Source organism: Nocardia gipuzkoensis (genome assembly GCF_021183645.1).
GTDB lineage: Bacteria > Actinomycetota > Actinomycetes > Mycobacteriales > Mycobacteriaceae > Nocardia > Nocardia abscessus.
Window position 1 is genome coordinate 6,229,870 of the sequence record NZ_CP089225.1, and the last position, 57,671, is coordinate 6,287,540.

Consider the following 57,671-nt stretch of genomic DNA (forward strand, 5'->3'; position numbering starts at 1 on the left):
GCGGCCGATGTCGCCGTCGCCTATGAGGCGAGGGCGGAGGGCAAGACGCCGGACTGGGAGCCTTTGGTAATCCAGTACGCCGACTACAGCATCTGGCATCGCAGCCTGCTCGGCGACCCGGAGGATCCGGATTCGCGAGCCGCCCACCAGTTGCGGTACTGGTCGCAGCGATTGGCGGGGATGCCGCCGGTCCTGGAGTTGCCCGCCGACCGGCCGCGTCCGGCCCGCCAGTCCCTGCGTGGCGACGTTGCGGACACCGTGATCCCCGCCGAGACCTTCGCCGGGATCGAACGGCTGGCGCGCGCGGCCAACGTCACGACGTTCATGGTTGTGCACGCCGCCCTGGCCGTACTGCTCGCCCGGATGTCGGGTTCGGCGGACGTCACCGTCGGCACGCCGGTCGCCGGTCGCGGTGAACGCGCGCTCGAGCCGCTCATCGGCATGTTCGTCAACACCGTGCCGTTGCGTACCGAGGTGTCCTTCGAGGAGTCGTTCACCGCGTTCCTGGCGCGCGTCAAGGACATCGACGTCGACGCCTTCGCCAACAGCGACCTGCCTTACGAGCATGTCGTGGACGAACTGCATCCGAAGCGGTCGATGGCGTACGCACCGCTGTGCCAGGTGTATCTCGCTTTCGAGAACATGGATCGGGCGAGCCTGGAGCTGTCCGGACTCACCGTCGAACTGCTCGATCCGGGCGCCGAACCGGCGAAGGTGGACATCATCGTCACGGTCGCGGAGAACACCGCGGCGGGCGGCGACGTCGCGTTGCGCGTCAACTACGCGACGGACCTGTTCGACCGGGAGACCGTCGAAGAACTCGCCGAGCGATTGAACCGTCTGCTCGAGGCGTTCGTGTCGAATCCCCGCGCGCGCATCGGCGACGTGGATCTGCTGTCGGGGGTCGAACGGCTGGAATTGGTCCCGGCTTCCGGCGGTCGCGCCGAGTCGCCCCGCGTGCTGGCCGACGTCCTGCTGGTCGGCGATCGCGGCGCACCGGCCGTGGTGTCGGGGGATCGGGTGCTCTCCTACGGAGAGCTGGACGAGTGGTCGAATCGTCTTGCGCGGGTGTTGATCGACTGGGGTGTGGGGCCGGGTGATCAGGTCGCCCTGGCCATGGGGCGGTCGGTGGAGTTCGTGGTCGGCGTGTGGGCGGTGGCGCGCGCGGGTGCCGCGTTCGTGCCGGTCGACCCGCGCTACCCGAGCGAACGGGTCGCGCACATCGTCGCGGACTCGGATGTGGAGGTCGCGCTCACCGTCGAGGCGTCGCGCACCCTGCTTCCCGGTCACGTGCGGCAGCTGGTGCTCGACCATCCCGGCACCGAGGCGTTCCTCGCGGCGCAGTCCCCGGCCGCGGTGACCGACGCGGATCGCGTGCGCGCCTGCCGCGTGGCCGACGCGGCCTACGTGGTGTACACCTCGGGCTCGACCGGCAAGCCGAAAGGCGTCGCGGTCACCAACGAGGGCTTGGCGAATTTCGCGATCGAGCAGCGCGAACGCTATCGCGTCGATCGAAGGTCACGGGTATTGCAGGTGGCGGCGCCGGGCTTCGACGCGGTGATGCTGGAGCTGCTGATGGCGCACGCGAACGGCGCCGTGCTGGTCGTGTCGCCGCCGGAGGTGTTCGCCGGTGCGCAGCTGGCGGAGTTGATTCGCGCACAAGAGGTGTCGCACGCCTTCGTGACCCCCAGCGTGCTGGCGACGATGTCGCCCGCCGGCCTGGACTCGCTGCAGGTGCTGGTGGCGGGCGGGGAAGCGGTGCCGGCCGAGACCGTGTCGGTATGGGCTCCGGGACGGCGCCTGCACAACGGCTACGGTCCCACCGAGACCACGATCATGGTCGCGATCAGCGATCCGCTGTGCGTGGGTGACCCGGTCACCATCGGCGGCCCGATCCGCGGCGTCGACGCGGTGGTCCTGGACGAGCGGCTGCGGCCGGTCCCCGTCGGGGTGACCGGACAGCTGTACGTATCGGGTGTGCAACTGTCGCGCGGATACCTCAACCGGCCCGCGTCCACAGCCGCCACTTTTGTCGCCAACCCATACGGCCCAGCGGGCACCCGCATGTACGGAACCGGTGACCTGGCGCGCTGGACCGCCGAGCACACCTTGGAGTACGTGGGGCGCACCGACTTCCAGGTGAAGATCCGCGGCCAGCGCATCGAACTCGGCGAGATCGAAGCCGTCCTCGCCGGACATCCCGACGTCGCGACCGCGGTCGTGGTGGGCGTGCCCGCCGAGACCGGATCGCGCCTGGCGGCGTACGTGGTGCCCGCCGACGGCGCCGTCGACATCGCGGAGCTGACGAAGTACGCGGCACAACGCCTGCCCTCGCACATGGTCCCGGACACGGTCATGGTGCTCGACACCCTCCCGCTGTCGTCGGTGGGCAAGGTCGACCGCGCCGCGCTGCCGGAACCCGAGTTCGCTCCCGCGGCGGAGTTCGTCGCGCCGCGCAACGCGACCGAGCAGGTCGTCGCCGACATCTGCGCGGGCGTGCTGGGCATCGAACGCGTCGGCGTCCTCGACAGCTTCTTCGATCTCGGCGGCAACTCGCTGTCGGCCACTCGCGCGGCGGCGCAGCTCAGCGGCGCGTTCGGTGTCGAGGTGCCGTTGCGCGCGATCTTCGAGACGCCGACCATCGGGGCGCTGGCCGAGCGCCTGCGCAGCGCCGACGCGGCGACCCGGGAGCCGCTGGTGCCGCAGGAGCGGCCGGAGCGGATCCCGCTCTCACCCGCACAGGCCCGCATGTGGTTCCTCAATCAGTTCGACACCGGCTCGCCGGTGTACAACATCCCGCTGGTCGTGCGGATGTCGGGAGACCTCGACGTGGCCGCGATGCACGCCACGATCGCGGATGTGCTCGAACGCCACGAGGCGCTGCGGACCGTCTACCCGGACAGCGACACCGGACCGCATCAGGTGGTCGTGCCGGTGGAAACGGCGCTCACCCCACTGGTACCGATACCGGTCGCGGCGAGCGAGCTCGAGGCGCGCGTCGCCGCGGAGGTGACGGTGGGCTTCGATGTCACCGCCGAGGTGCCGTTCCGGGTCGCGTTGCTGCGCAGCGCTGCCGACGAGCACGCCTTGGTGCTCGTGGTCCACCACATCAGTTTCGACGGGTCCTCGCTGGCGCCGCTGGCCGCCGACCTCATGACCGCCTACCAAGCCCGGGTCCGGCACGAAGCGCCCCAGTGGGCGCCCTTGCCGGTGCAGTACGCGGATTACGCGCTGTGGCAACGCAAGTTGCTCGGCGCCGAGGACGACCCGCACAGCCCGACCGTCGCCCAGACCCGCTACTGGCTCGCGGCCCTCGCCGGTCTGCCCGAGGTACTGGATCTGCCCACCGACCGCCCGCGGCCCGCGAAGCAGTCGTTCCGCGGCGCGACGGTCTCGGCGACCCTTCCCGCGGATCTGCATCGTGCGGTGGTCGCGCTGGCCCGCCGCCACGACGCGACGGTCTTCATGGTGATGCACGCGGCGTACGCGGCGCTGCTGGCGCGGCTGTCGGGCACCGGGGACATCGCCGTGGGCACACCGATCGCCGGTCGTGGCGAGCCGGGATTGGACGGCTTGGTCGGCATGTTCGTCAACACGCTGGTGTTGCGGACCCACCTCGAGCCCGGCGCGTCCTTCGTCCGGATCCTGGACCAGGTCCGGGCCACCGACCTGGCCGCCTTCGAGAACGCCGACATCCCGTTCGAGCGACTCGTCGAGGTGCTGAACCCGCCGCGCTCGACGGCACACGCACCGTTGACTCAGGTGGGCTTCTCGTTCCAGAACATCGAGATCCCCACGGTGCGGTTCGACGGCCTGACGGTCTCGGCGCAGATGGCCGATCCCAGTGTGGCGAAATACGACCTGCACCTGAATCTGGTCGACGCCTTGGAACCGGATGGCGAACCCGGCGACATGGCGGTCGAATTCGGTTACGCGACAGATCTGTTCGACGAGGCGACGGTCACATCGATGTTCGACCGCTACCTGCTGTTGCTGCGCGCGATCGTCGCCGACCCCACCCGCGCAGTCGGTGACATCGACTTGCTGACCGAGCAGGAGACGCGTCAGCTCGCGGTGCGGTCGGCAGGGACGAGGACGCGGGCGCAGGCGGCGACGATCGCGGAGTTGTTCGCCGCGCAGGTGGCGGCCACGCCGGAGCATACGGCGGTGTTCGACGCGGCGAGCGGCGCCCAGCTCGATTACCGAGCGTTCGGGGCGCGGGTGAATTCGCTGGCCCGCGCGCTCATCCGGCGCGGCATCGGCCCGGAAACCGTTGTGGCGGTGGCGATGCGGCGTTCGATGGATCTGCTGGCCACGCTGTACGCCATCCATGCCGCGGGTGCGGCCTACCTGCCGCTGGACCCGGATCACCCGGCCGACCGGGTGCGCGCTGTCCTGGCCGCGGCCCGGCCCGGTGCGGTCCTCACCCGCCCGGACGACCACGCCGGCCTGCCCGGCGACGTGCCGGTCTGGACGCTCGCGGAACTGGCCGCCGAACACGAGGACACCTCCGCGGTCACCGATGCCGACCGGACTCGGCCGCTGCGCCCGGACGATCTGGCCTACGTCATCTACACCTCCGGCTCGACGGGCGTGCCCAAGGGCGTGGCGGTCCCGCACGCCGCGGTGGTGAACCAGCTCCGCTGGCTGCACGAGCACTACCGGCTCGGCGGCGAGGACGTCATGCTGCTGCGGACACCGGTGACGTTCGACCTGTCGGTCTGGGAGCTGTTCGCGGCGTCGACCTGTGGCGCGGCGTTGGTCGTCGCGGGGCCCGACGCGCACACCGACCCGCGCGAGGTCGCTCGGCTGCTGACCGAGTACCGGGTGACGACGGTGGATTTCGTGCCGTCTCTGCTGTCCGCGTTTCTCGAGGTGGCCACCCCACACCGATGCCCGGACCTGCGGCGCGTGTTGTGCATCGGCGAGGCGCTGCCCGCCGAAACCGTCCGCCGTTTCCGGGATTTCAGCGATGCGCGCATCGACAACCTGTACGGCCCGACGGAGGCCGCCGTCAGCGTCACCGCCCACCGGATCGATACGGTCGAGGGCGTGGCCGTGCCGATCGGCGTGCCCGAGGCGAACGTGACCGTGCACGTCCTGGATTCGCGGCTGCATGCCGTGCCCGCCGGCGTGACCGGTGAGCTGTACCTGGGCGGCGTGCAGCTGGCGCGCGGATACCACGCCCGCCCGAGCCTGACCGCCGCGACGTTCGTCGCCGATCCCTTCGGGGCCGCGGCAGGCGCCCGCCTCTACCGCACCGGCGACCTCGTTCGCTGGGACGAGGGCGGCCGCCTGCGCTATGTCGGCCGCGCCGACACCCAGGTGAAGGTGCGCGGCCTGCGGATCGAGCTCGGCGACATCGAAGCAGCGCTGACGGCACACGAGCAGGTCGACGCGGCCGTCGCGCAGGTGCGCGTGGACGGCGGCGAGCAGCGGCTGGTCGCCTACGTGGTCGCGGACGCGGCGATCGACGTCCGCCAGGTCCGGCGCTTTCTGCTGGACCGGCTGCCCGCCTACATGGTGCCGTCGTCGGTGACCCGGATCGACTCGGTGCCGCTCAACGCGAACGGCAAGGTGGACTACCGGGCACTGCCCGAGCCGGACCACAGCGCCCAGGAGCCGGAGTTCCGCGCGCCGCGGGGTCTCGTCGAACAGGCGGTCGCCGCGGTCTTCGCGGAGCTGTTCGACCGGCCGGAGATCGGCGCGGACGACAATTTCTTCGAGCTGGGCGGCAACTCCCTCGTCGCCACGCGCGTACTGAGCCGGATCGGTGACGTGGTCGACGTGACCATCCCCGTGCGTGCGATCTTCGAGGCGCCGACCGTGGCCGGCCTGGCCGAGCGGATCGCCCAGCTGCGCGCGATTCCGAGCCTGCCCGCGCCGACCCGGGTGCCGCGCCCGGACCGCATCCCGCTGTCCCACGCGCAGACCAGGATGTGGTTCCTCAACCAGTTCGATCCCGCCGCGCCGGGATACGTGGTGCCGCTGGCGATTCGGCTCGACGGCACGCTGGATTCGGCGGCACTGACCGCCGCTGTGGGCGATGTCGTCGAGCGGCACGAGAGCCTGCGCACCATGTATCCGGCGATCGACGGCACCCCCACCCAGGTCGTGTTGCCTGCCGAGGACGTGCTGGCCACGTGCGACCTGTCCCCGCAAGCGATCGGCGAGCGGGAACTGCCGCATCGGCTGGCCGAGTTCTGCGGCACCGGATTCGACGTGGCGAAGGGGGTGCCCCTGCGCGTCGCGCTGTATCAGTTGTCGGACGCGGCATGGACGCTCGCGCTGGCCGCCCACCACATCAGTTGCGACGGCTTCTCGGTGGCTCCGCTGGCCGCCGACCTGGTGGCGGCATACCGGGCGCGCACCGGCGGTGCCGCGCCGGACTGGGCTCCGCTGCCCGTGCAATTCGCCGACTACGCCCTGTGGCAGCGCGCGGTGCTCGGCTCGGCGGACGACCCGGACTCGTCTGTCGCCCGCGACATCGCCTACTGGCGGACGCAACTCGCGGGCGTGCCCGATCTGCTCGAGTTGCCGACCGACCGGCCGAGGCCGATCGAGCAGTCCCAGCGCGGCGCGGTGATCGAGGTCGCCATCCCCGGCGAGCTGCAAGGCCGGGTGGAAGCGCTGGCGCGGCGAGCGGGAGCCACCACGTTCATGGTGGTGCACACGGCCTTGGCGGTGCTGCTGTCGCGGCTGTCCGGCAGCGACGACGTCACCGTCGGTGTGCCGCACGCGGGCCGGGGGGACCGGTCGCTGGACAACCTCGTCGGCATGTTCGTCAACACCTTGGTGATGCGCTCGCGGATCACGCTCGACCAGACCTTCCTGAGTCTGCTCGAGCAGGTGCGGCGCACCGACATCGAGGCGTTCGACCACGCGACCGTGCCGTTCGAGCAATTGGTGGACGCGCTGAATCCGGTGCGATCGACCGCGCACACGCCGTTGTTCCAGGTGCTGCTGGCCTACCAGAACATGGCGCGGGCTCGCGTGGAGCTTCCCGGGCTCACCGTGGAGAACGTGGACCCTGGCGACAGCGCCGCGATCTACGACCTGCTGCTGATGATGACCGAAGGCCACGGCACACACAACGAGCCGACCGGCATGACCTTGCGCCTGACCTACGCCACGGACCTCTTCGACGAGGACACCGTGCGGCGCTTCGCAGGCCGCTTCGTCCGTGTCCTCGACGCCGCGGCCCGCGATGCCGAGGCCACCATCGGAGAGATCGGGTTGCTCGATGAGGCGGAGCGCTCCCAGGTGCTGGAGCGGTGGAACGACACCGGTGGCTCCGCCGCGCCGGGCCGGACCCTCGTCGATGTCTTCGACGAACAGGTCGCGCGCACCCCGGACAGTGCGGCGCTGCTGCTGCCGGACGGCGGCACGCTGACCTACCGGGACTTCGACGCTCGCGTCAATCGTCTGGCCCGCTGGCTCATCGCACGCGGCGCCGGGCCGGAAACGGTTGTCGCGGTGGCCATCCGCCGGTCGGCCGAGCTGGTCACCGCTCTGTACGCGGTGGTGAAGGCAGGCGCGGCGTTCCTGCCGATCGACCCGGATCATCCGAGCGCCCGGATCGCGCAGGTGCTCGGCGCGGCCCGTCCTTCGGTGGTGCTCACCACCACGGTGGACGGCGAGAATCTGCCGGGCGGATTCGAATGCGCGTCCATCGACCGGCTGGACGTGACAGGTCTGTCCGACGCCAGGATCACGGACGCCCAGCGGCGCACACCGCTGCGTCCGAACCACCTCGCGTACGTGCTGTTCACCTCCGGGTCCACCGGCGTCCCCAAGGGCGTGGCCCTGACCCATGCCGCCACCGTGAGCCAGCTGGCGTGGGCGCAACAGCGGTGGCCCCACGACACGTCCGACGCGGTGCTGCACAAGACGCCGATCACCTTCGACATCGCGGTCTGGGAGTTGTTCTGGCCGTTGCAGACCGGCGCGCACATCGTGGTCGCCGAGCCGGGCGGGCATCGCGACCCCGCGTACCTGGCAGATGTCATCGCGCGGCACCGGATCACCACGGTGCACTTCGTCCCCTCGATGCTCGATGTGCTGCTCGAGTCCGCGGGCGCCGCGGAACAGCCCTCGATCCGGCGGGTGTTCGTCGCGGGTGAGGCGCTGGCCCAACGCACCGTGGATGCCGCGGCGCAGGTCTTCGTGCACGCGGAACTGGTGAACTGGTACGGGCCCGCGGAGGCGGAAGTGGTCACCGCCGCGCGGTGCTCGCCGCACGCCGCGACCGGCGCGACGGTGCCGATCGGAACGCCCGCGGCAGGCATGAAGGTCTACGTGCTGGATGCGCGCCTGCGGCCGGTGCCGGTCGGAGTCGTCGGTGAGCTGTACGTCGCCGGCGTCCAATTGGCGCGCGGCTATCACTCGCGTCCCGACCTCACCTGCCGCGCCTTCGTCGCGAACCCGTTCGGGGCGGCAGGGGAGCGGCTGTACCGGACCGGTGACCTGGTGCGGTGGCGGAAGACAGGGGAGCTGGAGTACCTGGGCCGCAGCGACTTCCAGGTGAAGGTGCGCGGTCAGCGAGTGGAGCCCGGTGACATCGAAGCCGCGCTGCGCGCTGTCGCGCAGGTGGCGCGGGCGGTGGCCGTCGTGACGACCGAACGCATCGTCGGCTACGTGACCCTCGTGCCGGGGGCGGTGACCGACGGCCGCGCCATTCGCGAACAGCTGACCCGCACGCTGCCGCCCTACCTGGTTCCGGACGCGGTGCAGGTGCTCGACGCGATGCCGCTCACCGCGAACGGCAAGCTCGACCGGGCGGCGCTGCCGCGGCCGGTGTTCGACGACGGCGAAACGTTCGTCTCGCCGCGCACCGACACCGAGGCGGTGCTGGCGCGTCTGGTCGCCGAACTCACCGGCGCGGAGCGGGTGAGCGTGACGGCGAACCTGTTCGAGATCGGCGTCAACTCGCTGTCGGCTGCCCAGCTCGCCGCGCGGGCGCAGGCCGCCGTCGGTGTGGACGCCGGCATCCGTGACGTTTTCGACGCTCCGACGATCGCCGCGCTCGCCGAACGGATGTCGACCCGCACCCGGTCCACGGCGGTGGCGCTCACGCCACGGCCACGTCGCGGGGCCGTCCCGCTGGCGGCGGCGCAACGGCGGATCTGGTTCCTCAACCAGTTCGACACCGCCTCGTCGGCCTACAACATCTGCTTCGCGGCCCGCTTGTCCGGCCCGCTGGACAACGCCGCACTGCGGGCCGCGTTCCTGGACGTGGTGACCAGGCACGAGCCCTTGCGGACGGTCTATCCGCTGGTCGACGGCGAACCCTGCCAGGTCGTGCGGGACGTCGCGACGCTCGCCGCGGACCTGACGTGGGAACCGGAGCCGGTGGCCGACTCCGAACTGGCCGAACGGATCCGGAACGCCGTCGAGACGGGCTTCGACATCGCCGAGTCGGTGCCGGTGCGTGCGCGGTTGTATCGCACCGCGGCCGAGGCGCACGTGCTGGTGGTGGTGGTCCATCACATCGCGGCCGACGGCGCATCGATGGCTCCCCTCGCCGGTGATGTGTTCGCCGCCTATCGCGCGAGGGTGAGCGGCCATGCGCCGCAATGGGAACCGTTGCGGGTGCAGTACGCCGACTACGCGATGTGGCAGCGGGAGATGCTCGGCTCCGAGGACGACCCGACGTCGCTGATCGCGCGTCAGATCGACTACTGGACCGACGCCCTCGACGGCGCGCCGGAGCTGCTCGCGCTGCCGACCGACCGGCCGCGGCCCGCCACCATCTCGATGGACGGCGGCAACGTCCGGTTCGAGCTGCCGGCCCGGCTGCACGACGCCATCGTGCGGCTGGCCCACCGTGAGGGCGTCACCGTGTTCGTCGTCCTGCACGCGGCGCTGGCGATCCTGCTGGCGCGTACCGCGCACAGCGACGACATCTCGGTCGGCACCCCGGTCGCCGGGCGCGGCAGGCCGGAACTCGACGATCTGGTCGGCATGTTCGTGAACACGGTGGTGCTGCGCACGCGCATCGACGACGACCGCTCGTTCCGGGAACTTCTGGCCGAGGTGCGCGCCGTCGACCTGGAGGCGCTCGCCCACGCCGACCTGCCCTACGAACGGCTGGTCGACGTCATCGGACGTCCGCGTTCCACGGCGTATTCGCCGCTGTTCCAGGTGATGTTCGGGTTGCAGAACACCCGGCAGGCCCGGTTCGAGCTGCCCGGAATCGGTGTCGAAGTCCTCGATCCCGGTATCGCGCAGGCCAAGGCGGACCTCACTGTGCTGGTGACCGAACGCCGCGAGGGCGACGAGCCCGCCGGGATCGACGGCGAGATCATCTACGCCACCGATCTTTTCGTCGCGTCGACCGCGCATTCGCTGGCCGAGAGGTTCATTCGCGTCCTCGAAGCGGTCACCGCCGATCCGGTCCGGCCGATCGGTCATATCGGCCTGTTGAGCGCCGCGGACACCGAAAGCTTGGTGCCCGCGCGGGGCAGCGACAGCGCGCAGCCCTGCTTGCTTCCGGATCTGCTGGCCGCGGCCGTGGCCGCGGATCCGGCGAGGGTGGCCCTCATCGGGGACATCGACACCCTCACCTACGCCGAACTCGACCACCGGGCCAACCGGCTCGCCCGTCACCTGCTCACCAGGGGCGCCGGGCCGGGCGTGTTCGTCGCGCTGGCCGTGCCGCGGTCGGTCGACTATCACGTCGCCATGTGGGCCATCGCGAAGACCGGCGCCACGTTCGTTCCGGTGGACCTGCGCTATCCCGTCGAGCGAATCGCGCACATGGTGAGCGATTCGGGTGTGGAGATCGGGATCACGCTCTCGGCCGCGCGCACATCGCTGCCGGACGGGGTGCGCTGGCTGACGCTCGACGAGCCGCGGACCGCGAAGCAGATCGCGGCCCGGTCCGGCCGGGCGGTGACCGACGCCGATCGCGGACGCGTCTTGCGGGTCCAGGATGCCGCGTACCTGATCTACACATCCGGGTCGACGGGAACCCCGAAGGGCGTCATGGTCACGCATGCCGGGCTGGCGAGCTTCGCCGCCGAGCAGCGTGATCGGTATCGGGTCGACGCCGCGTGCCGCGTACTGCAGGTGGCGGCGCCCGCGTTCGACGCGGTGCTGCTGGAGGCGTTGATGGCGCACGCGGCCTGCGCGGCGTTGGTCGTGTCCCCGCCGGAGGTGTTCGGCGGCCCGGATCTGGCCGAGCTGATCCGGAAGCATCAGGTCACGCACGCGTTCTTGACGCCGAGCGTGCTGGCCACCATGTCCCCTACGGGTCTCGAGTCGGTGCGGATGCTGGCGGTGGGCGGGGAGATGGTGCCCGCGGAGTTGATCGCGGCGTGGGCGCCGGGACGGCGGCTGCACAACATCTACGGTCCCACCGAGACCACGATCGTGATCACCATGAGCGACCCGGTCCTGCCGGGCGATCCGATCGCCATCGGCGGCCCGATTCGCGGTGCGCAGGCCCTGGTCCTGGACGGGCGGTTGCGGCCGGTGCCGGTCGGCGTCGCGGGGGAGCTGTACCTCGCCGGCGCGCAGCTGGCGCGCGGATACCTCAACCGGCGCGCGGTCACGGCCGGTGCGTTCGTGGCGAATCCGTACGGCGAGCCCGGTGCACGGATGTACCGCACCGGCGACATCGTCCGGTGGACCACGCAGCGCACCCTGGAATATGTCGGCCGCAGCGACTTCCAGGTCAAGATCCGTGGCCAGCGCATCGAACTCGGTGAGATCGACGCCGCGCTCATCTCGCATCCGAAGGTGGCCGCGGCGGTGACGGTCAGCCGCACCGGGCCCGGCGGGCAGCCGCTTCTGGCCGCGTACATCGTGACCGAAACCGGAACCCACGTCGAGACGGCCGGCGTGCTCGATCACGTCGCGTCGGTCCTGCCCGCGCACATGGTGCCGTCGGCGCTCACCGTGCTCGACCGGATGCCGATCACCTCGACCGGCAAAGTGGACCGCAAAGCGCTGCCGGAACCGGTCTTCGAACCCGCCGGAGACGGCGTCGTCGCGGCGTCGACCGAGCTGGAGGAAACCATCGCGGCCGCGTTCGCGGACGTTCTCGGGATCGGGTCGGTAGGCGTCACCACCTCGTTCTTCACCCTCGGCGGCGATTCCATCCTGTCGATCCAGCTGGCTTCCCGGTTGAAGTCCGCGGGTGTCATCGTGACGGCGCGCGACATCTTCGAGCAGAAGACCGTCCGCGGCCTCGCACGAGTCGCCGCGGCCGCCGAACGGGTCGCGCTGGCGGAGTTGCCGGGCGGCGGCGTCGGCGAAATCCCGTTCACGCCGGTCGTCTCCTGGTTCACCGAGCGTCTCGGCGCCGCCCCGCGATTCGCCCAGTCGATGCTGGTGCGCCTGCCGGGCGACGCGCGCGTCGAGCACGTGACCGCCACGGTGCGGGCCGTGCTCGAACAGCACGACATGCTGCGCGCGCGGCTGCGCGAACAGTGGCTGGAGGTGCCCCCGGCCGGCGAGGCCGACGCCGTGGGGGCGGTGTTCACCCGCATGTTCGGGGCCGACGAGATCCCGGGCAGCGCCGGTTTCACCGCAGTGGTGGAAGCGGCGCTGGCCGAGGCATCCGACCGCCTCGATCCGGCCGAGGGCCGAATGGTGCAGGTCGCGTGCCTGCTGCCCGCACCGGGTGTGGACGCCGAAGCGCGTGCCCTCGTCGTCGTGCACCACCTGGCCGTCGACGGCGTGTCGTGGCGAATCCTGGTGCCCGACTTCGCCACCGCCTGGCAGCAGGTCACGCAGGGACGGACGGTGGAGCTGCCCGCGCAGGGCACGTCCATGCGCCGGTGGGCGCAGGCGCTCACCGAGGCGGCGGCGGCCCGCGCGGACGAGTTCGAGCTGTGGCACCGGATGGGCGCGGCGCCCGATCCGCTGCTCGGCAGCGCGGTGCTCGACCCTGCCCGCGACACCCAGTCGACCGTGCGGAATCTGACGGTGTCGCTGCCGGTGGAGGTCACGTCGTCGCTGCTCGACGCGGTGCCCAGGGCGGTGCACGGAAGCGTCGACGACGCGCTGCTGGCCGGTCTGGCCGTGGCCGCGGCACGCTGGCGCCGGCGGCGCGGTATCGCGCACTCGGGCTTGAAGGTCCTGCTGGAGGGGCATGGGCGGGCGGAGCAGATCGCCGAGGGCGCGGATGTCTCGCGCACGGTGGGCTGGTTCACCAACACCTATCCGGTGGCGCTCGACATCGGCGACGTCGACCCGGACGATCCGCGCGCCGCGGTGAAGTCCGTGAAAGACCAGCTGCGCGCCGTCCCGGACAAGGGAATCGGCTACGGCCTGCTGCGCTACCTGCACGCGGGCACGTCCGACCGGCTCGCGGCGTTGCCGGAGCCGCAGATCAGCTTCAACAACCTGGGCCGGGTCGGCGTCGATCTGACGACGCTGTCGGAGCTGGCCTGGATTCCGACCGACGAGCCGTTCGACCGGCGGGCCGCCTTCGATCCGGACATGCCCGCCGCGGCGGCCCTCACCATCGACGTGAACGTCGTGGACACCGCGGCAGGACCATGTCTGTCCGCGCACGTCGGTTACGCCTCCCGGTTGCTCGAGCACGACGACGTGGCCGAACTCGTCGACGAATGGGTCGACGCGGTGACCGGCATCGCCGCGGCGGCCCGTGCGGACGAGGACTGGGGCTTCTCACCGGCCGATGTTCCGCTCGTCGAGGTCACGCAGGCAGACCTGGACGCGTTCGCCGGACGTTACGGATCCCTCGGCGATATCTGGTCGTTGGCGCCGCTGCAGGCGGGACTGCTGTTCCACGCCGAGCTCGCCGCGGGTGACCTCGACGTCTACACCGCGCAGTCGACACTCGCCCTTGCCGGTGTGATCGATGAGCGGAGGCTCGAACGGTCGGCGAAGGCCCTGATCGAGCGGTATCCCAACCTGCGAGCGGCCTTCGTCCGGACGGCCGACGGCATTCCGGCGCAGGTGATCCCGGCCGACGCGGTCGTGCGCTGGCGGCGGATCGATCTGCCCGAGGACACGACACCGGAGGAGCTGATCGCGGCCGAGCGGGCGGTTCCCTTCGACCCCGCCGATCCGCCGCTGCTGCGGTTCCTGCTCATCGCCGTGGGACCGCAGGACTTCCGGCTGGTGCTGACGGCGCACCACCTACTGCTGGACGGCTGGTCGTTGCCGTTGCTGTGGCGCGAGCTGATCGGTCTGTACGCGGTGGGCGCTCGCACGGAGCTGTTGCCCGCCGCGGCGTCCTACCGCACCTACCTGGAATGGCTGGACCGGCGCGAGCTGTCCGCCGGAATCGACGTGTGGCGCGAGGCCCTGCGCGATTTCACCGAACCCACGGTGGTCGCCGACGCGCGGACGCACACGACGGTCGGCATCCCGGTCGACCTGGCGGTCGTGCTGGATCGGGCCGTCACCGCCGAGCTGGTCGAGTTCGCTCGTACCCGGGCGGTCACGATGGCGACCATCGTGCAATTCGCCTGGGCGGTGGTTCTCGGGAACCTGCTCGGCGTCGAGCGCGTGGTGTTCGGCGGCACGGTCTCGGGACGCCCCGCCGAGCTGCCGGGCGTGGAGTCGATGATCGGCTTGTTCATCAACACGATTCCGGTCGGCGTGCACGTCCCGCGGTCCTGGACCATCGAGGACGCGCTGCGGCGGTTGCAGGCGGACAACACCCGGCTGCTCGACCATCACGACGTCGAACTGTCCCGGATCCTGTCGGCCGCAGGCGTCGCCCAGCTGTTCGACACCCTGGTCGTCTTCGAGTCGTATCCGGTCGACAGCAGTGGTTTGGGCGAGGCGGACATCGACGGCATGCGGGTGGTCGCGGCGGACGGCAGCGACGCCGCGCACTACCCGATCACGGTGCAGGCCCACCAGACCGACCAGCTGCACGTCATGATCCGCTACCAGCGAGCCCGAGTGGACGACCTGACGGCCGCGGGTCTGGCCGCCCGTCTGGAAACCGTGCTGCGCGCCATCACGGTAGATCCGCGGGCGCGGCTGGGCGCGGTCGAGATGTTGTCCGCGATCGAGCGCCGCGATCTGGTGCCCGCCACGGGCGGACGGGCCGAATCGCCGCGTCTGCTGGCGGAGTTGCTCGCCACCGGCGTCACGCTGAATTCCGATGGGACAGCGGTGGTTTCGGATGAGCAGGTGGTGTCTTACGCCGAGCTGGACGCCTGGTCGAATCGGGTCGCGCGCGAGCTGATCGACTGGGGTGTCGGCCCGGGCGATCAGGTGGCGCTGGCGATGGCACGGTCGGTGGAATTCGTGATCGGCATCTGGGCGGTGGCCAAGACCGGGGCGGCCTTCCTGCCCGTGGATCCGCGGAACCCGGCAGAACGCGTCGGGCACATGGTCGCCGACTCCCAGGTGCGGGTCGCGGTCACCGTCGCGGCGTCGCGAGAGCTGGTCCCGGCCACCGTCCGGCGGCTGGTGCTCGACCATCCGGAAACCCGCGAGGCGATCGCGGCGCGGTCGTCGGATGCGGTGACCGACAGTGATCGACTGCGTACGCCGCATGTGCGGGACACGGCCTACGTCCTGTACACCTCGGGGTCGACCGGTACGCCGAAGGGTGTAGCGATCACCCACGAGGGACTGGCGAATTTCGCTGCGGTGCAACGTGACCGATTCGGCGCGGACAGCCGGTCGCGTGTGCTGTACGCGTCCGCTCCCGGTTTCGACGTGGTCGTGCTCGAAACGCTGTTGGCTCACGCCAACGGAGCGGTGCTCGTGGTGCCGCCGCCGGAGGTGTTCGGCGGACCCGAGCTGGCCGAATTCATTCGGGCACGGCAGGTGTCGCACTCGTTCCTGACGCCGAGCGTGCTGTCGACGATGTCGCCGGAGGGGCTGGATTCCCTGCGGGTGCTGATGGCCGGTGGCGAGGCGGTGACGCCGGAGATCGTCGCGCTGTGGTCGCCGGGCCGGCGCCTGCTGAACGGATACGGTCCGACCGAGACGACGATTCTGGCCGGAATCAGCGGTTCGCTGCATCCCGATGCGGTGGTGACGATCGGTGGTCCGATCAGTGGCGTCGAGGCCGTCGTGCTGGACGCGTGGCTGCGGCCGGTCCCGGTCGGGGTCGTCGGCGAGTTGTATCTCGCGGGCGTGCAATTGGCACGCGGATACGTGAACCGGCCGGGCACGACGTCCGGCGCGTTCGTCGCGAATCCGTTCGGCGCGGCGGGATCGCGTATGTACCGCACCGGCGACCTGGCCCGCTGGACACCGGAACACACCTTGGAATATCTGGGGCGCAGCGACTTCCAAGTCAAGATCCGCGGTCAGCGCATCGAGCTCGGTGAGATCGAAGCCGTTCTCACCGGACAACCCGGTGTGGAGCACGCGGCCGTGGTGCTGCGCAAGGACGAGCGCGGCATCGGCCGGCTCGTCGGCTATCTGGTCGGCGCCGCGGACTTGGAACCCGAGGCGGTCCGGGCCGCCGCGCGGCTGCGCCTGCCCGCGCACATGGTGCCCGACGTGTGCACAGTGCTCGCCGAATTCCCGCTCACCAGGACCGGGAAGCTCGACCGCCTGGCGCTGCCCGAGCCGGAATTCTCGGTGGCCAGGGCTTGGGTCGCGCCGCGCACGCAGACCGAACGGCAGGTCGCGGAAGTGTTCGGCAGCGTCCTGGACATCGAACGCGTCGGTGCCACCGACAGCTTCTTCGACCTCGGCGGCAATTCGCTGTCGGCGACCCGGGTGACGGCCCAGTTGGGCACGGCGCTCGGCGTGAACGTCGGTGTCCGTGATCTGTTCGAAGCGCCTTCGGTCGCCGAGCTCGCCGCTCGTCTGGCCGCCTCCGAGCGGACCGATCGGGTGCCGCTGGTGCCGCGCACCCGCCCCGCGCTGGTGCCGCTGTCGCCGGCTCAGCAGCGGATGTGGTTCCTCAATCAGCTCGACACCTCCGTCGGCGCGTACAACATCCCGCTGGTGATCCGGCTGAAGGGCGAACTCGACATCGACGCGTTGCGGCGCGCGTGCGAGCTGGTCCTCGCTCGGCACGAATCGCTGCGGACCCAATTCCCGATGACCGGCGCGACGCCGCATCAGGTGACGGTCCCCGTCGAACAGGTGGTCCCCGCCGGGCTGACCGCGGTCGAGGTCGAGGCGGAGCGGCTGATGGAGCGGGTGCTCGCCACGGTCTCGGCGAGCTTCGACGTGACGCAGGCGCCCCCGCTGCGCGTCGAGTTGTTCCGGCTCGACGATCACGAGCACGTTCTGGTCATCGCCGTGCACCACATCTGCGCCGACGGGCAGTCCATGCTGCCGCTCGCGCGGGATGTGGCGGTGGCCTACCAGGCGAGCAAGGAAGGGACGGAACCGCTCTGGCCCGCTCTCGCGATCCAGTACGCGGACTACACGCTGTGGCAGCGCGACGTGCTCGGGGACGCGCACGATCCCGGCTCGGTCATGTCCCAGCAGTTGCGTTTCTGGAAGGACACCCTCGGCGGGCTGCCCGAACTGCTCGAATTGCCCACGGACCTGCCACGCCCGCCGGTGGCGTCCATGCGCGGCCGGACGGTGGATTTCGAGATCTCGGCTGCGTTGCAGGAACGAATCGGCGCGGTCGCCCGTGCGGCGAACGCGACGGTCTTCATGGTCGTGCACGCCGCGCTGACCGTTCTGCTGTCGCGGTCGGCCGGTGTGGGCGACGTCGCGGTGGGCACTCCGGTGGCCGGCCGGGGGGAGCGCGAACTCGACGACCTGATCGGCATGTTCGTCAACACGCTCGTCCTGCGCACGCGGGTGTCGTCGCGGCAGTCGTTCACCGACTTGCTCGCGGCGATTCGTGAAACGGACCTGGCCGCGTTCGCGCATGCCGATGTGCCCTTCGAACAGGTGGTCGAGGCGCTGAATCCACCGCGGTCCACCGCGCACCTGCCGCTGTACCAGGTGACGCTCGATGTCCAGAATCTGAGCAAGGCCGCGTTGGAGCTGCCCGGGCTCCTCGTCGAGCCCGTCGAGAACGGATTCGAACCGGCGCAGGCCGACCTGAATCTGAACCTGGTCGAGCGATCCGGTGACCAGGGGCGGCCGGACGGCATCCGCGGACGGCTGACCTACGCTACCGACCTGTTCGCCGAGGAGACGATGACCAGGTTCGCACAGGCCTACGTGCGGATCTTGGAGGAGGTGACCGCGAACCCCGCGGTCGCGGTCGGCGACATCGACCTGGCGGGTCCGGCGCAGCGTCGCGCACTGCTCGACGCGGCCGGTGACGCCGGTGTCACGGTGCCGGACACGACCCTCGCGGAGCTGTTCCGCGCGCAGGCCGCCGCCCGGCCGGACGCGGTCGCGGTGACCGACGGTGCGTCGCAGTTGACCTACGCGGAGTTGGATCGGCGCGCCACCGCGGTCGCGGCTCGGCTGGCAGAGCAAGGAGTAGGTCCGGAATCGCTGGTGGCCGTGGCATTGCCGCGTACGGCCGACCTCGTCGTCGGCCTGCTCGGCGTCGTGCGCGCGGGAGCGGGATACCTGCCGCTGGACGTGGCGTACCCGCCGGAGCGCTTGCGGTTCGTGCTCGACGACGCACAGCCGGCCGCGGTGCTGACTTCGGCAGGCATGTCCGCGGCGGTGCCGGAGTGCGCCGCGCCGGTCGTGCTCGTCGAGAAGTGCTCGGACGACCGGTCCGGCGTTCCCGCTCCCGCGGTGCGCGCGCGGCCGGGCAACGTCGCCTACGTGATCTACACCTCGGGGTCGACCGGTCGCCCGAAGGGGGTGACGGTCAGCCATCGGGAGGCGGTCACCTTGTTCACCAACGCGGCCGAGCGATTCGATCTCGGACCCGGCGACGTGTGGACGATGTTCCATTCCTACGCCTTCGATTTCGCGGTGTGGGAGATCTGGGGCGCGTTGCTGACCGGCGGCAAGGTCGTCGTCGTCGACTACGACACGTCCAGGTCGCCGGAGGCGTTCGTGGACGTCGTGGCCCGGGAGCGCGTGACCGTGCTGAGCCAGACGCCTTCGGCGTTCTACGGCTTCGCCGACGCGGAGCGCCGCTATCGCGAAGCGGATTGCCCCGCAGGCGATCTCGCTCTGCGATACGTCGTCTTCGGTGGCGAGGCGCTGGACGCGTCCCGGTTGAACGACTGGTTCGCGGCGCACGAGCCGGGTTCACCACGGCTGGTCAACATGTACGGCATCACCGAGACCACCGTGCATGTGACGTTCTCCGAGGTCACGAGCGCGCGCACAGCCGGGATCGGATCGCCGCTTCCAGGGTTGCGGGTCTACGTCCTCGACGACCGGTTGCGTCCGGCTCCGATCGGCGTGGCCGGGGAGATCTACGTGGCCGGCCGCCAGCTCTCGCGTGGCTATCTGGCAGCACCGGCGCTGACCGCGGGCCGGTTCGTGGCCGACCCCTTCGGTGGCGACGGTGCCCGGCTCTATCGGTCCGGTGACGTGGGCCGGTGGCGGAAGTCCGCGAGCGGGCTGGAGCTGGAGTACGTGGGCCGGGCCGACGCGCAGGTGCAGTTGCGCGGCTTCCGGATCGAGCTCGGCGAGGTGGAGTCGGCGCTGCTGCGGCACCCGCAGGTCACCCAGGCCGCGGTCACGGTGCACCGGCACGATCGCGGCGTGGACCAGTTGATCGGGTACGTCGTCGGCGCCGACGGTGCGCGGATCGACCCGGTCGAGGTCCGCCGGACCGCCGCCGAAGTGCTGACCGGCTACATGGTTCCCGCGGTGATCATGGTGCTGCCCGCACTGCCTTTGACGGTCAACGGCAAGCTCGATCGAAAAGCGCTGCCCGTTCCCGAGTTCGAGGAGTCGGTGACCGCGTTCGTGGCGCCGCGCACACCCACCGAGAAGGTGATCACCGACGTCTACGCGCACGTCCTGGGAGTTCAGCGCGTCGGGACCACGGACGGATTCTTCGATCTGGGTGGCAACTCGCTGCTGGCCGCGATGGTGGTGACCCAGTTGCGCACCCGCGGAGTGACGATCCAGTTGCCGTGGATGTTCGACGACGCCACGCCGAAAGCCTTGGCGGCCAGGGCCGACGGCGCGGCAGGCGGCTCGGGGCTGCAAGTGTTGCTTCCACTGCGTGCGCACGGCCGCAAGCCTGCGGTGTTCGCGGTGCATCCCGCGGGCGGGCTGGCCTGGTTCTACGGCGGAATGGTGGAACATCTGGACAAGGACCGGCCGGTCTACGGCTTGCAGGATCCGCATGTCGTGGCGGGCGAACCGATTGCGACGTCCGTCGACGAACTCGCGCAGCGCTATGTGGCCGAAATTCGTCGCGTGCAACCGAGCGGGCCGTATCACTTGCTGGGCTGGTCGCTGGGCGGTGCGATCGCACATGCTGTCGCCGTGCGGCTGCAGCGCGATGGGGAACAGGTCGGGATGCTCGCCATGATGGACAGCGCCGTCGGCGACTCGGAGGCGCTGGCCGCGTCGATGAGCACCACCGCGGACGAGCCCGCACCGGCCGAGCTGATGGCCGATCTGCTCGGTGGCTGGCGTGAGCTGTTCGCACTCGGCGCCGAGGTGACGGCGGACACCCACGAGCAGGCGTGGGCGGTGATCCGGGACCAGGTGAGCGCCAGCGGGATGTTCACCGCCGAACAGGTCGACCGGGTGATGGAGAGCTTCCAGACCGCAGGCCGTATCGCCCAGCAGTATCGGCCGGGTGTCTTCGACGGTGACCTGGTCTTCTTCACCGCAGGAAAAGACCGCGCCGACCACGCCGCCGTCGTGCGGACGTGGCGGCCGTTCATCACCGGCGACCTGCACAACACGGTCGTCGACGCAGGACATCTCGAATTGACCCACTCGCACGCACTGGCCGTCATCGGCCCGATTCTCGAAAGGTTTTCGAACGAATGCTGAAAACTCGCGCTACTGCCGAGCCATGTGCATGCGCATTTCGCTCTGGACGTCGGTGATCAGCTCTCCGGAGAGGTCGACGACCACCGTGTGCAGGGTGCCGGTGAACCGGAAGGGAGGTTCGTAGTCGGATACCACCGCGGAGCCCGGGTTGGCGCCGCAGGTCATTCCGCCGGGGTTGAACGCGACCGGCGTGATGAACGGGAAATCGGCTTCGCCGACCGGGGCGCGGTCGATGTAGAGCCGGGCGGTGCCCGGCGTGCCCCTGCCGTTGGCGAAGTCGGGTGTGCCGGTGGGTTCGAACTCGAAGCGCACTTCGTGGCGGCCTTCGGGAATGTTCTGGGTCGAGGAGACTCGGTGTACGGCGCGCCGGACGTAGTTGTGGGCGTAGTGCAAACGTCCGTCTTCGATGTAGAAGGTCCAGCCCCCGGCATTGGTGCCCTGGCACAGCAGGACGCCCTCGGCGCCGCCGGTCGGGACCTCCACATCGGCGGTGACACTGTGCGGTCGGTTCAATACCCGCGGTGAGACCGCCGCGGGCAGCGTCTCGGTGTCGGGGCGGAGGGTGTACCTGGTCTGCGCCCGCGTGATCTGCGGGCGCTCCACGAGCAGGCGTTGCAATCCGCTGCCGTCGACGGGCAGCACGTCGTAGCGGCCTGCCTCCACGTACCACCGCGCGATCATCTCCGTGAGTTTGTCCCGTTGCTCGGCGGCGAGGTCACGGGTTTCGGCGAAATCCTCCGCGACGTGATAGAGCTCCCAGTGGTGGGCGTCCAGAACGCCGAGGTCCTCGGCCGTGATGGGCGTGCCGAACGGTCGGTCCGCCTCGGCGAAAGAGGGGCCCGGCCACGGGCACACGGCCCGCCAGCCGTCGTGGTCGATCGCGCGGTGGCCGAGCATCTCGAAGTACTGCGTGTGATGCCTGGTCGACGCGGCCGAATCATCGAACGTGTGGGCGAAGCCGACACCGTGCAGCGGTGACTGGGCCACGCCCCGGATGGTTTCCGGCGGTTCGATGCCGAGCGCGTCGAGAACAGTGGGGACGACGTCGATCAGGTGCGCGTACTGGGTGCGCACCTCGCCCCGGGCGGTGATGCCCCGAGGCCAGTGGACCAGGAAGGGATCGCTGACGCCACCACGGTAGGTCTCGCGCTTCCAGCGCCGGAAGGGCGTGTTGCCCGCCCAGGTCCAGCCCCACGGATAGTGGTTGAACGTGGTCGGTCCGCCGAGCTCGTCGATGGCTCGCAGACTGTCCTCGATCGGTTCCGCCGCGTTGTTGAAGAACTGCAGCTCGTTCGTGGTACCGGTGACCCCGCCTTCCGGGCTGGCCCCGTTGTCGGAGACCAGCATGATCAGGGTGTTGTCGAGTTCGCCTGTCTCGCGCAGGAAGTCCACCAGCCGCCCGATGTGATGGTCGGTATGGGCGAGGAACCCGGCGTAGACCTCCATCATTCGTGCCGCGAGGCGGCGGGCGTCGGGTGCGAGCGCGGCCCACTCCGGCACGTCCGGATCGCGGCGGGACAGCCGCGCGTCCGCGGGCACCACCCCGAGTGCTCGCTGGCGGTCGAAGGTGGACTCGCGGTAGGCGTCCCAGCCGCCGTCGAACCGGCCGCGGTAACGATCGGCCCACTCCCTCGGCACATGATGCGGGGCGTGCGTCGCCCCCGTGCAGAAGTTCAAGAAGAACGGCTTGTCCGGAGCGACCTGCTTCGCGCCCGCGATGAAAGAGATCGCCTTGTCCACCAGGTCCGCGGTCAGGTGGTAGCCGTCTTCCGGCGTGCGGGGCGGCTCGACCTGGTGGTTGTCGTAGACCAGGTCCGGGTACCACTGGCTGGTGTCGCCGCCGAGAAAGCCGTAGAAGCGCTCGAAACCGCGACCGAGCGGCCAACGATCGTAGGGGCCCGCGGCGGATTCCTGCTCCGATGGCACCAAGTGCCATTTGCCGACCATGTACGTGTTGTACCCGTGCTGGAGCAGCATCTCCGAGAGGAATCCGTTCTCGAAGGGAATGTTGCCGTTGTAGCCCGGAAACCCGGTGGCGATTTCCGTGATGCCCGCCATGGCGTTGGCGTGATGGTTGCGTCCGGTGATGAGACAGGAGCGCGACGGCGAGCACAAGGCGGTCGTATGCATGTTGTTGTACAGCAACCCGCCCGCGGCCAAAGCGTCGATATGGGGTGTGGAAATGGGACTGCCGTAGCAGCCGAGCTGTCCGAACCCCGTGTCGTCGAGCACGATGAACAGCACATTCGGCGCACCTGAATTCGCCCGCACCGGTTGCGGCCAGGCGGGACTCGACTCATCGGTCGTCCGTCCGATGATTCCGGGGAAAGCTGTCGCGCGTTTGTATTCCTCGATTGGCATCGATGAGCCTCCGTCCTGCGGATGGGGCTGGACACCGCCAGCCCGGTCGTCCGAAGAAAGTGCATGCGATGACGACGAGCGGTTCCGCTGCGGCAAGTGCTGAAATTCTCGCCGTGCAACTTTGTCGGCCCTCATCGATGGCTCGGCAGGGGAGCCGGCCGGGCCGAACGCCGACCTCGGAGAGCGCGATCCTCACCCGAGCATCCGATATCGGTTCTCAGTCCGTCCGCTGACGCGACGGCACAGTCAAATGCTAGACGAGACCGTCGCGGCTGTCAGGGACGAAGTGCGGCCTGCTGCGAAGGCCCGTAGGTGCCGGAAAGCCGGAAACCGCGGCCGGGGGTAGAACCGGCCGCGGTTTCGCGGTGACCGACGGCGATTCAGAAGGCGGCTTCGTCGAGCTCCATGACCGTGATGTCGACGTCGGAGATGACCGACCACTCCGCGCTCAGGTGAGGCAGGACGGTCTTGGCGAAGAACGACGCGACGGCGATTTTGCCCTGATAGAATGCGCGGTCCTGCTCGCCCACGCCGGCATCCACCGCCGCGAGGGCGATCTCGGCGGCGACGATCAACCGCCAGGCGACGAGGAGATCGCCGACGGCGAGCAGGAATCGGACGGAGTTCAGGCCGATCTTGTACAGCTCGGTGGGGTGCTCCTGCGCGTCCAGCAGATGCTGGGTGAATCGGCTGGCCATGTCCTGCACGTCTTCCAGCGCGGTGGCGAGCAGCACCTTCTCGGCCTTGAGCCGGCCGTCGCCCGCGGGGGACTGCGCCGTGTCCCGGATCTTGCCCGCGAGGTGGGCGAGCGCGACGCCGCGGTCGCGGGCGATCTTGCGGAAGAAGAAGTCCTGCGCCTGGATGGCGGTGGTGCCTTCGTATAGCGAGTCGATCTTCGCGTCGCGGATGTACTGCTCGATCGGGTAGTCCTGCAGGAAGCCGGAACCACCCAGGGTCTGCAGCGACTCGGTCAGGTACTGGTAGGCCCGCTCGGAGCCGACACCCTTGACGATCGGCAGCAGCAGATCGTTGACCCGCGCGGCCAAGTCGGCATCCGCACCCGAGATATGGTGCGCCACAACGTCGTCCTGATGACCTGCGGTGTAGAGGTAGATCGCGCGCAGGCCCTCGGCGTACGCCTTCTGCATCATCAGCGACCGGCGCACGTCCGCATGGCGGGTGATGGTCACCTTCGGCGCGGTCTTGTCCGCCATCCGGGTCAGGTCGCTGCCCTGCACGCGGGTCTTCGCGTATTCGAGGGCATTGAGGTAACCGGTGGACAGGGTCGCGATGGCTTTGGTGCCCACCATCATGCGGGCTTCTTCGATGACCTCGAACATCTGCGCGATGCCGTTGTGCACCTCGCCGACCAGCCAGCCCTTGGCCGGAATGCCGTGGCCGCCGAAGGTCACCTCGCAGGTGGCGGACGCTTTCAGGCCCATCTTGTGCTCGACGTTGGTGACGAAGACGCCGTTGCGCTCGCCCAGCTCGCCGGTCTGGTGGTCGAAGTGGAACTTCGGCACGAAGAACAGCGACAGGCCCTTGGTGCCCGGTCCGGCGCCCTCGGGGCGGGCCAGCACCAGGTGCATGATGTTCGGGAACAGGTCGTCGGAGTCGGCGGAGGTGATGAACCGCTTGACGCCCTCGATGTGCCAGGAGCCGTCTTCCTGCTCGACCGCTTTGGTGCGGCCCGCGCCGACGTCGGAACCGGCGTCGGGCTCGGTCAGCACCATGGTGGCGCCCCAGCCGTGTTCGGCCATGAACTGGGCCCAGCGCTGCTGTTGCTCGGTGCCGATGCCGTACATGATGTCGGCCATGATCGGGCCGGTCAGGTACATGTAGGCCGCGGGCTGCGCCCCCAGGACGAATTCGCTGATGGCCCAGCCGACCATCAAGGGGGCGGGCACACCGCCGATCGCCTCGGCCTTGCCGACCCGCCACCATTCGGCGTCGTACCAGGCGCGCACGGCCTTCTTGAACGAGTCCGGCAGGCTGACCGAGTGGGTGGCCGCATCGAAAACCGGGGGATTGCGGTCGGTTTCGGCGAACGGTTCGGCGACCGGTCCTTCCGCCAAGCGCGCAGCCTCCGCGAGCATCGATCGCACGGTGTCGCCGTCCAGGTCACCGAATGCTCCGGTGCGGAGGATGTCGTCGAGTCCGTACACCTCGAACAGGTTGAACTCGAGGTCACGCACGTTGCTCTTGTAATGGCTCACGAGCCAAAGCCTTTCGAGGAACGGCCGGTGTACCGGCGCGGGATTCGGCGGGCGCACCCACAGGTGATCACCCACGGCACACTGTGCGGCACCGGGAACTCGAAATCAATCCGATGTTAATGACCACTAAGTAGATGGTCGGATGTCCGATTACGTTCTCTCCGCTGATAGCGGGTAATTGGCCGGTCTAAGTTAATTGCGACTAAGTGGCATAAATCACTGGGCGGTAACTCGGCCATGAATCCGGGCCGTTTCGATCCGCTCTCCGATCGCCACGAGTACGTCGACGAGGTCCGCGCGGCGCCGGAAGCGCGGATTGCGGACGGCATCGATGACCACGGTGGTGACGGCGCGGCTGAGCACCCGGGCAGCCGGAGCGGACAAGTCCGGTCGTACGGCCTGCAGCATGCGGGCCCACTGAGCGATGCCGTCCAGGCGCACCCTCCGGTAGCGCTGCACCGCCTCGCCTGGCAGGTGCCGGGTCTCGCTGACGGTGATGGCGAGCAGGTCGGGCTCGTCCACGCCGAGCTGAGCGAAGCTGCGCATGAGTGAGCGCATGGATTCCTCGGCGCTGCGGCCCTCGGCGATCGCCCGGGCGAGCAGCAGTCGCAGCCACTCGTCCTGGCGCCGGACGATCTGGTCCAGCAGCTCGGCTTTGCTCGAAAAGTGGTGGTACAGGGCGGGTCCGGTGACGCCGACGGCCGCACCGATATCTTCGATGCTCACGGCCGCGTAGCCGCGGGTGCTGAACAATCGCGCCGCTTCGGCGAGCATCCGCTCCGACCGCAGTGCTCGATCCAGTGCGGCGTTGCCGGTCTCCGTGCGCGGTGGCCGATTCGGCGCATGGCCCGCGTGCTCGGGCATCTCGGTGGCGATCACCGCCGCGACGGCGGCGTCGAGCACCTGCGCGGCCGCGGGCGCGGGCAACTCGGCGCGGTGATAGGAGGGGCTGACGGCGATCGACAGCACGCACCAGCTCAGCAACTCGACATCCGTGGCGCTCAGTTCGGGTCGGCGCCGGTGGATCGTGTGGCGCAGGTACCGGGTGATCCGCGCGGCGCGCACCAGTACCGCGGTCTTGTCCGCGGTGGTCAGGTTGCGGAACTCGAGTTGCCACAGTCGCGGCAGGCCGCGCAGTTCGAGTGCGACCCGGACCAGTTCGGCCAGTACCGCGCCGCCGGAATCGTCGGAGCGAAACGCGGCGTCGAGCCGGTGCAAGGTGTCGTCGAGCCCCACCAGCAGGCACTGCCCCAGGAGTTGCTGCTTGTTGCGGAAGTGCCGGTACAGCGCCGTCGCCGAGATGCCGACCGCCGCCGCGATATCGGCCATCGTCGTGCCGTAGTAGCCGCTGTGCGCGAAGGCGTCGACCGCGGCGTGCAGGATCATCTCGCGCCGATGAGGTGGTCTCCGCCGTGTCCGGCCGCTGCTCGCCTGTGTGCCCATCGCGGTCAGTGTCGCGTATCGGAACGTCCACGGCGAGGCCGGGCCGCATCCGGTTGCCCGGCACGTCCCGGGATGGTGTCGGAGTGACACTCGAGCCGGTATGACGATTTCGTCATAAGCGACGCGGGGGTCCTACTGTCGAGTAGGCTTCCCGCAGCTATCACTACCCGGGGGATCGTTGTCGATCAGGTAAGCAGAGGGAGCCGCCCGTGAGCGCAGAGACCGCGGACGCCACAGAACTGTCCAGCATGGCCGCCCGCCTGCGCATCGCGTCGACTGTGATCCTGCGGCGCGCCCGAAGGGATCCCGAGGAACGGCGGCTGTCCGCGACGCAGTGGGCGGTGCTGGGACGCCTGCACCGATACGGCGCCCTGGCCGCGGTAGACCTGGCGCGGCTGGAGATGCTGCGCCCGCAGACGATGCGCAACGTGGTCGACGGCTTGCGCGATCAGGGCTTGGTCGTGGGCGTGCGTGATCCGAACGACGGACGCCGGGTGAATCTGACGCTCACCGACGAAGGCCGCGCCTGGGTGTGCGGCCATCAAGCGTCCGCGAACGATGCTCTGGCGCAGGTGTTGTCCGCGAGCTTGCGGTCCGGCGAGTTGCACAAGGTCGGCGAGGCGCTGGATCTGCTGGAACGGATCGCCTACGGTGAGCGCGGTACACCGGATGCGCCGATCGCCGCAGATCCCGGCCTCGAAGCCGAATCAGCTTGTGCGGGCTGACTCACACCAGTTGGCCGACGCGTTCCTCGAGATTCGCGAGCAATTGACATCCCGTCCCGCATCGCCCGGCCGTTGAGCTTCCGCCGCTGCGGGCGTGCGCGAGCACGTGGAGCGGCTCGCAGGCCGTCCATGCGCCCACCGGCGAGGTAGGTAAGGTCTGAAGCGTCGTGGAACGGACTCCACGATGCAGCCGCCGAACAGCTTCGCGCGGACGCGCCGCCCTGTCGAACGAAGAGAGCTGATTGATGTCGACCTCTACAGCGCGTGCACAGATCGGGGTCACCGGTCTGGCGGTCATGGGTAGCAACATCGCACGGAACTTCGCCAGGAACGGCTATACCGTCGCGCTGCACAACCGCTCCGTCGCCAAGACCGACGCACTGCTCGAGGCACACGGCGACGACGGCGACTTCGTGCGGACCGAGACGGTCGAGGAGTTCGTCGCCGCGCTGGAAAAGCCGCGCCGGGTGCTGATCATGGTCAAGGCCGGCGCCGCGACCGACGCGGTCATCGAGGAACTGGCGGCCGCGATGGAACCGGGCGACATCATCATCGACGGTGGAAACGCCCTCTACACCGACACCATTCGGCGGGAAGCCGCCATGCGTGAGCGTGGGCTGAACTTCGTCGGCGCGGGCATCTCCGGTGGCGAGGAGGGTGCGCTCAACGGCCCCGCGATCATGCCGGGCGGCCCCAAGGAGTCCTATGACTCGCTCGGCCCGCTGCTGGAATCGATCGCGGCGAAGGTGGACGGCACGCCCTGCTGCACCCACATCGGCCCGGACGGCTCCGGACATTTCGTCAAGATGGTGCACAACGGCATCGAGTACGCCGACATGCAGCTGATCGGCGAGGCCTACCACCTGTTCCGCGACGCGCTCGGTTTCGACGCCAAGCAGATCGCCGACGTGTTCACCCAATGGAACTCCGGCGACCTGGAGAGCTACCTCGTCGAGATCACCGCCGAGGTGCTCAGCCAGGTCGACGCGAAGACCGGCAAGCCGCTGGTGGACGTCATCGTCGACGCGGCCGAACAGAAGGGCACCGGACGCTGGACGGTGAAGTCCGCGCTCGACCTCGGCGTGCCGGTGACCGGCATCGCCGAAGCGGTGTTCGCGCGGGCGCTGTCGGGTTCCCGCGCTCAGCGCAGGGCCGCGGAGGGACTCGCGTCGGGCCGGTTGGCCGACAAGCCCACCGGTGTCGAGCAGTTCACCGAAGACATCCGTCAGGCCCTGTACGCCTCGAAGGTGGTCGCCTACGCGCAAGGCTTCGACCAGATCGCCGCGGGCAGCGCCGAATACGACTGGGGGCTGCGCCCCGGCGATCTCGCGACGATCTGGCGCGGCGGCTGCATCATCCGGGCCAGGTTCCTCAACCGGATCAAGGAAGCCTACGACGAGAACCCGGCGCTGCCGAGCCTGATCCTCGCGCCCTACTTCCGCGAGGCGATCGAGACCGCCATCGACAGCTGGCGCCGCGTCGTGTCCACCGCGACCCTGCTCGGAATTCCGGTCCCCGCGTTCGCGTCCTCCCTGTCGTACTACGACGCCCTGCGCGCAGACCGCCTTCCCGCCGCGCTCACCCAGGCCCAACGTGACTTCTTCGGCGCCCACACCTACGAACGCGTCGACGCCGAAGGCAAGTACCACACGCTCTGGAGCGGCGACCGCGGCGAGGTTCGCGCCGACTAGTCCGTCGCGCTGCCGCCCGGGTCAGTCCCGGGTGCCGGCGGCCCGCTCCCATGCCGCGCGGCGGAGCAGGCGTAACCCGTTGAGTCCGACGATGACGGTGGATCCCTCGTGTCCGGCGACGCCCAGTGGGAGGGGCAGGGTTCCGGCGAGGTCCCAGACGACCAGCACGCCGATGAAAATGGCGGCGATGGCCAGATTGGCGGTCATCACCCGGCGCGCCTGCCGGGACAACGCGATCACCGCCGGGATCGTGGTCAGATCGTCGCGCACGACGACGGCATCCGCGGTCTGCAGGGTCAGGTCCGATCCGGCCCCGCCCATGGCGATGCCGACCTCGGCCGCGGCGAGGGCCGGGGCGTCGTTGATGCCGTCACCGACCACGGTCACTGTGCGCCCGTCGGCCTGCCACTGCCGCACCGCCGTCACCTTGTCGTCGGGCAGCAGGTCGGCGCGCACGTCGGTGATGCCGACCCGAGCGGCGAGCCGGTCGGCGGTGGCGCGGTTGTCGCCGGTCAGCAGGGCCGGCTCGGCGCCGGTCAGCTCGGTCGCGGCGCGCACGGCCGCGGCCGCTTCCGGTCGGAGCTGGTCGGTGAGGGCGAGCACGCCGATCGGGTGGTGCTCGCAGGTCACGATCACGGCGGTGTAGCCGTGAGCCTGTACGGCGTCGACGGAGGCTTGCCCGGAGGCGAGGCCGGGTCCTGCCGTGGCGGGGGAGCCGACCCCGATCAGGCGGTCACCGACGAGGGCGGTCACACCGCGGCCCGGATGTGCGGTGAACTCGGTGACCTCGGGCAGGAGCAGATCTCGGCCGCGGGCCGCGCGCACGATCGCCGCTGCCAGAGGATGCTCGCTCGGGCGTTCGGCCGCCGCAGCGAGCCGAAGCACCTCGTCGTCGGTGAACCGCTCGTCCAGGCAACGGATTTCGGCGATTTCCGGGATGCCGCGGGTCAAGGTGCCGGTCTTGTCGAAGGCGACGTGCGTGGTGGCCCCGAGCTTTTCCATGACCACGGCGGACTTGACCAGTACGCCGTGGCGGCCCGCGTTGGCGATGGCCGCCAGCAACGGTGGCATGGTGGCCAGTACTACCGCGCAAGGGGAGGCGACGATCATGAACGTCATCGCCCGCAACAGCGCCCGCTGCAGCGTGTCGCCGAGCAGCAGGGGGATGGCGAACACCGCGAGGGTGACCACGACCATGCCGATCGAGTAGCGCTGCTCCACCTTCTCGATGAAAAGCTGTGTGCGCGCCTTGGTTCGGGCCGCCTGCTCGACAAGGGCGGCGATCCGCGCGACCACGGAGTCCTCGGCGCGGCGATCGACCCGGACGCGTAGCGCGCCGGTGCCGTTCAGGGTGCCTGCGAACACCTCGTCACCCGCGGTCTTGTCCAGAGGCAGCGGTTCGCCGGTGATCGTGGCCTGATCGACCTCGCTGCCGCCGGAGAGCACCGTCGCGTCCGCGGGAATCCGCTCACCGGGCCGCACCACCGCGACATCGCCGACACGTAATGCGGTGGCGTGCACCGTCTCCTCGTCGCCGTCGCGGGTGATCCGGGTCGCGGTGTCCGGCGTGAGGTCGAGCAGTCCGCGCACCGAGTCCTCGGTCCGGGCGGTGGCCAGTGCTTCCAGGGCGCCGGAGGTGGCGAAGATGACGATCAGCAACGCGCCGTCGGTGATCTGGCCGATCGACGCGGCGCCGATCGCGGCGACGACCATGAGCAGGTCGACATCGAGGGTCCTGTCCCGCAGCGCGCGCAATCCCGACCAGCCCGGCTCCCACCCACCGGCGGCATAACAGGCCAGGTACAGGCCCCACCAGACCCACTGCGGGCCATCGGCCAGTTGCGCCGCCAGACCGGTCAGGAACAGCAGCACAGCCGCGGCGGCCCACCGCACTTCCGGCAGGGCGAACAGCCGGGTCCGGCGCGCGGGCACGAGACCGGATGACGGAGTCGGACGGGTCGGCGCGAGGGTCGGCGCGGCCACAGGTCACCTCCAAGACAGCAGCGAACAGACGGCCCGACCATATCAGAAAACATGAACATGTCTTCATTTGTTCCTAGAGTATGCTTTTCCCTTATGGGACACGGCGTCGAAGGCAGAGACCGCCCTGTCGCACGTCTGGATCCGGGCTCGGCCGCCCACGTGGCGACCACCCTGCAGGCGCTGGCCACCCCGAGCCGGTTGATGATCCTCACCGAACTGCGCCAGGGGCCGCTGTCGGTGAGTGCGCTGGCCGACGCCATCGGCATGGAACAGTCCGCCGTCTCCCATCAGCTCCGGCTGCTACGCAACCTGGGCCTGGTCACCGGCACGCGGACCGGCCGCAGCATCGTCTACACCCTCTACGACAATCACGTCGCCCAATTGCTGGACGAGGCGATCTACCACAGCGAACACCTCCGTCTCGGACTGTCCGACCGCCCCGAGACCGTCGGCTGACCGCCCGCGCGGCGAGGCCGGTCCGCCCCTTCGAGGTGGATCAGCGGGCGGTCCGAGTGCGGGCTCGACTCCGCCGCTTGACCTGGAGTGCGCTCTAGCACTTAGTGTGCGGTCGTACAGGGTTGACCAGCAGAAGGGACCACGTCATGGACCTCGGTTTCCACATTCCGATCTTCGACATCGACGGTGGTACGACCGCCATCGCCGGTGAGCTGGCGCGGGTGGGAGCGGCGGCGGAGGAGTCCGGAGCGACCTGGCTGTCGTTCATGGACCACTACTTCCAGATCGAGCCGACCGGCCTGCCCGTGGAGGCGAACATGTTGGAGGGCTACACCACCCTCGGCTACCTGGCCGCGCACACTTCGCGCGTCGACCTCAGCCTGCTCGTCACCGGCGTGACCTATCGCCACCCCGGCCTGCTCGCGAAGATCGTCACCACACTCGACGTCCTTTCCGGCGGCCGGGCGGTTCTCGGGATCGGCGCCGCCTGGTTCGAACGCGAACACCGTGGGCTCGGCGTGGCGTTTCCCCCGACCGCCGAACGGTTCGAGCGGCTGGAGGAGACGCTGCGCATCTGCCGCCAGATGTGGGACCCGCGGGACAACGGGTCGTTCGACGGGAAGTACTACCAGTTGGCCGAGACACTGTGCTCGCCGCAGCCCATCAATCGACCGAAGGTACTCATCGGCGGCGGCGGAGAGCGCAAGACGCTGCGGTTGGTGGCGCAGTACGCCGACGCCTGCAACCTGTTCGGCTCCGCGCCCTCGGATGTCGAGCACAAGCTCGACGTGCTGCGACGGCACTGCGACGACGTCGGCCGTGACTACGACGAGATCCGCAAGACGATCATCGCCGACAACCCGCGGCCGAGCCCGGACAACCGCGACGATTTCGTCCGGCAGATGGCCCCCTACGCCGAACTCGGCATCGATGCCGTCATCGTCATTCCCACCAGCGGTTCGCCGGCCGCGTGGATCGATGGCATGGCGCCTGCCGTCCCGCGGCTGGCGGAACTCGGTTGAGCCCGCGGGCGCCTACCTCTACAGTTTGTAGCCGATCTGGCGCAGTAGCTGCCTGCGGGCCGCCTGGTCATCGGCATTCTCGACACCGAGCGGTACGAATCCGTCGACCACTCCGACGATGCCTCTGCCGAGTTCCGTCTCGGCGACCAGGACGTCTACCGGATTGGCCGTGGCGCAGAAGATTCCGCAGACCTCCGGGACCTGCCGCACGGCGTTGAGCACGTTGACCGGGTAGCCCTCGCGCAGGAAGACGACGAACGAGTGTCCCGCCCCGATGTCGAGGGCGTTCTTGGTCGCGAGCTCGACGAGGGAGTCGTCGTTGCCGGAGCGGCGGACCAGGCGCGGTCCGGAGGCCTCGCAGAACGCCAGCCCGAAGCGCAGGTGGGGGCTCACCCCTACCAGCGCCTCGTGCAGGTCCTCCACGGTTTTGATGAAGTGGGACTGTCCGATGACGACGTTGAGTTCGTCCGGTTTGTCGATGCGCACGGCTGTCAGCTCCACAGCGACATACTGCGCCCCGGCGAACTCGATCCATAGCATTTCGACATTTATTTCGCTCGCGTCGTGGGCGGGCCCGGGGTTCCACTCAGCGCGGGGACATCCGGGCTCAACCGTCGGCGGTGCGGAAAGGCAGGTCCACGACCAGCGCGGTGGCGTTGTCTCTTCCTCCGGCCAGGAGGGCGTCGTCCACCAGGTTGTTCGCGATCGCGTGGGCTGTGTGACCCTGGGCGAGGATCGCTTTCACGGTGGCGATGCCCAGCGGCTTGTGTACGCCGTCGGTGCTCAGCAGCAGCCTGCCCGTGCTCGATCCGGTGGCGGCGTACCCGATCTCGTCCGGCCGGACAGTGCGCGCCGAGGTGGTGACCAGATGCCCCATTCGCGGTGTGGGAACGAGCCCGCGCGCTCGGTACAACTCGGCGACGGTGTGGTCGGTGGTGATCTGGTGCAGCGTCCGCCCGTTCCAGCGATACGCGCGACAGTCGCCGACCCAGGCAACTTCACAGGGGCCGTCGGGCCGACCGGCGGCAGGCGCCACCGCCACCACGAGCACGCTGTCGGCCGAGGGTTCCGGCACCTCCCGCAGTAGTTCCTCGTGCGCCGCGAGAATTCCCGCACGCGCTCCGTCGCGGGCTCCGGCGCGTGCCGCCGCGGCGGCCACCGTGCGTGCCGCCCGGGCGCCGAGCAGATGATCGCCGATGCCGTCGGCGACGGCGTAGGCGGTGACTCCGGTCGCCGCGTTCGTCTCGATCGCGACCGCGTCGGCGTTGATGGACCGTGCCGAACGCCGAGTGGCCGACGCTCCCATGGCCGCGCCCAGCCACGATGTCTCGATCCGCGGCATGCTCGCGGTGGTGCCGGTGTGCATGGGCTGGTCTCCTCGAGGCTGGGGTCTGCGTGCTGCCGACCAGCACCCTTCAAGGAGACCGCGTCAGTATTTGGGCTTCGCCAGAGTCAGCCGTGTGAACGCTGAGAATCCGCTCTCGATCAGGTCACGGCCGGCATCCCGGTCCGCCGCCGCGCACCGGCAATTCACCGGCACAGGCTGATATCGCAGCGCATTAATCGATCACCGCTGTACCTTGTGCCGCACTCCACACGCCGAAGCGCATTTCGCAACATTGTTTCCGGATTCTGGCAATCAATCGGCTCACTGCACGTTGCTCGGCGCATTTACGTTCTCCGGCTGTGAAGCATGGGCGCACGCAGCGAATGACTCACCGATGCCGTCCACCTTCGACCGGGTCGGCTCGACCGAGCCGAAAACTGTGCCGGACACCGTGACGGCCGCAAACTCGCAGCCGTCGGCTCGCTACGGCCCAGCGCGGTCGCGGGACCTCTGCGCGCCCACCCGAACCCGGCGCGGGCGCAATCGAAAAGTTCTCTCGCACAGATGAATCCAAGCGCCAGGGCGAACTCGTGCGAACGATTCAGCCGGCGCACAACTCAGCACGCCGCCGCCGGTGGGTCAGGCGTGTCCAGGAATGGAGCACTACGTGGTCATCGGTCCCGACCAGGACGCTTCCCCACGCTCGGCGCCGATGCCGAGCCCGCCACGCGCAGGCGCGCCCACCTGGCTCCTGGTGGTCGGCGCGATGATCAGCATCCAACTCGGCGCGGTGATCGCCAAGCACCTGTTCTCCCTTGCCTCGCCCGTGACGGTCGCCTGTGCCCGGATCGTGCTGGCGGGGGCGTTCGCCATGCTGTTGTGGCGGCCCGCGCTGCGTATCGAGCGCACAGCGCTGCTTCCCATCGCCGGACTCGGGGTGTCCATCGCGGGCATGAACCTGTGTTTCTATGCGGCACTGGATCGCATTCCACTGGGCATGGCGGTGACGATCGACTTCATCGGTCCACTCGCGATCGCCCTGATCGGGTCGCGGCGCCTGCGCGACGCGCTGTGGGTGGCTCTCGCCGGAGCAGGTGTGTTGCTGCTGGTCGACAGCGAAGGGCCGGTGTCATGGAGCGGCGTGCTGTTCGCGGTGGCGGCCGGCGCGGGATGGGGCGCCTACATCGCCTGCGGCGCTGTGGTCGGCGGGCATACCGCCGGACACGACGGATTGGCGCTGGCGATGGGTCTCGGCGGGCTGCTCGCCTTGCCGGTGGTGATCGCGGACCATGCTGTGGCGCTGACGGATCCGGTCTTCTTGGTGGGTGCCGCGGCGTTGGCCGTGCTCTCCTCGCTGGTCCCGCACGCCATCGAGATGGCGGCCCTGCGCCGGATCACTCCCGCGGCGTTCGGCGTCATGATGAGCTTGGAGCCCGTGGTGGCCGCGGGGGTCGGATTGCTCCTGCTCGGCGAGGACATGCGCGCGGCGCAGTGGCTGGGCATCGGCCTGGTGGTCGTGGCGTGCGCCGGATCGGCGCGCGCCGCCCGCGACGACGGCTCGAACGGCACCGAGTTCCGGTGCGCGGAAATGGCGGTGTCCAGCACCGTAGACAGAGCGATATGAGTTTTCCGGGTGTCCATATCGCTGCCGTGTTTCCGTCGCCACTACCGACAGCGTGATGACTAGGCAGAACGCATTCGGCGCACCGGATTTCCGGTAGATCCCCGAGTTGCCGGTGACGCAGACAACATTCGAAACTCGGTTGAATTCACCGCCCTACCGACGGGTACGTGATCAAATGCTGAACAACTGTCGTCTCGAACCGCGGTGCCGCGCGCGGATCCCAAGAATTCAGGAGGTTGTGACTGTGGTCGACGCAAGCGTGCCCACGCTGCGTCCGTCCGAGCTGGAAAGGTTGGCTCAGCTGGACGAACACAACGAACTTTCGGCCGAACATGTGCGAGCGACCTCGCAGCGGCTCGGTGTGCCGGAGGAAAACCTGTGGCGATGGCTGACGGACCGTCGCGGCGCCTCCGCGGCCACCACGCGGATCGATGTCCCCGAGCCCGCCACCACGCGAATCGATGTCCCCGAGCCCCCGACAAGGCACGTCGGCTACGGGGCGAGCAGTAACCGGCCATCGCGCATCATCACGCTCTCCGAAGCGGTCGGCGCCGAGTCGCTGCCGCAGATCCCCGATGGCGACGTCACCACCTTCCGGGCGGATGCCTACCGAAGTCTGCCGTCGGCGGAGTTCGACCGCATCGACGCCGTCTATTCCGACGGAATCCAGACGGCATGCCGGTGGCTGGCCGAACACACCGGGCAGCCGTGCAGGCACAACCTGAACCAGAACGGCGGTGGAAGCTGGCTGGGGCCCCGAGGGGCCGGTCTCGCCGAATACATGCTCGCGGTGCTGCAACCACGCCTCACCGCACCGGATCGCTTCCATCATGGCCGTGGCGCCGGTGTGGTGGACGAGTGGAACGACATTCTGAGCCTGTACAGATTCCTCGGCGGGCTGGTTGCCGACAGTCCCAGCCGTGGACACACGATCACGCGCCTGCGGGGCGCTCAAGCGGCGTTCCTGCTGCATGGTCTGCGACTCGACCTGCCGACGGATCTGCCGTACTCGGTCGGGCCGGGGCTGACGACGATCCCGATCGACCACGATGTCATCGCCCGTGTCCGCGCCAGGACCACCGATCCGGTCGACGCGGCGGCGATCACCACCGCGCTCTTCACCGGCGCTACCGCGATGGAACTCAACGCCATTCCCTGTGTCGCGCTCACCGCGGACGCCTTGATCTTCAACGGCCCGATCGGCTATACCCGCGCGTCCGACCTGTACGTGTGGGTGGTGCCGCCGGTGGCGCGCCCGCTGCTCTACGAAGCCCGCGCCTACCAGGAATCGCGCGACACACCCAACGACAAACTGTTCGCCGGCGCCATCGGCGGAGCGGGCTTCCGCCTGCGCAGGCTCGCGGCGGCGTGCGAGGTGGTTCTCCCGGATCTGTACCACTGGCACCACAGCTGGATCCGCCATGCGGGTCTGCTCCGGATGTCCGAGCAACCGACCCCGGCCCGGAATACCGATCTGCTGTTCGGATTGAAACTCGCACCCCGGCCGCGCCGCCGCCGCGCACGCTGAGCGAGAAGCCACCCGAGCAGGTCCAGGACGCCTCGGTGCGCAGCGCGAGCTCAGCCCACGTCGTCGAGGAGATGCCGTGGTGCGGCCTGGCGCCAGGAGTCGAGCACGATGGCTTCCAACTCGTCTCGGTCGTCCAGGGCGGTGAGACGCGCGCGGACCCAGGCGTTGTTGGCTTCGTGGGCCGCGATCCAGAACTTGTCCGGTTCGGCGAGGACGAGTTCGTCGCGCTCGGCGATGGGGCATCGGACCGCCATCGAGGTCTCCGCCTCGGGGAGGGTGAGGAACAGTTTGCCGCCGACCCGGAAGGTCGGCATGCCCCACGTGAACTGTTCGGACGTCTCCGGCAGCGACAGCGCGAACGTTCGGACATCGTCCCCGGTGAAACTCATGCACCGAATCCTTCCAGGCCGCAACGGTACTTCCGTACGCGGCCGCGGGGGAAGCGAGGTCGCCCGGGCACCTGTCCATAGGGCGCGGTACCGACGGGCACCATTCGTACCTTGTGAGCTGCCCGATCGACCAGTCCAACGCGACCGTTGCCACCCCGTGGAGCGCGGCGGAACGCGGATACATCGATGCCGTCATCGCACCGTCCCGCACGCGGCTGGAGATACGGCATGCGCTGGGGCTGCTGCGGGACAAGGAAGCCGCCGCGGAACACGCGCAAGCACAGCCTGTACCCGATGTAGCACGGGCAGTGCGGTCGCGGGTCGTAGTCCGGTACCCGGTTTCGGTGAGCGGTGTTGCCGGTACTTCTACCTGCGGTTTTCCTACTGACGGGCTGGGTATGCGCCAAGAGGGTAGGAACGTCCGCGGGCGGAGGAGTTGCGGGCATGGAGTGGTTCACGGCGTCCGAGTACTGGTTGAGCAGGCAGCTGCTGACCCGCGGCGTCGCGGCTGTCTACCTGATCGCCTTCGTCGTGGCCGCCCGGCAATTCCGGGCGCTGCTCGGTGCGCACGGCATGTTGCCGGTGCCGCGGTGGCTGGCCCGGCGGTCCTTCCGGCAGACGCCGAGTATCTTCCATTTCCACTACTCCGACCGTTTCTTCGCCGCTGTGTGCTGGATCGGCGCGGCGCTGTCCGCGGCGATGCTGGCCGGGGCGGCCGACCTGGTGCCGCTGTGGGCGGCGATGCTGATGTGGGCGGCGTTGTGGGCGCTCTACCTGTCGATCGTCAACGTGGGCCAGGAATGGTATGCGTTCGGCTGGGAGTCGCTGCTGCTGGAATGCGGGTTCCTCGTGATCTTCCTCGGCAACGACCGGACCGCGCCACCGGTTCTGGTGCTGTGGCTAGCGCGCTGGCTGCTGTTCCGCGTGGAGTTCGGCGCCGGACTGATCAAAATGCGTGGTGACCCGTGCTGGCGCGATCTGACCTGCCTCTACTACCACCACGAGACGCAGCCCATGCCCGGGCCGCTGAGCTGGTTCTTCCACCACCTGCCCAAGCCGCTGCACCGGGCCGAGGTGGCGGGCAACCACTTCGCCCAGCTCGTCGTGCCCTTCGGGTTGTTCGCCCCGCAGCCGGTGGCGAGCATCGCGGCGGCCGTCGTCATCATCACCCAGCTGTGGCTGGTGCTGTCGGGCAATTTCGCCTGGCTGAACTGGCTGACGATCGTGCTCGCCTGCGGCGCGATCAGCGTGCCCGCGGGAGCGTTGCTACCGGTGCCCGACGCGCCGCCTCTGTCGGGACCGCCGCCGTGGTTCGTCGGCCTGGTCATCGGGTTCACCATGCTGGTGGTGGTCCGCAGCTACCGGCCCGCGCGCAACCTGATCTCCCGCGACCAGGCCATGAACCGGTCGTTCGATCCCTACCACTTGGTGAACACCTACGGAGCGTTCGGCAGCATCGGCCGTACCCGTTTCGAGGTGGTCGTCGAAGGCACCGACGAGGCCACCGTCACCGACCGGACGCAGTGGCGGGAATACGAGTTCAAGGGCAAACCCGGCGACCCACACCGCCTCCCACGGCAATGGGCGCCGTACCATCTGCGGCTGGACTGGCTGATGTGGTTCGCCGCTGCCTCACCGCGTTACGCGCAGCCGTGGCTCGGTCCGTTCCTTGCCCGCCTGCTGGAAAACGATTCAGCCACACTGCGCCTGCTGCGGCACAACCCCTTCGCCGAAGCCGCACCGCGCTTCGTCCGCGCGCAACTGTACCTGTACCGCTTCACCACACCCCGCGAGTTGGCCCGTACCGGAGCGTGGTGGCACCGCACGCTGGTGAGCCCCTATTTCCCGCCGGTTTCCCTCGACGAACTGCGGTATCGCAGCCATGCCCGACCGCAATGACGCTCGCGCTGTGGGCCTACCGAGCGAAGGCCGCCCCAGGTGGGAGCGCGCGGGCAGGGCCGGTGGCATTCACCACAGTGGCGTGGCGACGATCGGCGGCGAAAGCGGGTATGCGACCGAGTGACGCAACCGACCGAAGGAGGATGTATGTCCATTTCGGCCTCGCGCTCGCAGTTTCGCGCCGATCGGCGCAGTGACAGCGGAGATCCCGGTACCGAGGGGCCCGTCGAAACGACCGTCGCGGCATGGATCTTGATGCTGATCGTGCTGAGCATTGCACTGGTAGTGCTGTAAGACACCGCCTCGCAACGTGTTGCGCTGCCGTAACGGCGAAACGTGCGGCAGCGCAGCTGGTCCGGGTGGACGAAGAGAAGGAGTTCGATCTCTTGGAGGAAGTACTACGGCCGCTCATCGTCGTGTTCGGTACGGTCGCGATCACCGTTCTCGCCGGTCTGCTGATCGATCGACTCTTGCGGTACAGCGCGCGCAGACGTCCTGGTACCCAACTCCCCATGCTGTTGCGCCGGGTGCAATTGCCCGTGCAGGTATTGCTCGGCTCACTGGCGTTGCACGCCACTTATCCACTGGCACAACTCGACCTACACCAGGACGCGATGATCCGAACCGTCCTGGCCACCGCCGCGATCATGGCGGCGGCCTGGCTGGTCATCCGCGCCGCCGACGCCTTCGCGGAGAACATGCTGCGCTCCTATGCCCGGCGTACGCAGGAGATCACGCGGGTGCGGCAGTTGCGCACCCAGCTCGGTCTGGTGCGCCGCATCGTCACATCGGTCCTGGTGGTCACGACCGCCGCCGTGGCGATCCTGCTGCTGTTTCCCAGTCTGCGGACTCTGGGCACCTCGTTGCTGGCCTCGGCCGGGGTGATCGGAATCATCGCGGGCGTCGCCGCGCAGTCGACGCTGAGCAATCTGATCGCCGGTTTGCAGATCGCCTTCGGTGACTCGGTCAAGATCGGGGACACCGTTGTCGTGGAGGGGGAGTGGGGCATCGTCGAGGAGATCACCCTCGCGTTCCTGACCGTGCGGATCTGGGACGACCGGAGACTGACCATGCCGGTCTCCTACTTCAACAACAAGCCGTACGAGAACTGGTCACGTGGTGGCCCGGAGATCACCGGCACGGTCTTCTTGTACCTCGATCACAGCACTCCGGTGCCGCTGCTGCGCGAACACCTGGGGGAGTACCTGCGTGAGCGAGCGGACTGGGACGGCCGCGACTGGGGTCTGGTGGTCACCGACAGCACGCCCACGAATATCGTGGTGCGCGCGACGATGTCGGCGGCCGATGCCGACGACGTCTGGAACCTGCGCTGCGCGGTCCGCGAGGAACTGCTCGACTGGCTCGGCCGCAACCATCCGCACGCCCTGCCGAAGATCGCCACCGCGATCACCGAGCCCGCCACCGGCGACCGCCACTTGGCGCTGACCGGCGGCCGTTCCGGCGACGATGGCGACGGTTACCGCGACTGACCCCGGCACCGGTCTATAACCCGGCCCTGCTCTCGGCGTGACCGGCAGCGGGCGCTCGCCGGAAGCAGGATCGCGTCACGGTGCGGCGCTACTATCGGATGTCCCGGCTGGGCAAAAGCCGGGAGGGGGAAGGGGGAGATCGTGGCAGATTCGTTCGGCGGCGTCGGTGCGAGCTTGTTCGCCGGAACCGCTTGGCACTACGCGCGCTATCGTCCGGGCTATCCGCAGTCGTTCTTCGACGACATGGTGCGGCGCTTCCAGCTCGATGGCACCGGTCGTCTGCTCGACCTGGGATGCGGCACAGGTCAACTGACCGTTCCGCTCGCATCGCACGTGGCCGAAGCGGTGGGCGTGGATCCCGAGCCCACCATGCTCGTCGAAGCGGCCGGTCGAGCTCGGGCCGCGGGTGTCACGACGGTGCGGTGGGTGCAGGGCAGCTCGGAGGACCTACCGGCCGGGCTCGGGCGTTTCCGGCTGGTGACCATGGGCCGCTCGTTCCACTGGATGGATCGCGAACGAGTTCTGGCGTCCCTCGCCGACTCGGCCGAGGACGAGGGCGCACTCGTGATCGCCAACGACAGTTGTCTGGTCGGGCCCGCGACGGAATGGCAGCGAGCCATCGAAGACGTCCAGCGCCGTTTCCTGTCGCCGCAGCAGCGCTCCGGTCGGGCGACCGCGGCCGAGGGCCGGGAGTCGCACGAGGAGATCCTGGCTCGCTCGCCTTTCCGCCGGGTGCGGCGGACCGTCCACGAATTCACCCGTTCCTGGACGATCGAGCAGGCGATCGGTTATCTCTACTCCACCTCGCTGCCCCTGCATCGGTTGCTCGGCGACCGGCGGAGCGCTTTCGAACAAGCGGTCACCGACGCCATGCTCGCGATCGACCCCACCGGCTGCTTCCTCGAACCGGTCGCGTTGGAAGTGCTGACCGCTACCAAAAGCTAGGTCCTGTTCAGCGGGTCTGCACCGATACCGGCAAGCCGGGCAGGGCATCGCGCATCGATGGGTCAGGGCCTCGGGAGCGTATGCAAACTCACCCGGCTCAGCTGACCCGCCCGTATCTGCGCGGTCAGATACGTGTGCTCCGGTTGCCTGCGCCGATCTGTCGGCGAGCCGGGATTGAGCAGGCGCAATCCGGTGTCGGTGACACTGTCCCAAGGGATGTGACTGTGTCCGAAGACGAGCACGTCGGTGTCCGGGAACTTCCGGGCGCAGCGTTCCTCCCGGCCCTTCGCAGGCCCGGTCTCGTGCACGACCGCCAGCCTCAGCCCATCGAGTTCGGCGTGGGCGATCTCGGGTAGCCGGGCGCGGAGTGCGGGACCGTCGTTGTTGCCGTAGACGCCGATGAGGCGTCGGCTGCGCGCTTCCAATCGGTCCAGTAGGGCGAGCTCCACCCAGTCGCCCGCGTGCACCACCACGTCGGCCGCGTCGACCGCGCGCCAGAGCGTCTCCGGCAGATCCCGCGCCCGCTTCGGCACATGCGTATCGGCGATGATCAGCAACCGCATGGTGACCGGTGTACCACGCCGGCGAGCGCGCCTCGGCTCACTCCGCAGCGGTGGTTCGGGCGGGCGGCATTATCCCGGCTGCCGAGCAGACGGCGCGGCGCATTCCTGGAGTGATATCAATCACACCTACCGTGCGGCTCGGTGGAGATTGGACGCCCGGACGTGGGTATGCCCCGGCGTGACGGTGGCGCGACGCGGCGCTCCGGTACGACAGTTTCCATCGCGTAGTCCGGGAGGGCTTGTGTCTTCGATGCTTTCGTTTCTCATGTTGATGCTCATGCTGCCGGGGATGGCGACTGTCGCGGCGTACGCGACGGTGGCGGTCAGCGTGTGGCTCGAGGAGCGTCGTGAGGCCGGCGACTCCGCAGTGCGGGTCGAAGCCCGCCGCTCGTAGTAAAAGCCGAGTTCAACGCTGTGGCGAGGCGCCGGCGCCACCCGCCTCGGCGAGGTGCGGCGCTCCAGTCGATACCCGTGGCCGCGGCGAAGGCGGCCGCGTCGGCGGAGGTCGTCGTCTTCGGATTCTCCCGCGCCCAAGTGGTGAATGCCGCGGTGAAGTCGCCGTCGCAGGCGTGTACCAGCAGGGGAAAGCGCCGCGCGACCTCGCCCGCCCGCTTGAACAACAACGCGTTCGCGGCCGCGCCGACGGCATCGGCGTCGAAACCCGCAGGTACCGCGGCCCCGGCGACCAGCGCCCGCACCAGCGCCGCTTGCCGCTCAGCCAGCGGCGCCGCGCCCGGTCTCGGCACCGTATTCACGCAGGCACCGTCCTGGCGCGGGTGGTGATCGGCGGCCGCGCGGCGGCCGCGGCGATGGCGTCCAGTTCGTCGAGCAGCTCGGCGGCGGGCGGATAGTTGCCGTCACGCTCCAGCATCAACGGCGCCGGGTGCGTCGCGGCGAATTCCGTGACCAGCGCGAGAACTTCGGCGGGGAGCGGGTCGGTGTGGGTGTCGTGGTAGCGGCCGCCGGATTCGTGACCGCCCGCGACGTGGCAGTATGCCACGTGTTCGGCGGGCAGGCGCATGAGTTCGGCGTGCGGGTCGCGCCCGCGGTTGCGGGCGTTCGCGTAGACGTTGGCGAGGTCGAGCAGGAGCAGAACACCGGTTCGTTCGACGAGTTCGGACAAGAATTCCGCTTCGGTGTACTCGTCGTCGGGCCAGTCGAACAGCGCGGCGATGTTCTCCACCGCCAGCGGAACGTCCAGAGCCGCCTGGGTTCGGGTGATATTGGCGGCGAGTACGTCCAGCGCTTCCCCGGTGCGCGGTACCGGCAGCAGGTGGCCGGCTTCCAAGCCGCCCGCTCGCACGAAAGCGACATGTTCACTCACCAGTGGCGCGGCGACGGCCGAGGCACAGGCCGCCAAGTGCTCGACGCGATGATCCGCGACCGGCTCCGCGCCGCCGAGGGACAGTGATATGCCGTGCGGCACCACGGCGACGCCCCGCGCACGCAACGCCGCCAGTTCCTCGGGGACGGTGACCCGCCCCGCGCGGCGGGTATTTCTGGGCAACGCCTCGGCGATGACCTCGCAGAACCCGAGTCCGTCCAATTCCGCGATCACTCCGCAGATTTCGGGCCGCCACCCGATGCCGAGCGCATTCGGCGGCAGCGGCCCGGGCGGCTCAACCACCGCAACCGCCGCAACCGCCGCCGCCCCCGCCACATCCGCCGCCGTCGCCACCGCTGTCACCACCACCGCCGCCCGAGGAGCTCGGCGGAACGACCGCCTGGGCGAGTCCGGGATCCAGCGCGATGAGCGCGCCGATGCCGAAGACGGCCGCCGCGAGCGCCGCGCTCTCGGCGCCATAGGTCGCATAGGACGGTGAATTACCCGGCCGCAGATGCCCGTTGCGCGCCGTCGCGGCCTCGCGGGCACGGACGCCGAGCGGGGTGAGGCGGGGCTTTCGCACCACCAGCCCGTAGCAGATCGCCTGTGCGATCACCAGCACGACCAACAGACCCACCGGGTTGCCGTGCGAGGCGCCCGCGATGACGCGGACGACGCCGAGCGCGCCCGTGACCAGGATCGGCATTCCCGCATCGCGCAGGCCGTGGCGCACCGCGGGCCCCGGGAGGTATCCCAGGTCGACCATCCGGGTACGCAGGGCGTCGACGGCGCCGGGCGATCCGTCGACGATCGCGCGGACCGTTTTGCGCTGACCCGCCGTGAGCCGGTCGTACACCGACACGGTGAACGGGTCCAGCCGCGCACGCTCCTGCGCGGTGAGCGCGCGAACCGGCGCGGCCGCCGAATCGATCGCCTCGATACCGCGCAGCCGTGCCAGCGCGGCCAGCGCGGCGTTCTGGTCGCCGAACAGCATGCCCACTTCGGGTAACGTCAGCTCCGCTCCGGGTGCGGCGACCGCGTCGGATTCCGGGTCCGCGCGCGTGACCCGCGACCGCAGCCAGAACCCGGCGACGACTGCTACCAGCACCAGCGGTAGGTAGACGGCCAGGAATTCCGTCCCGGAGATCCCCCAGGTATTGCCTGCCGCGACAAGCCCGTCCGAGCCCACCCCGTTGATCACGCTCATCTTCCACCTCGGAATCGGTCCGACCTGCCCTCAGTATCAGGCCCCATCGGTCCGCGCGCCATGACGAATCGCCGCTGCGCGGACATGTCGCCGAGAGTTGGGCCGACGCTCACTCACGACCGAGGCCCAGTTGCGCGGAAATCATCAGGGCGACCTCTGTCTCCAGCCGGTTGACCGTCAGCGGGTGGCCGAGCACTTCTTCGGCCCTGCGTATCCGGTAGTGGACGGTGTTCTTGTGGACGTGCATGCGCGCCGCGGCATCGGTGAGGCTGCCGCGGGCGTCCAGATAGGTCTGGACCGTCTCGCGCAGACGCGCGGTCGTCTCGTCGTCGCGCATGAGGTCGCCGAGTACCCGGTGCACCCATGCCCTCGTATCGGGAAGATGGTCGACCAGCAAGCTGGCCAGCGCGACTCGGGAATGCAGCGTCAGCGAGCGGGTGGGATCGGCGACCGAGGCCAGGTTGCGGGCGCGCTGGGCGTCGCGAAACGTCTGCCGGAAGCCGGCCAGTCCGGTTCCGGGATCGCCGACCGCGACGCGGATTCCGGGCCTGCGGTGCATGTCACGCTCGAGCCGGTCGGCATCGAGCGACGGCTTGCCGACCGAGGATATCCAGGCCCAGCAGTTCTGTTCGTCGACCAATACCATCAGCGGGGTCTTTCCGGTCGCGGCGGAAAGCATCGCGGCGCAGGCGTGCAGCAGATCGGTCGTCGCCGATGCGGGTTTGCCCACCCAGATGATCGCGGCCATGTGCCACCCCCGCAGGGACGCGGCGAGCATCTGCTCCGCGGCGGCGAGATCGAGGTTGTCGGTGTCGAGCACCGCGCGGATCTGCGCCGCGCGGGTGTTGTCCGAGCGCGCGTCCCAGCGGCGGCGTTCGCTTTCGTAGATGTCGATGACGCCTTCGATGACCTGGTCGATGTAGCTGTTGACCAGCAGCACGATGCGGCTGGTGGTATCCAGTGCGAGGTCGGCGGGGGTCGCGGAGTGCCGGAGCAGGGCGATGGTCTGCTGCGTGAACATGTGCTCGCCGAGGCGATACGCGCGCAGAAGGGCCTCCAGGGACATTCCGTGCTGGGCGAACCGCCGGGCGTACTCGGCGGCGGCCGGTGGCACGGTGATGTCGTCGCGGGAGATGCTCAGCGCGAGCATGTCGAGGATCGCGGTGAGGTTGGACGCGGTGCTGGCGATCATCAGGCGCCGCACTTCGTCGTCGTGGCGGAACTCCGGGATCACCTCGATGAACATCGAGGTCATCTCCGCGGTCAGCCGGTCGAGGTCGGCTTTGACGCGTGCGACGACATCGCGGATGGTCGTGTCCACGTCAGCGCTCATGCCCGGACCGTACCGGAATCGGCACGGCGGCTCGGAGGCATTCCTTCGGTTTGTGCCACCGGTACAAAGCCGGGCGAAAACTCTGGGATGCGGGCCCGTAGCCCTGCCCCTGATTTCGGCCTTACCTTTGCAATGTAATTCACATCACACCATATCGGGTGAGGCTATCGTGCAGCAGGTTGTTGATTTACCGGAGTTTCGCGCCACCTGGAATCCGTCCGGCCCATGTATCGCGGACGACCGTGCGCAGCTCGACAATGCGACTTTCGCGGAACGCGTTCGCCGGGCAGCGGCTGTTCTGTACGCGCACGGAATTCGGGAAGGTGACGTCGTCGCCCTCGTTCTTCCGAACCGCGTCGAATTCGTTGTGATCATGTTCGCGGCGTGGCGGCTGGGTGCGGCCGTGACCCCGGTGAAGCCGGACGCCACCGTCGATGAGATCCGATACCAGGTCGCGGACTGCGCGGCGAAGGTGGTGGTGACCGATGGCGGGCGCGGCGCGGGGACGCTCGACCTGTCCGAGGTGGCCGGGCACGAGGGCGAGCACACCGCGCCGGAAGCGGTGGCGCTCGATCCGGCCGCACCGGCGCTGATCATCTACACCAGCGGCACCACCGGGCAGCCGAAGGGTGTTGTCCTCGACCACACCAATGTGGCCGCGATGTGCGAGATGCTCGTCGAGGTTCTGGCTTTGAACGACACCGACCACAGTCTGCTGATCCTGCCCCTGTTCCACGTCAACGGAATCGTGGTGAGCGTTCTGTCGCCGTTGCTGGCCGGTGGCCGGGCGACGATCGCGGGCCGCTTCTCGGCCTCGGCGTTCTTCGACGTCGTCGAACGGGTACGGCCGACGTACTTTTCGGCGGTCCCGGCGGTGTACGCCATGCTGGTCGCGCAGCAGGCGAGCCGGAAACCGGACACCTCGTCGCTGCGCCGTGTGATCTGCGGGGCCGCGCCCATGCCCGCGGAGTTGATCGCCCGGTTCGAATCCCGTTTCGGCGTGCCGATCGTCGAAGGCTACGGACTGTCCGAAGGCACCTGCGCCTCGACGCTGAACCCCCCGACCGGTTCGCGCAAGCCGGGGACGGTCGGACTGCCACTGCCCGGGCAGACGGTGGCGATCATGGACGCCGACGGCGTGCTCGTGGCCGACGGCACGAGCGGGGAAGTGGTGATCCGGGGCGCCAACGTGATGCGCGGCTACCTCGGCAGGCCCGAGGCGACCGCGAGAACGGTGGTCGACGGCTGGCTGCACACCGGCGACGTCGGTTACTTCGACCCGGACGGATATCTCGTCCTGGTAGACCGGATCAAGGACATGATCATCCGGGGCGGCGAGAACATCTACCCGAAGGAGATCGAGAACGTCCTGCACACCCACCCGGCGGTACTCGAGGCCGCGGTGGTCGGGGCGCCCGATGCGGTGCTCGGCGAGGTCCCGGTCGCCCATGTGGTGACGATGCCCGACGCCCAGGTCGGCGCCGAAGAACTCGCGCAGCACTGCAGGAAGTCTCTGGCGCGTACGAAGGTGCCGGTGTCGATCGAACTCGTCGAAGCGCTACCGCGGAATCCGGTCGGGAAGATCGACAAACGAAAACTTCGCGCACTCGTGGCCGAGCCGGTCACCAGCGCATGAAAAACGTCCGTTCGATCGTGAGCGAAATCCCGCGCTCCGAACTCGTCTCCGTACGGGTTGTCGCCTGCGCTCGACGCACTGGATAGGAAAGGTCCGGACAATGGGATTCAAAACGGCGGATTTCCCGCCCGTGAATGTGGAGACATTTCTCGACCAGCCGCTGCGAGAGCGGATGCGAACGCTGGCCCTGCACTGGGTGGAATACGGCTTCGGAACGCCGAAGATGATCCACACGATTTATCTGCTCAAGGTCGTGTTCGTCTCGGTGCTGGCCGGTGTCGCCCTGGCGACCTGGAGTTCGGGTGTCGGCCCGTTCTGGGACGTCGCGGCGTGGTGGAGCCAGCCGGTGGTCTATCAGAAGCTGGTGCTGTGGACCGTCCTGCTCGAAGCGCTCGGCATCGCCGGATCGTGGGGACCGCTCGCGGGCAAGTTCAAGCCGATGACCGGGGGCATTCTGTTCTACGCCCGGCGCGGCACGATCCGCCTGCGGCCCTGGCGGCGGGTGCCGTTCACCGGCGGAGACGAGCGCACCGGTGTCGACGTGCTGCTGTACCTGGCGTTCCTGGCGACGCTACTGGCGGCGATCGTGCTGCCCGGCGTGCCGAGCGCCGCGCTGAGCGCGGCGCTGCCGGACAACACCTCCGGCTTGGTGAATCCAGCTCTGCTCATCGCTCCGATCGTGCTGTACGTCCTGTGCGGCGTGCGGGACAAGACGATCTTCCTCACCGCACGCGGCGAGCAGTACCTGCCCGCACTCGTCTTTTTCGCGGTGCTGCCGTTCGTCGACATGATCATCGCGGCCAAGCTCCTGATCTGCGCGGTGTGGATCGGCGCCGGAGTGTCGAAGTTCGGGCGGCATTTCAGCAACGTCGTCCCGCCGATGGTCTCCAACAGTCCGGGCGTGCCGGCCAAGTGGATCAAGCGCTTGCACTACCGTGACTTCCCCCGGGACATCCGCCCGTCGAAGGTCGCTTCGTTCCTGGCTCATGTCGGCGGCACCACCGTCGAGATCATCACACCGCTGGTACTGCTGTTCTCCACCAACCGTTGGCTGACCTTGGCCGGTGTGGTGCTGATGGTGGTATTCCACGTGTTCATCACCTCCACCTTCCCGCTGGCGGTGCCGTTGGAGTGGAACGTCCTGTTCGGCTACCTGACCGTCTTCCTGTTCCTGGGCTACCCCAACGACGGCGGCTACGGCCTCGGTGACATCTCCTCGCCATGGCTCGCCGCGGTGATCGTCGCGGCTCTGGCGTTCTTCCCCGTGCTCGGCAACCTGCGCCCGGACCTGGTGTCGTTCCTGCCGTCGATGCGGCAGTACGCGGGCAACTGGGCGTCGGCTCTGTGGGCCTTCGCGCCCGGCGCGGAGCAGAAGCTGAACACGATCCGGCGCCGTCCCACCGTGAATCAAGTCGACCAGCTGAAGGCCATGGGCTATCCGCCCGCGGTCGCGGAGATCACCATGCAGCAGACGATCGCGTGGCGCTCGATGCACAGCCAAGGACGCGGCCTGTTCTCCTTGCTGTACAAGCGAATTCCCGAGATCGACCGCTGGACGGTCCGGGAAGCGGAATTCGGCTGCAACTCGCTGATCGGTTTCAATTTCGGTGATGGTCACCTGCACAACCTCGATCTGATCAACGCGGTGCAATCCCGAGTCGGGTTCGCGCCGGGGGAGTGGATCGTGGTGTGGGTGGAGTCGCAGCCGATCCACCAGGGCATTCAGCGGTACCAGGTCATCGACGCGGCGATCGGTGTGGTCGAACGCGGCACCTGGCGGGTGCGGGACGCGGTCGAGGCGCAGCCTTGGCTGCCCGACGGCCCGATCCCGCTCGAGGTGACGTGGCGGCTGGCCGGTTATACCGTGCCGACGCCGCCCGACGAATCGCCTCGGGAACTCGCGCCGCAGACTGTCAGTTGAGACCACCGCCAGGACGGGAGAGCGATATGAGCACCGCGGTCGTGGTCGGCAGCGGCCCCAACGGTTTGGCTGCGGCCATCACCTTGGCGCGCGCCGGGCTGGAGGTCACGGTGCTGGAGGGCGCCGACCGGATCGGGGGCGGCACCCGCACCAGCGAGGCGATCGTGCCGGGCCTGCTGCACGACCACTGCTCGGCCGTTCACCCGATGGCCGTGGGCTCTCCCTTCCTGCGTGGCCTCGACCTGGAGCGCTACGGATTGTCCTGGGCGTGGCCGGAGGTCGACTGCGTTCATCCGCTCGACGACGGCACCGCCGGTGTGCTGCATCGCTCGGTCGCTCGGACCGCGGCCGGTCTCGGTGGTGACGGCCGCGCGTGGCGGCTGCTGTTCGAACGCACGACGGCGGGCTACGACCGGATGAGCGCCGACATCATGCGGCCGTTGCTGCGCCTGCCCCGCCATCCCTTCCGGCTGACCCGCTTCGGGATTCCCGCCCTGGCCCCGGCCACGCTGCTGGCGGGACTGTTCCGCACCGAGCAGGCCCGAGGGCTGTTCGGCGGCGTCGCCGCCCACGCCTTCCATCCGCTGCACAGACCGCTCAGCGCGAGTATCGGACTGGGCATCATCACCGCGGGGCACACCTACGGCTGGGCGGTCGCCGCCGGAGGATCCCAGCGGATCACCGAGGCGATGGCGGCCTACCTCGGCGACCTCGGCGGAAAGATCGAAACCGGTGTCCGCGTGCGGTCGGTGTCCGATCTGCCTCCGGCGGACCTGACCATGTGGGACCTGGCGCCCACCGCGGTCGCGGAGATCCTCGGCGATCGGCTGCCGCGGCGAATCGCGAAGGCGTATCGAGGTTTTCGCTATGGTCCGGGCGCCTTCAAGGTCGACTTCGCGGTCCACGGCGGCGTGCCGTGGACCGCGGAGGCCGCCCGGCGAGCCGGGACGGTGCACCTCGGTGGCGCGTTCGCCGAGATCGCCGCCGCCGAACGCGACATCCACCGCGGCCGGATGCCCGAACGTCCCTTCGTCCTGGTGGGGCAGCAGTATCTCGCCGATCCGCGCCGTTCGGCCGGTGACATCCATCCGATCTGGGCGTATGCCCATGTACCGCACGGCTACCGCGGCGACGCGACGGCGGCGATCACGGCTCAGCTCGAACGCTTCGCGCCGGGGTTTCGTGACCGCGTCGTGGGGACCAGCGTGCGCAGCGCGACGGAATTCGCCGACTACAACCCCAACTATGTCGGCGGCAACATCATGACGGGCGCGAAAGACATACCGCAGCTGGTGTTCGGTCCTCGAAAGACTTTGCAGCCCTATGATGTCGGTGTTCCCGGCCACTACATATGCTCTGCCGCCACACCACCGGGTCCGGGAGCGCACGGGATGTGCGGTGCGAACGCCGCACAGCGGGCCCTGCGCCGATCGGGTTTCCGGCAGTCATCGCCGTTCGTGCGCAGTACTCCGTCCGGGCCGCAGTAGCCTCGGCATCGACTGATCCGGTTGGTCCGTCCTCGGCCGCGCCTGTGGCTCGACCGCGTCCTCGGACCGCCCCCGCCGAATGCGGCCTCCTCGGCGTCGGTGGGGCATCACCGTCCGGCCGCGTCGGCGAAGCGGATGGCGCAGGCGTCGCCCGCTTGACCTAGCAAAGCTTGATTCTCTATCAACGCTACTGTTCACCGCCTCGGCCGCCCCGTGCGCCGCTATTGGCCTCAGTGGGGTGCGGTGGGCTCGTGTCCCCCACAGGAAACCGACCGATGGGTGCGACCAGTCGGTTTCCTTCGGATCTGCAAGGGAACCCGGGACGACATGGGAGCCGATGACAAGAGCCGGGTCACCGAAGATGTCCTGCGCAGACTGCTGGAGACCACCGAACCGGACGCACGCTTGGTCCTCGAAGAGGGGCGGGTGCGCATCGAACACAGTTCCAGGCTCGAACCGCGCGGGATGCTCATCGTGTCGCGCAACGACCTGCGCGACCGGCTCGGGGCCGATCCGGACACCGCCGCGCTGGCCGCAGCCGCCGCCGAGCTCGACGCTGAACTCCGCCTCCGGGGCGCCTGACCGAGTCTGCGATCCCGGACATGGTGGACGCGGCCACACCGGACCACGTCCGCCCTTTCGATGGCGACAGGACGACGCGACCGGCCCCCTCAGGCCGTTGTCACCGCTGAATCGGCAGAGGCAGATCGAGGTTCGTGGACCGCGGGGCCGAGGTCGGGATCGTAGAGTTCGGCGATCTCGGTGGCGTATTTCCCGGCGATCACGCGCCGCTCGAGTTTCATGGTGAGTGTGACCTCATCGCCGCCCGCCTCCCAGAAGACGGGCAGCACGCGGAACCGTTCGACTTGCTCGACGCGGGGCAATTTCGCGTTGCCCGCGGCGATACCCGCGGCGATCCGCTCGATGACACCGGTGTCGGCCGCCAGGGCGGGCGCAGAGGCATCGGGCAGGTCGTGCCGTGCGGCGTACGGTCCGGCGGTCTCGGCGTCGAGAACCACCAGCGCGGTGTTGTACGGGCGGCCGTCGCCGAGGGCGGCGATGGCGCCGATCAGCGGGGTCGCCGCCTTGATCGTGTTCTCGATGTTGGTGGGCGACATGTTCTTCCCCGCCGAGTTGATGATCAACTCCTTCTTGCGGTCCACCACAGTGAGGTATCCGTCGCTGTCGACGGTGAGGACATCGCCGGTGCGCAGCCACCCTTCGGTGTCGACCGCCTCGGCGGTCTGCTCCGGCTCACCTCGGTAGCCCTTCATCACCAGCGGGCCGCGGCCGTGGAGTTCGCCGTCGTCGGCGATTCTGGCCCGCATGCCGGGCAGGAGTTTGCCGACGGTGCCGAGTCTGGCGTCGCGGGGGTGGCTGACGCTGCAGATGCAGTGAGTTCGGACATGCCCCAGATCTCGGCGATCGGGATCCCGAGTCCGGCGAAGAAACCCAGTGTTTCGGCCGGGATCGGAGCGGCGGCCGGACATCGCCCAGCGCACCCGGTCCAGACCGAGTTTCGCCCGCAGCCCGGACAGCACGAGCTGGTCGGCGCGCGCCCATTCGGCGGCGACCGTTTCCGGTACCGGCTCCCCGTTCAATTGATGCGCACTGCGTTGGGCAGCGACCGCCAGCGCCCACCGCAGCGCCGCACGCCGATCGGCGGCGGGCTCGTTGACGACCGCGAATTCGACGGCGGCCTTCAGCGCGATACCGGAACCGGTCGCCGGGGTCAGCCGCACAGGGAGTACTGGCGCCTGCGGCCCGACGGCAGGAAGACATCCACGTGCGCGCCCGGCCGCCGAGCAGGCAGTGGCCCACCACCTGCCGCGCGCAGCGTCAGGCTCACCACGTCGGCCGCTTCGCGATCGATCGCGGTGATGGTGGTGTCCACATCGAACCCGGTGCGGCGCACCGGGTTCGGGCGCAACAGGAGCGCGGCGATGCGTCCGGTGACGAACACCTTTCCGAACTGCAGACCGACCGGCAACTCAGCGATTTCGCCCGGACGTACCTGGTACCGGTGGTGGCCGGATCGAACGCTCCGCCCGGCTGACGCCGAAACCCTCCGCGATCGTCCGCGAGCCGAGCGTTCCCGCCGCCGGTCGACAGTGGCGACTTCGTTCCCGCCGATCCGGTGGGTTCTGGGGAGCGGGCCACTCGGCAGCGGCATCCGAAGTCGTCCGGGCCGCCGCTCGGTTCCCGGCGCGGCAACCGCATCCGGTGACTTGTAGGGTTCACGAAGAGCCGGAGGGATATTCGGCGCAGGCGCGGAGGAAGGGACAGCGGGGATGTCGGACGCTTCGGTCGAGGTGCTCCTGGACGACTTCGAGGACAAGGACAACTGGGAGGTCGCTGGAGGCGGGGCGGACCGGACGCATCTCACGACGTTCGCCGAGGGCGCGCCCAGCAAGCGGCCCGGCGTGTACGCCGACGGCGTCTCGGGCGCTGACCACCGGGCACTCGTGCTGCTGATCCGCTCGGCCGTCGATGAGCTCGAGGTCGAGCTGGTGGCGAAGCCGGGACACTCGTTCTCGATAGCCGGACGGGTGACCGCGCTGAACATGTGGGTGCGCTCACCGCACGCGTCGATCCAGGTGTCGGCGCGGCTGCACAGCGCAGGACAGGGCGAGCGAGAGTTGGTCCTGGGGGACGTCTCCGCGACCGGAGAATGGCAGCGGCTCGAACACGAACCGGCCGAACCCTGCGACGACAGCGACCTGGTTGCGTTGACGATCCGGCTCACCCAAGTGGTGAAGCGGGAAGGGGAAGTCATGATTCTGCTCGACGACTTGACCGCCCGCACCACGACTTAGGCATCGGAGGGGCATCGCACGGCTTTGGCGATGGCCCCTGGACCGACCGACCAGCTGTAGCCCCGGGGGCGAAGACTCCCCGGGTGGTCCGGTAAACGCCCATGCTTCAGCGTGTTTCAGGATCGGCTGCCCGGAGTCGTCCTGACGGCGGCCCGAGTGCGCACTGATCAATGCGCCGACGAACAGGTGCGCACTGTGCGTCCGAGCGTGTCATCGGCGCGCTCGGGCGCGGCGCTGAGCGATGTGATCACACGGTGAACCGATCGGTGGTTCCCGACGTAACGTCTCGGCCGCAACATCTTTCATATCCAGCGCAAGCGGCGCAGGCTCCGCGGGGTTCCGCTCGCTCGATTCCGGGGGGTCTCTGTCGGACGATTCTGCCCGCTCGATCGCCGGGATCCACTCGCCTCCATAGTCTTCGGGCAGGATGGGTCCGGCCGCCCTGCCCGCTCGGCCATCGCACGTCCGGGACCGTTGCACGACCCTGAGCTCCGGTCGAGGTCTTCCGGAAGTCGGCGCCTTCTTCGGCCGTTCCGGTGAGCAAGCGCGGGCCGTCCGGTAGCTAAAAGTGTGCCAATCGAGGCATGGCACGTGGGCGACGCGGGGCGCGAGCGCGCTGGACAGCTCGGCAACCGGCTCACCGGACTACGTGCCGTTGGCACTTGTCATATGCGTTTCTAGGGTGTGGCTCCGTACTTTTCGCTTGTCGCCGCGGCCGCCGCGACTGCCTTCGTGATCTTGCCATCCAGACCGCTCCAGCCAACGAAGAGATTGGGGTAGCTGAATGTTGACCATGGACTGATCGTGAAGGAGGAGGGTGATGAACGCGATGACCTGCACAGTGGCCGTCGTCGGCGCGGGCTTCGGTGGCATCGGGATGGGAGTCGGGTTACGACGTGCCGGGATCACCGACTTCGTGATCTTCGAGGGAGGCTGCGACGTGGGTGGCGTCTGGCGAGACAACACCTACCCGGGGTGTTCCTGTGATGTGCCCTCCCACCTGTACTCGTTCTCCTTCGCGCCCTACCGCAGTCGTCGCATCCGGTATCCGCGCCAGGGGGAGATCCTGGACTACCTGCGCCAGGTCGCCGCCGACCATGGTTTGGCGCCGCACCTGAGGTTGAACACCGCGATCTTGGCGGCCACCTATCTGGAAAGCCGGGGGTGCTGGGAACTGATCACTTCCTGCGGACAGCGCGTGCTCGCCGACGTCGTGATCTTCGCGGTGGGACAGCTGCACCGGCCGAACATCCCCGATATCGCGGGCCGGGCCGACTTCGCCGGAGCGTCTTTCCATTCCGCGCGATGGGATCACGACCAGGACTTACGCGGGATGGACGTGGCCGTGATCGGAACCGGCTCCAGCGCGGCGCAGATGCTGCCCACCTTGGCCGCGACCGCCCACCGCGTCCGTGTCTTCCAGCGCACACCGCACTGGGTACTGCCCAAACCGCCGGCCGATTTCGGACCGCTGGCCCGAGCGGCGTTGCGGCTGCCCGGCGCGCACGGTCTCTACCGCCGCGCCCTCTACTACGGCGCCGACGTCGTACTCGCGCCGATCATGCACCGGGGCTGGTCGGCTCGGCCCGCGGAATGGGCCGCGCGCCGCTACCTGCGCAGCCGGATCTCGGACCCGCGGCTGCGCGCGAAGCTCACGCCCGGCTATCCGATCGGCGGCAAGCGCATCATCTTCGACAGTCACTACTACTCGGCGTTGACCAGCGACAACGTCGAGCTGATCACCGCACCCATCACCCGGATCGTGCGCGACGGCCTCCGCACCGGAGACGGCGCACACCATCGGGCCGATGTGATCATCTACGCCACCGGCTTCCGCGCCCCGGAATTCCTGGTCCCGGTCACCGTGCGCGGACGTGAGGGAGCGCTCCTGCACGACCGATGGCGCACCGGCGCGGCAGCGCTACTGGGTGTGGCGGTTCCCGGCTATCCGAACGCCTTCCTGATCGCCGGACCGAACAGCTTCAACCCGGCGGGCAGTAACCCGGGGATGAAGGAACACCAGATCGAGTACATCATCCGCTGCCTGCGCTGGCGTGACCGGATCGGCGCGGCCGCCATCGAGGTCCGAGCGTCCGCGATGCGGGCACACCAGCAGTGGATCGAGCGAGCTGTCGCGAAGACGGTGTGGCCCGCCACCGGGCGGAGCTGGTACAAGCACGACAGCGGGCGCGTCACCAATCCGTGGCCCGCCTCGGCCCGCACCTTCGAGCGCGCATTGCGGCGACCGCCCTCCGCGTCGTTCTGCGCTGTTCCGCTCGATCCGGCGACGTCCGATCGGAAGTCGCCGGACCGAGCGACGCGGAGGAACACCTCGCCCGGGCCGGTAGCGGCCGGACCGGAAACGACCGAGGTGATTCGCGCCGACTGAGGCGCGAACCGCTACTGCGCCGACTCGGTCGGCGCATGCCCCGGTGTGTGGGATTCGTAGAGGGAGACGTGCCAGGCGCAGCCGGGCCCCGGGCGCAGGGCCGCGCGTCGTTCGTGCGGACCGGTGATCGGCGGTTGGGGCTCGAACCCGTTGGCCCGCAGCCGGTTCAACACGTTGTCGAGGTCGTCTACCTTGATCGCGAGAAACGGAGTGTCGTCGTCGCGGTCGGTGCCCGCGAGCATGACGCGCACGCCGTGGCTGTCGAACTGGGCCCAGCGGTCGCCGTCGAGGACGGTGGGTCCGGCGCCGAAGACGGCGGTCAGCAGGGCCACGGCGGCGGGCAGGTCGTCGGTGGGGAAGGCGGGGCCGATCCGCTGGATCGTCATGGGTGCTCCCTGGCAGTTCGTGAGGCGGGTTCGTTCCTGGTGTGCGTGACACGAATCGCCGAATAGGCGGCGGTGTTCGCCCGCACCGACTCGGGCAGGTGGCCTGCCATGCTCATGAAGCCGTGGAACATCCCGTCGTACCGGTGGATCTCGGCTTCCACACCGGCGTTCCTCAGCCGCAACCCGTAGTCTTCACCCTCGTCGCGCAGCGGATCGAACTCGGCGGTGACGATGTACGCGGGCGGCAGTCCGGACAGGTCGGCGGTCAGCGGGTTCGCGTACGGGTCGGCGCCGTCGTGCGAGCCGAGGTACTGACTCCAATACCAGCGCAGGTGCGCGGCGGTGGTGAAGTAGCCCTCGGCGTTCGCGCGGTAGGACTCGGTGGCGCAGGCTGGGTCGAGCATGGGATACAGCAGCAGTTGCCGGGCGAGCTTCGGGCCGCCGCGATCCCGTGCCATCAGCGCGGTGACGGCGGCGAGATTGCCGCCCGCGCTGTCGCCGGCCACGACGAGTCGGGCGGGATCGCCACCCAACGACTCGGCGTGGTCGGCGACCCAGCACAGCGCCGCGTACGCGTCCTCGGCCGCCGCCGGAAATCGGTGTTCGGGCGCCTGGCGGTAGTCCACCGAGACCACGATCGCGTCCGCGCCCACGGCCATGGCCCGGCAGAACCGGTCATGGCTGTCGAGGCCGCAGATGACGAAT

32 protein-coding genes and 2 pseudogenes (2 of these 34 only partly in view) are annotated in these 57,671 nt (G+C 69.1%); 18 read left to right on the forward strand and 16 right to left on the reverse strand.

What is annotated here, in order from left to right; genetic code table 11:
- Positions 1-20,805, forward strand: the 3' portion of a protein-coding gene (locus LTT66_RS28490) for a non-ribosomal peptide synthetase (protein ID WP_233061661.1). The gene continues 3,657 nt to the left of window position 1, outside the view; only the last 20,805 of its 24,462 coding nucleotides appear in the window; the start codon falls outside the window, past its left edge; it ends in the stop codon at positions 20,803-20,805.
- A 9-nt stretch (positions 20,806-20,814) separates the two neighbouring features.
- On the opposite strand, the gene LTT66_RS28495 is transcribed toward LTT66_RS28490, so the two are convergent.
- From LTT66_RS28495 to LTT66_RS28505, 3 genes are all read right to left on the reverse strand, one after another.
- Positions 20,815-23,166: an arylsulfatase gene (locus LTT66_RS28495; protein WP_233061663.1), complete on the reverse strand. Its 2,352-nt coding sequence runs from the start codon at positions 23,164-23,166 to the stop codon at positions 20,815-20,817.
- Positions 23,167-23,546: 380 nt separating this feature from the next.
- The gene (locus tag LTT66_RS28500) at positions 23,547-25,382 is read right to left on the reverse strand and encodes an acyl-CoA dehydrogenase (protein WP_233061665.1); all 1,836 of its coding nucleotides are present in this window, start codon (positions 25,380-25,382) and stop codon (positions 23,547-23,549) included.
- A 216-nt stretch (positions 25,383-25,598) separates the two neighbouring features.
- On the reverse strand, positions 25,599-26,825 hold the full coding sequence (locus LTT66_RS28505) for a TetR/AcrR family transcriptional regulator (protein ID WP_233061667.1): 1,227 nt from the start codon (positions 26,823-26,825) through the stop codon (positions 25,599-25,601).
- A 209-nt stretch (positions 26,826-27,034) separates the two neighbouring features.
- On the opposite strand from LTT66_RS28505, the gene LTT66_RS28510 reads away from it, so the two are divergent.
- Together LTT66_RS28510 and gndA are read left to right on the forward strand one after the other, a co-directional pair.
- Positions 27,035-27,550 carry a MarR family winged helix-turn-helix transcriptional regulator gene (locus LTT66_RS28510; RefSeq protein WP_233061669.1) on the forward strand — a complete coding sequence of 172 codons (516 nt, stop codon included), beginning with the start codon at positions 27,035-27,037 and terminating at the stop codon, positions 27,548-27,550.
- A gap of 245 nt (positions 27,551-27,795) precedes the next feature.
- Entirely contained in the window at positions 27,796-29,241 is a 1,446-nt protein-coding gene (gene gndA, locus LTT66_RS28515) for an NADP-dependent phosphogluconate dehydrogenase (RefSeq protein WP_233061671.1), read from the forward strand.
- Between the two features lie 21 nt (positions 29,242-29,262).
- Here gndA and LTT66_RS28520 read toward each other — a convergent pair whose 3' ends face one another.
- A complete protein-coding gene (locus tag LTT66_RS28520) occupies positions 29,263-31,224 on the reverse strand; it encodes a heavy metal translocating P-type ATPase (RefSeq protein ID WP_233061673.1) in 1,962 nt (653 codons plus the stop codon).
- A 93-nt stretch (positions 31,225-31,317) separates the two neighbouring features.
- Here LTT66_RS28520 and LTT66_RS28525 point away from each other — a divergent pair, with 93 nt between their 5' ends.
- Both LTT66_RS28525 and LTT66_RS28530 read left to right on the forward strand, forming a co-directional pair.
- A complete protein-coding gene (locus LTT66_RS28525; protein WP_233061675.1) occupies positions 31,318-31,680 on the forward strand; it encodes an ArsR/SmtB family transcription factor in 363 nt (120 codons plus the stop codon).
- Positions 31,681-31,826: 146 nt separating this feature from the next.
- Entirely contained in the window at positions 31,827-32,702 is an 876-nt protein-coding gene (locus LTT66_RS28530) for an LLM class F420-dependent oxidoreductase (protein WP_233061677.1), read from the forward strand.
- Between the two features lie 18 nt (positions 32,703-32,720).
- On the opposite strand, the gene LTT66_RS28535 is transcribed toward LTT66_RS28530, so the two are convergent.
- Both LTT66_RS28535 and LTT66_RS28540 read right to left on the reverse strand, forming a co-directional pair.
- A complete protein-coding gene (locus tag LTT66_RS28535; RefSeq protein WP_233061679.1) occupies positions 32,721-33,203 on the reverse strand; it encodes an adenosine-specific kinase in 483 nt (160 codons plus the stop codon).
- A 106-nt stretch (positions 33,204-33,309) separates the two neighbouring features.
- Positions 33,310-34,068 (reverse strand): PP2C family protein-serine/threonine phosphatase, encoded by a 759-nt coding sequence (locus LTT66_RS28540; protein ID WP_233061681.1) that lies wholly within the window; start codon positions 34,066-34,068, stop codon positions 33,310-33,312.
- A gap of 628 nt (positions 34,069-34,696) precedes the next feature.
- On the opposite strand from LTT66_RS28540, the gene LTT66_RS28545 reads away from it, so the two are divergent.
- Both LTT66_RS28545 and LTT66_RS28550 read left to right on the forward strand, forming a co-directional pair.
- On the forward strand, positions 34,697-35,653 hold the full coding sequence (locus LTT66_RS28545; protein WP_233061682.1) for an EamA family transporter: 957 nt from the start codon (positions 34,697-34,699) through the stop codon (positions 35,651-35,653).
- Positions 35,654-35,897: 244 nt separating this feature from the next.
- A complete protein-coding gene (locus LTT66_RS28550) occupies positions 35,898-37,181 on the forward strand; it encodes a hypothetical protein (protein WP_195101977.1) in 1,284 nt (427 codons plus the stop codon).
- Positions 37,182-37,231: 50 nt separating this feature from the next.
- On the opposite strand, the gene LTT66_RS28555 is transcribed toward LTT66_RS28550, so the two are convergent.
- Positions 37,232-37,570: an MmcQ/YjbR family DNA-binding protein gene (locus tag LTT66_RS28555; RefSeq protein ID WP_195068425.1), complete on the reverse strand. Its 339-nt coding sequence runs from the start codon at positions 37,568-37,570 to the stop codon at positions 37,232-37,234.
- 125 nt (positions 37,571-37,695) lie between these two features.
- Here LTT66_RS28555 and LTT66_RS37505 point away from each other — a divergent pair.
- The 5 genes and pseudogenes from LTT66_RS37505 to LTT66_RS28575 all read left to right on the forward strand — a co-directional run.
- A pseudogene (locus tag LTT66_RS37505) lies at positions 37,696-37,870 on the forward strand (carboxyl transferase domain-containing protein); the annotation flags it as partial.
- A gap of 144 nt (positions 37,871-38,014) precedes the next feature.
- Complete coding sequence (locus LTT66_RS28560) at positions 38,015-39,469, forward strand: lipase maturation factor family protein (protein WP_233061684.1); 1,455 nt, start codon at positions 38,015-38,017, stop codon at positions 39,467-39,469.
- Positions 39,470-39,616: 147 nt separating this feature from the next.
- Positions 39,617-39,763 (forward strand): hypothetical protein, encoded by a 147-nt coding sequence (locus tag LTT66_RS28565; protein WP_233061686.1) that lies wholly within the window; start codon positions 39,617-39,619, stop codon positions 39,761-39,763.
- 65 nt (positions 39,764-39,828) lie between these two features.
- Complete coding sequence (locus LTT66_RS28570; protein WP_233061688.1) at positions 39,829-40,959, forward strand: mechanosensitive ion channel family protein; 1,131 nt, start codon at positions 39,829-39,831, stop codon at positions 40,957-40,959.
- A gap of 141 nt (positions 40,960-41,100) precedes the next feature.
- Complete coding sequence (locus LTT66_RS28575) at positions 41,101-41,904, forward strand: class I SAM-dependent methyltransferase (RefSeq protein ID WP_233061692.1); 804 nt, start codon at positions 41,101-41,103, stop codon at positions 41,902-41,904.
- A 62-nt stretch (positions 41,905-41,966) separates the two neighbouring features.
- Here LTT66_RS28575 and LTT66_RS28580 read toward each other — a convergent pair whose 3' ends face one another.
- From LTT66_RS28580 to LTT66_RS28600, 5 genes are all read right to left on the reverse strand, one after another.
- On the reverse strand, positions 41,967-42,467 hold the full coding sequence (locus LTT66_RS28580) for a metallophosphoesterase family protein (protein ID WP_233061693.1): 501 nt from the start codon (positions 42,465-42,467) through the stop codon (positions 41,967-41,969).
- 323 nt (positions 42,468-42,790) lie between these two features.
- Positions 42,791-43,222 (reverse strand): hypothetical protein, encoded by a 432-nt coding sequence (locus tag LTT66_RS28585; RefSeq protein WP_233061694.1) that lies wholly within the window; start codon positions 43,220-43,222, stop codon positions 42,791-42,793.
- Positions 43,219-44,073 (reverse strand): DUF692 domain-containing protein, encoded by an 855-nt coding sequence (locus LTT66_RS28590; protein WP_233069428.1) that lies wholly within the window; start codon positions 44,071-44,073, stop codon positions 43,219-43,221. Before LTT66_RS28590 ends, LTT66_RS28585 begins: the two co-directional genes overlap by 4 nt.
- Before the next feature lie 13 nt (positions 44,074-44,086).
- The gene (locus LTT66_RS28595) at positions 44,087-44,998 is read right to left on the reverse strand and encodes a TIGR04222 domain-containing membrane protein (protein ID WP_233061695.1); all 912 of its coding nucleotides are present in this window, start codon (positions 44,996-44,998) and stop codon (positions 44,087-44,089) included.
- A 109-nt stretch (positions 44,999-45,107) separates the two neighbouring features.
- On the reverse strand, positions 45,108-46,331 hold the full coding sequence (locus tag LTT66_RS28600) for a PucR family transcriptional regulator (protein ID WP_233061696.1): 1,224 nt from the start codon (positions 46,329-46,331) through the stop codon (positions 45,108-45,110).
- A 169-nt stretch (positions 46,332-46,500) separates the two neighbouring features.
- Here LTT66_RS28600 and LTT66_RS28605 point away from each other — a divergent pair, with 169 nt between their 5' ends.
- From LTT66_RS28605 to LTT66_RS28620, 4 genes are all read left to right on the forward strand, one after another.
- A complete protein-coding gene (locus LTT66_RS28605) occupies positions 46,501-47,967 on the forward strand; it encodes a class I adenylate-forming enzyme family protein (RefSeq protein WP_233061697.1) in 1,467 nt (488 codons plus the stop codon).
- A gap of 100 nt (positions 47,968-48,067) precedes the next feature.
- Positions 48,068-49,888 carry a DUF3556 domain-containing protein gene (locus LTT66_RS28610; protein WP_233061698.1) on the forward strand — a complete coding sequence of 607 codons (1,821 nt, stop codon included), beginning with the start codon at positions 48,068-48,070 and terminating at the stop codon, positions 49,886-49,888.
- A gap of 26 nt (positions 49,889-49,914) precedes the next feature.
- Entirely contained in the window at positions 49,915-51,375 is a 1,461-nt protein-coding gene (locus LTT66_RS28615; RefSeq protein ID WP_233061699.1) for a phytoene desaturase family protein, read from the forward strand.
- 327 nt (positions 51,376-51,702) lie between these two features.
- Positions 51,703-51,957: a hypothetical protein gene (locus LTT66_RS28620; RefSeq protein ID WP_233061700.1), complete on the forward strand. Its 255-nt coding sequence runs from the start codon at positions 51,703-51,705 to the stop codon at positions 51,955-51,957.
- A gap of 89 nt (positions 51,958-52,046) precedes the next feature.
- On the opposite strand, the pseudogene LTT66_RS28625 reads toward LTT66_RS28620, so the two are convergent.
- Positions 52,047-53,081 (reverse strand): annotated as a pseudogene (locus tag LTT66_RS28625) (AMP-binding protein); the annotation flags it as partial.
- A 26-nt stretch (positions 53,082-53,107) separates the two neighbouring features.
- A complete protein-coding gene (locus LTT66_RS28630; RefSeq protein ID WP_233061701.1) occupies positions 53,108-53,365 on the reverse strand; it encodes a ferredoxin reductase domain-containing protein in 258 nt (85 codons plus the stop codon).
- A 301-nt stretch (positions 53,366-53,666) separates the two neighbouring features.
- Between LTT66_RS28630 and LTT66_RS28635 the strand changes: the two genes are divergently transcribed.
- On the forward strand, positions 53,667-54,191 hold the full coding sequence (locus LTT66_RS28635; protein WP_233061702.1) for a hypothetical protein: 525 nt from the start codon (positions 53,667-53,669) through the stop codon (positions 54,189-54,191).
- An 820-nt stretch (positions 54,192-55,011) separates the two neighbouring features.
- Positions 55,012-56,580, forward strand: a complete 1,569-nt coding sequence (locus tag LTT66_RS28640) for a flavin-containing monooxygenase (RefSeq protein ID WP_233061703.1) — start codon at positions 55,012-55,014, stop codon at positions 56,578-56,580.
- Positions 56,581-56,591: 11 nt separating this feature from the next.
- On the opposite strand, the gene LTT66_RS28645 is transcribed toward LTT66_RS28640, so the two are convergent.
- The gene (locus LTT66_RS28645; protein ID WP_233061704.1) at positions 56,592-56,966 is read right to left on the reverse strand and encodes a VOC family protein; all 375 of its coding nucleotides are present in this window, start codon (positions 56,964-56,966) and stop codon (positions 56,592-56,594) included.
- Positions 56,963-57,671, reverse strand: the 3' portion of a protein-coding gene (locus tag LTT66_RS28650; RefSeq protein ID WP_233061705.1) for an alpha/beta hydrolase. It continues 266 nt past the right edge of the window; 709 of the gene's 975 nt are visible here — the last part of the coding sequence; the start codon falls outside the window, past its right edge; it ends in the stop codon at positions 56,963-56,965. The genes LTT66_RS28645 and LTT66_RS28650 overlap by 4 nt, the downstream gene beginning before the upstream one ends.

Coding starts and splice junctions, on each gene's coding strand:
- LTT66_RS28615 (WP_233061699.1), top strand. CDS start 49,915: ATGAGCACCGCGGTCGTGGTCGGCAGCGGCCCCAACGGTTTGGCTGCG.
- LTT66_RS28565 (WP_233061686.1), top strand. CDS start 39,617: ATGTCCATTTCGGCCTCGCGCTCGCAGTTTCGCGCCGATCGGCGCAGT.
- LTT66_RS28635 (WP_233061702.1), top strand. CDS start 53,667: ATGTCGGACGCTTCGGTCGAGGTGCTCCTGGACGACTTCGAGGACAAG.
- LTT66_RS28640 (WP_233061703.1), top strand. CDS start 55,012: ATGAACGCGATGACCTGCACAGTGGCCGTCGTCGGCGCGGGCTTCGGT.
- LTT66_RS28595 (WP_233061695.1), bottom strand. CDS start 44,998: ATGAGCGTGATCAACGGGGTGGGCTCGGACGGGCTTGTCGCGGCAGGC.
- LTT66_RS28645 (WP_233061704.1), bottom strand. CDS start 56,966: ATGACGATCCAGCGGATCGGCCCCGCCTTCCCCACCGACGACCTGCCC.
- LTT66_RS28560 (WP_233061684.1), top strand. CDS start 38,015: ATGGAGTGGTTCACGGCGTCCGAGTACTGGTTGAGCAGGCAGCTGCTG.
- LTT66_RS28540 (WP_233061681.1), bottom strand. CDS start 34,068: ATGCACACCGGCACCACCGCGAGCATGCCGCGGATCGAGACATCGTGG.
- LTT66_RS28555 (WP_195068425.1), bottom strand. CDS start 37,570: ATGAGTTTCACCGGGGACGATGTCCGAACGTTCGCGCTGTCGCTGCCG.
- LTT66_RS28600 (WP_233061696.1), bottom strand. CDS start 46,331: ATGAGCGCTGACGTGGACACGACCATCCGCGATGTCGTCGCACGCGTC.
- LTT66_RS28530 (WP_233061677.1), top strand. CDS start 31,827: ATGGACCTCGGTTTCCACATTCCGATCTTCGACATCGACGGTGGTACG.
- LTT66_RS28505 (WP_233061667.1), bottom strand. CDS start 26,825: ATGGGCACACAGGCGAGCAGCGGCCGGACACGGCGGAGACCACCTCAT.
- LTT66_RS28580 (WP_233061693.1), bottom strand. CDS start 42,467: ATGCGGTTGCTGATCATCGCCGATACGCATGTGCCGAAGCGGGCGCGG.
- gndA (WP_233061671.1), top strand. CDS start 27,796: ATGTCGACCTCTACAGCGCGTGCACAGATCGGGGTCACCGGTCTGGCG.
- LTT66_RS28495 (WP_233061663.1), bottom strand. CDS start 23,166: ATGCCAATCGAGGAATACAAACGCGCGACAGCTTTCCCCGGAATCATC.
- LTT66_RS28525 (WP_233061675.1), top strand. CDS start 31,318: ATGGGACACGGCGTCGAAGGCAGAGACCGCCCTGTCGCACGTCTGGAT.
- LTT66_RS28610 (WP_233061698.1), top strand. CDS start 48,068: ATGGGATTCAAAACGGCGGATTTCCCGCCCGTGAATGTGGAGACATTT.
- LTT66_RS28620 (WP_233061700.1), top strand. CDS start 51,703: ATGGGAGCCGATGACAAGAGCCGGGTCACCGAAGATGTCCTGCGCAGA.